The organism is Pseudidiomarina salinarum, assembly GCF_000753715.1.
In the GTDB taxonomy this organism is placed as follows: domain Bacteria; phylum Pseudomonadota; class Gammaproteobacteria; order Enterobacterales; family Alteromonadaceae; genus Pseudidiomarina; species Pseudidiomarina salinarum.
Genome location: NZ_JPER01000003.1, coordinates 1 through 57671, shown reverse-complemented (window position 1 = coordinate 57671; position 57671 = coordinate 1). Strand labels below are relative to the sequence as shown.

The 57671-nt window shown below is 45.0% G+C and carries 53 protein-coding genes and 1 tRNA gene (1 of these 54 running past the window's edge); 24 read left to right on the top strand and 30 right to left on the bottom strand.

Going from position 1 to position 57671, the window contains the following annotated elements:
* The 4 genes in view from coxB to IDSA_RS06485 are tightly spaced (each overlapping or abutting the next) and all read left to right on the top strand, a layout consistent with a single transcriptional unit that may run on beyond the window.
* Positions 1-380, top strand: the 3' portion of a protein-coding gene (gene coxB / locus IDSA_RS06500) for a cytochrome c oxidase subunit II (protein WP_051986136.1). 331 nt of this gene lie to the left of the window's left edge; the window shows 380 of its 711 coding nt (coding positions 332-711); its start codon lies beyond the left edge, outside the window; the stop codon is at positions 378-380.
* Entirely contained in the window at positions 373-2874 is a 2502-nt protein-coding gene (gene ctaD, locus IDSA_RS06495) for a cytochrome c oxidase subunit I (RefSeq protein WP_034775338.1), read from the top strand. The genes coxB and ctaD overlap by 8 nt, the downstream gene beginning before the upstream one ends.
* Positions 2871-3212, top strand: a complete 342-nt coding sequence (locus tag IDSA_RS06490; RefSeq protein WP_034775337.1) for a hypothetical protein — start codon at positions 2871-2873, stop codon at positions 3210-3212. The genes ctaD and IDSA_RS06490 overlap by 4 nt, the downstream gene beginning before the upstream one ends.
* Positions 3203-4018, top strand: a complete 816-nt coding sequence (locus IDSA_RS06485) for a cytochrome c oxidase assembly protein (protein WP_034775336.1) — start codon at positions 3203-3205, stop codon at positions 4016-4018. The genes IDSA_RS06490 and IDSA_RS06485 overlap by 10 nt, the downstream gene beginning before the upstream one ends.
* Here the strand turns inward: IDSA_RS06485 and IDSA_RS06480 are convergent.
* The gene (locus tag IDSA_RS06480; RefSeq protein ID WP_126760554.1) at positions 4015-4962 is read right to left on the bottom strand and encodes a hypothetical protein; all 948 of its coding nucleotides are present in this window, start codon (positions 4960-4962) and stop codon (positions 4015-4017) included. The two genes, IDSA_RS06485 and IDSA_RS06480, sit on opposite strands and share 4 nt — an antisense overlap.
* A 228-nt stretch (positions 4963-5190) precedes the next feature.
* On the opposite strand from IDSA_RS06480, the gene IDSA_RS06475 reads away from it, so the two are divergent.
* The 5 genes from IDSA_RS06475 (at position 5191) to IDSA_RS06455 (ending at position 8265) form a co-directional block, all read left to right on the top strand.
* Positions 5191-5529, top strand: a complete 339-nt coding sequence (locus IDSA_RS06475) for a thioredoxin family protein (RefSeq protein WP_034775332.1) — start codon at positions 5191-5193, stop codon at positions 5527-5529.
* A gap of 153 nt (positions 5530-5682) precedes the next feature.
* Entirely contained in the window at positions 5683-6033 is a 351-nt protein-coding gene (locus IDSA_RS06470; protein WP_084694075.1) for an ArsR/SmtB family transcription factor, read from the top strand.
* A gap of 49 nt (positions 6034-6082) precedes the next feature.
* The gene (arsB, locus tag IDSA_RS06465) at positions 6083-7162 is read left to right on the top strand and encodes an ACR3 family arsenite efflux transporter (protein WP_126760571.1); all 1080 of its coding nucleotides are present in this window, start codon (positions 6083-6085) and stop codon (positions 7160-7162) included.
* A 173-nt stretch (positions 7163-7335) separates the two neighbouring features.
* Positions 7336-7596 carry an ArsC/Spx/MgsR family protein gene (locus IDSA_RS12310; RefSeq protein ID WP_332248928.1) on the top strand — a complete coding sequence of 87 codons (261 nt, stop codon included), beginning with the start codon at positions 7336-7338 and terminating at the stop codon, positions 7594-7596.
* Between the two features lie 3 nt (positions 7597-7599).
* Entirely contained in the window at positions 7600-8265 is a 666-nt protein-coding gene (locus IDSA_RS06455) for an NADPH-dependent FMN reductase (protein WP_034775330.1), read from the top strand.
* Here the strand turns inward: IDSA_RS06455 and IDSA_RS06450 are convergent.
* From IDSA_RS06450 to IDSA_RS06440, 3 genes are all read right to left on the bottom strand, one after another.
* A complete protein-coding gene (locus tag IDSA_RS06450; RefSeq protein WP_034775328.1) occupies positions 8262-9572 on the bottom strand; it encodes a type II toxin-antitoxin system HipA family toxin in 1311 nt (436 codons plus the stop codon). The two genes, IDSA_RS06455 and IDSA_RS06450, sit on opposite strands and share 4 nt — an antisense overlap.
* Positions 9573-9575: 3 nt before the next feature.
* A complete protein-coding gene (locus IDSA_RS06445; RefSeq protein WP_034775326.1) occupies positions 9576-9830 on the bottom strand; it encodes a helix-turn-helix domain-containing protein in 255 nt (84 codons plus the stop codon).
* Between the two features lie 131 nt (positions 9831-9961).
* Positions 9962-10699 (bottom strand): endonuclease/exonuclease/phosphatase family protein, encoded by a 738-nt coding sequence (locus tag IDSA_RS06440; RefSeq protein ID WP_034775324.1) that lies wholly within the window; start codon positions 10697-10699, stop codon positions 9962-9964.
* Positions 10700-11397: 698 nt separating this feature from the next.
* On the opposite strand from IDSA_RS06440, the gene IDSA_RS06430 reads away from it, so the two are divergent.
* The 5 genes from IDSA_RS06430 (at position 11398) to IDSA_RS06410 (ending at position 17609) form a co-directional block, all read left to right on the top strand.
* Positions 11398-12036 carry a TetR/AcrR family transcriptional regulator gene (locus tag IDSA_RS06430; RefSeq protein WP_034775322.1) on the top strand — a complete coding sequence of 213 codons (639 nt, stop codon included), beginning with the start codon at positions 11398-11400 and terminating at the stop codon, positions 12034-12036.
* Complete coding sequence (locus IDSA_RS06425; RefSeq protein WP_051986134.1) at positions 12020-13363, top strand: efflux RND transporter periplasmic adaptor subunit; 1344 nt, start codon at positions 12020-12022, stop codon at positions 13361-13363. The genes IDSA_RS06430 and IDSA_RS06425 overlap by 17 nt, the downstream gene beginning before the upstream one ends.
* The gene (locus IDSA_RS06420; protein ID WP_034775320.1) at positions 13360-16467 is read left to right on the top strand and encodes an efflux RND transporter permease subunit; all 3108 of its coding nucleotides are present in this window, start codon (positions 13360-13362) and stop codon (positions 16465-16467) included. The genes IDSA_RS06425 and IDSA_RS06420 overlap by 4 nt, the downstream gene beginning before the upstream one ends.
* Positions 16464-16931, top strand: a complete 468-nt coding sequence (locus tag IDSA_RS06415) for a cytochrome c (RefSeq protein ID WP_034775318.1) — start codon at positions 16464-16466, stop codon at positions 16929-16931. Before IDSA_RS06420 ends, IDSA_RS06415 begins: the two co-directional genes overlap by 4 nt.
* A gap of 69 nt (positions 16932-17000) precedes the next feature.
* On the top strand, positions 17001-17609 hold the full coding sequence (locus IDSA_RS06410) for a TetR/AcrR family transcriptional regulator (RefSeq protein ID WP_034775316.1): 609 nt from the start codon (positions 17001-17003) through the stop codon (positions 17607-17609).
* A gap of 347 nt (positions 17610-17956) precedes the next feature.
* On the opposite strand, the gene IDSA_RS06405 is transcribed toward IDSA_RS06410, so the two are convergent.
* The 9 genes from IDSA_RS06405 to IDSA_RS06365 all read right to left on the bottom strand — a co-directional run bounded on the left by IDSA_RS06405 (position 17957) and on the right by IDSA_RS06365 (position 26045).
* The gene (locus tag IDSA_RS06405; protein ID WP_034775314.1) at positions 17957-18418 is read right to left on the bottom strand and encodes a cytochrome c; all 462 of its coding nucleotides are present in this window, start codon (positions 18416-18418) and stop codon (positions 17957-17959) included.
* An 872-nt stretch (positions 18419-19290) separates the two neighbouring features.
* The gene (locus tag IDSA_RS06400; RefSeq protein ID WP_126760553.1) at positions 19291-19515 is read right to left on the bottom strand and encodes a hypothetical protein; all 225 of its coding nucleotides are present in this window, start codon (positions 19513-19515) and stop codon (positions 19291-19293) included.
* Between the two features lie 241 nt (positions 19516-19756).
* A complete protein-coding gene (locus IDSA_RS06395) occupies positions 19757-20329 on the bottom strand; it encodes a flavodoxin family protein (protein WP_034775312.1) in 573 nt (190 codons plus the stop codon).
* A gap of 91 nt (positions 20330-20420) precedes the next feature.
* A complete protein-coding gene (locus tag IDSA_RS06390) occupies positions 20421-20813 on the bottom strand; it encodes a DUF4160 domain-containing protein (protein ID WP_034775311.1) in 393 nt (130 codons plus the stop codon).
* A gap of 125 nt (positions 20814-20938) precedes the next feature.
* The gene (locus IDSA_RS06385; RefSeq protein WP_034775310.1) at positions 20939-22837 is read right to left on the bottom strand and encodes an AAA family ATPase; all 1899 of its coding nucleotides are present in this window, start codon (positions 22835-22837) and stop codon (positions 20939-20941) included.
* 3 nt (positions 22838-22840) lie between these two features.
* Complete coding sequence (locus IDSA_RS11845; protein ID WP_051986133.1) at positions 22841-23347, bottom strand: ABC-three component system middle component 5; 507 nt, start codon at positions 23345-23347, stop codon at positions 22841-22843.
* Positions 23344-24531 (bottom strand): ABC-three component system protein, encoded by a 1188-nt coding sequence (locus tag IDSA_RS06375; protein ID WP_034775308.1) that lies wholly within the window; start codon positions 24529-24531, stop codon positions 23344-23346. The genes IDSA_RS11845 and IDSA_RS06375 overlap by 4 nt, the downstream gene beginning before the upstream one ends.
* Positions 24532-24686: 155 nt before the next feature.
* Positions 24687-25157: a hypothetical protein gene (locus tag IDSA_RS06370; protein ID WP_034775307.1), complete on the bottom strand. Its 471-nt coding sequence runs from the start codon at positions 25155-25157 to the stop codon at positions 24687-24689.
* Between the two features lie 432 nt (positions 25158-25589).
* A complete protein-coding gene (locus IDSA_RS06365) occupies positions 25590-26045 on the bottom strand; it encodes a hypothetical protein (RefSeq protein WP_034775306.1) in 456 nt (151 codons plus the stop codon).
* 283 nt (positions 26046-26328) lie between these two features.
* Here IDSA_RS06365 and IDSA_RS06360 point away from each other — a divergent pair, with 283 nt between their 5' ends.
* The 3 genes from IDSA_RS06360 to IDSA_RS06350 are packed head-to-tail and all read left to right on the top strand — an operon-like array spanning position 26329 to position 31337.
* Positions 26329-26856: a hypothetical protein gene (locus IDSA_RS06360; RefSeq protein ID WP_034775305.1), complete on the top strand. Its 528-nt coding sequence runs from the start codon at positions 26329-26331 to the stop codon at positions 26854-26856.
* Positions 26853-28265 (top strand): site-specific integrase, encoded by a 1413-nt coding sequence (locus IDSA_RS06355; protein WP_034775303.1) that lies wholly within the window; start codon positions 26853-26855, stop codon positions 28263-28265. The genes IDSA_RS06360 and IDSA_RS06355 overlap by 4 nt, the downstream gene beginning before the upstream one ends.
* 12 nt (positions 28266-28277) lie before the next feature.
* Positions 28278-31337 carry a site-specific integrase gene (locus IDSA_RS06350; protein WP_034775302.1) on the top strand — a complete coding sequence of 1020 codons (3060 nt, stop codon included), beginning with the start codon at positions 28278-28280 and terminating at the stop codon, positions 31335-31337.
* Here IDSA_RS06350 and IDSA_RS06345 read toward each other — a convergent pair.
* Positions 31324-32883 carry a hypothetical protein gene (locus IDSA_RS06345; protein ID WP_034775301.1) on the bottom strand — a complete coding sequence of 520 codons (1560 nt, stop codon included), beginning with the start codon at positions 32881-32883 and terminating at the stop codon, positions 31324-31326. The genes IDSA_RS06350 and IDSA_RS06345 overlap by 14 nt on opposite strands.
* A 398-nt stretch (positions 32884-33281) precedes the next feature.
* Between IDSA_RS06345 and IDSA_RS06340 the strand changes: the two genes are divergently transcribed.
* Together IDSA_RS06340 and IDSA_RS06335 are read left to right on the top strand one after the other, a co-directional pair.
* Positions 33282-34475, top strand: a complete 1194-nt coding sequence (locus IDSA_RS06340) for a hypothetical protein (RefSeq protein ID WP_034775298.1) — start codon at positions 33282-33284, stop codon at positions 34473-34475.
* A gap of 185 nt (positions 34476-34660) precedes the next feature.
* Entirely contained in the window at positions 34661-35962 is a 1302-nt protein-coding gene (locus IDSA_RS06335) for a DUF3644 domain-containing protein (RefSeq protein WP_034775297.1), read from the top strand.
* 265 nt (positions 35963-36227) lie between these two features.
* Here the strand turns inward: IDSA_RS06335 and IDSA_RS06330 are convergent, their stop codons facing one another.
* The 10 genes from IDSA_RS06330 to IDSA_RS06285 form a co-directional block, all read right to left on the bottom strand.
* Positions 36228-37658: a restriction endonuclease gene (locus IDSA_RS06330; protein ID WP_034775296.1), complete on the bottom strand. Its 1431-nt coding sequence runs from the start codon at positions 37656-37658 to the stop codon at positions 36228-36230.
* Positions 37659-37897: 239 nt separating this feature from the next.
* Positions 37898-38338, bottom strand: a complete 441-nt coding sequence (locus tag IDSA_RS06325; RefSeq protein WP_126760552.1) for a hypothetical protein — start codon at positions 38336-38338, stop codon at positions 37898-37900.
* A gap of 185 nt (positions 38339-38523) precedes the next feature.
* Complete coding sequence (locus tag IDSA_RS06320) at positions 38524-39096, bottom strand: HNH endonuclease (RefSeq protein ID WP_034775295.1); 573 nt, start codon at positions 39094-39096, stop codon at positions 38524-38526.
* Between the two features lie 259 nt (positions 39097-39355).
* Entirely contained in the window at positions 39356-40060 is a 705-nt protein-coding gene (locus IDSA_RS06315) for a hypothetical protein (RefSeq protein WP_034775294.1), read from the bottom strand.
* A gap of 90 nt (positions 40061-40150) precedes the next feature.
* A complete protein-coding gene (locus tag IDSA_RS06310) occupies positions 40151-40450 on the bottom strand; it encodes a hypothetical protein (protein ID WP_126760551.1) in 300 nt (99 codons plus the stop codon).
* A 119-nt stretch (positions 40451-40569) separates the two neighbouring features.
* The gene (locus IDSA_RS06305) at positions 40570-41079 is read right to left on the bottom strand and encodes a hypothetical protein (protein WP_034775286.1); all 510 of its coding nucleotides are present in this window, start codon (positions 41077-41079) and stop codon (positions 40570-40572) included.
* 69 nt (positions 41080-41148) lie between these two features.
* The gene (locus IDSA_RS06300) at positions 41149-41676 is read right to left on the bottom strand and encodes a DNA-binding protein (protein WP_034775284.1); all 528 of its coding nucleotides are present in this window, start codon (positions 41674-41676) and stop codon (positions 41149-41151) included.
* Positions 41677-41733: 57 nt separating this feature from the next.
* On the bottom strand, positions 41734-42648 hold the full coding sequence (locus IDSA_RS06295) for a hypothetical protein (RefSeq protein WP_034775282.1): 915 nt from the start codon (positions 42646-42648) through the stop codon (positions 41734-41736).
* A gap of 50 nt (positions 42649-42698) precedes the next feature.
* The gene (locus IDSA_RS06290) at positions 42699-43877 is read right to left on the bottom strand and encodes an Arm DNA-binding domain-containing protein (RefSeq protein WP_034775280.1); all 1179 of its coding nucleotides are present in this window, start codon (positions 43875-43877) and stop codon (positions 42699-42701) included.
* Positions 43870-44103, bottom strand: coding sequence for a glycosyltransferase family protein (locus IDSA_RS06285; RefSeq protein ID WP_006954074.1), 234 nt, complete (start codon positions 44101-44103; stop codon positions 43870-43872). The genes IDSA_RS06290 and IDSA_RS06285 overlap by 8 nt, the downstream gene beginning before the upstream one ends.
* Positions 44104-44219: 116 nt before the next feature.
* Between IDSA_RS06285 and IDSA_RS11995 the strand changes: the two genes are divergently transcribed.
* Both IDSA_RS11995 and IDSA_RS06280 read left to right on the top strand, forming a co-directional pair.
* Positions 44220-44423, top strand: a complete 204-nt coding sequence (locus tag IDSA_RS11995; RefSeq protein ID WP_084694063.1) for a helix-turn-helix domain-containing protein — start codon at positions 44220-44222, stop codon at positions 44421-44423.
* Between the two features lie 36 nt (positions 44424-44459).
* Positions 44460-45584, top strand: coding sequence for a cysteine desulfurase family protein (locus IDSA_RS06280; protein WP_034775277.1), 1125 nt, complete (start codon positions 44460-44462; stop codon positions 45582-45584).
* A 43-nt stretch (positions 45585-45627) separates the two neighbouring features.
* On the opposite strand, the gene IDSA_RS06275 is transcribed toward IDSA_RS06280, so the two are convergent.
* From IDSA_RS06275 to IDSA_RS06265, 3 genes are read right to left on the bottom strand one after another with little or no spacing between them, the layout of a single operon-like run.
* The gene (locus tag IDSA_RS06275) at positions 45628-46521 is read right to left on the bottom strand and encodes a phosphoadenosine phosphosulfate reductase family protein (protein ID WP_034775275.1); all 894 of its coding nucleotides are present in this window, start codon (positions 46519-46521) and stop codon (positions 45628-45630) included.
* The gene (locus tag IDSA_RS06270; RefSeq protein ID WP_034775273.1) at positions 46514-49900 is read right to left on the bottom strand and encodes an ATP-binding protein; all 3387 of its coding nucleotides are present in this window, start codon (positions 49898-49900) and stop codon (positions 46514-46516) included. Before IDSA_RS06270 ends, IDSA_RS06275 begins: the two co-directional genes overlap by 8 nt.
* Complete coding sequence (locus IDSA_RS06265) at positions 49890-50834, bottom strand: DUF4007 family protein (RefSeq protein ID WP_034775670.1); 945 nt, start codon at positions 50832-50834, stop codon at positions 49890-49892. Before IDSA_RS06265 ends, IDSA_RS06270 begins: the two co-directional genes overlap by 11 nt.
* A gap of 152 nt (positions 50835-50986) precedes the next feature.
* Between IDSA_RS06265 and IDSA_RS06260 the strand changes: the two genes are divergently transcribed.
* The 3 genes from IDSA_RS06260 to IDSA_RS06250 are packed head-to-tail and all read left to right on the top strand — an operon-like array spanning position 50987 to position 55369.
* Complete coding sequence (locus IDSA_RS06260; RefSeq protein WP_051986131.1) at positions 50987-52621, top strand: DEAD/DEAH box helicase; 1635 nt, start codon at positions 50987-50989, stop codon at positions 52619-52621.
* Between the two features lie 6 nt (positions 52622-52627).
* Complete coding sequence (locus IDSA_RS06255; protein ID WP_034775271.1) at positions 52628-54433, top strand: ATP-binding protein; 1806 nt, start codon at positions 52628-52630, stop codon at positions 54431-54433.
* A 9-nt stretch (positions 54434-54442) separates the two neighbouring features.
* Positions 54443-55369, top strand: a complete 927-nt coding sequence (locus tag IDSA_RS06250; RefSeq protein WP_034775269.1) for a phospholipase D-like domain-containing protein — start codon at positions 54443-54445, stop codon at positions 55367-55369.
* Between the two features lie 49 nt (positions 55370-55418).
* Here the strand turns inward: IDSA_RS06250 and IDSA_RS11840 are convergent, their stop codons facing one another.
* From IDSA_RS11840 to IDSA_RS06235, 3 genes are all read right to left on the bottom strand, one after another.
* A complete protein-coding gene (locus IDSA_RS11840; RefSeq protein ID WP_051986130.1) occupies positions 55419-56627 on the bottom strand; it encodes a DNA sulfur modification protein DndB in 1209 nt (402 codons plus the stop codon).
* Positions 56627-57097 (bottom strand): GIY-YIG nuclease family protein, encoded by a 471-nt coding sequence (locus IDSA_RS06240; protein WP_034775267.1) that lies wholly within the window; start codon positions 57095-57097, stop codon positions 56627-56629. The genes IDSA_RS11840 and IDSA_RS06240 overlap by 1 nt, the downstream gene beginning before the upstream one ends.
* Before the next feature lie 432 nt (positions 57098-57529).
* A tRNA-Arg gene (locus tag IDSA_RS06235) sits at positions 57530-57606 on the bottom strand.
* Between the last annotated feature and the right edge of the window lie 65 nt (positions 57607-57671).

Genomic DNA, 57671 nt, shown 5'->3' with positions numbered 1-57671 from the left:
CTTTACCTCTCCAGCAAGGGGAAGGGATGCGGATCGATATCAAAGCCCGTCAGTGGTTCTGGGAGGTTTCTTATCCGGATACCGATATCCAGGCAATCAATGAAATTCATATCCCTGTGGATACCCCTGTCGATTTTCATATAAGCAGCGCAGACGTTATTCATTCGTTCTGGTCGCCGCGTCTGGGCGGCAAGATCGATGCGATTCCCGGCCGTACCAATGTATTACGGCTTGAGGCAAATCAAGTTGGTGAGTATAGCGGACAGTGTGCAGAATTCTGTGGTGGTGGGCACGCTGTTATGGGCTTCACCATAATAGCGCTTAGCGCTGAAGATTTTGAGGCGTGGTTACAGCAGGAGGGCGCTGAAACAAATGACTGAACCAGATAACTTGCATCAGCGTTTTGATAAAGTCTGGAGGAACCTGCCTGGATGGGGCGCTTTAGCGGCGGTCAATCATACCTCGGTAGGGCGCCGGTTTATGGTAACAGGCGGTATCTTCTTCCTGATCGGCGGTTTGCTGGCCATGCTTATCCGCACTCAGTTAGCGCTGCCAGACCAGGACACCCTAAGCCCTGGTTTATACAGCCAGATGTTTACCATGCATGGCACGGTAATGATGTTTCTGTTCGCTATTCCTATTCTGGAAGGCGCGGCTATTTACCTGATCCCGAAAATGATTGGTGCCCGCGACCTGATTTTTCCGCGGCTCAGCGCACTGGGTTACTATTGTTATCTGTTTGGCGGCATCATTGTTCTGTCGAGCCTGTTGCTGGGGATTGCCCCTGATGCTGGCTGGTTTATGTATACCCCGCTCAGCAACGCTGAATTTTCGCCCGGTCCCGGCTCGGATTTCTGGTTGCTGGGTATTACCTTCGTTGAAATATCCGCCGTGTCCGCAGGTATTGAACTCACCGTTGCTATATTACGCTCGCGCACACAGGGCATGACACTGAGCAAGATGCCGATTTTCTGCTGGTACATTCTGGTAACGGCGCTGATGATTGTGTTTGGTTTTCCGCCGCTTATTCTCGCCAGTATTTTGCTGGAACTGGAGCGTGCTGCAGGTATGCCCTTTTTTGACGTGGCCGCTGGTGGCGATCCTATTTTATGGCAGCACTTGTTCTGGCTGTTTGGACATCCCGAAGTGTACATAATATTTCTACCTGCCGCTGGCATGGTCTCTACTATTCTGCCGGTTTTTACCGGCCGCCCTCTGGTCGGATACCGCTGGATAGTGATGGCGGTTATTCTGACCGGCTTCATTAGTTTCGGGCTGTGGGCACACCATATGTTTACTGTGGGCATCCCCCAGATGGCCCAGGCTTTTTTCTCCATGGCCAGCATGATGGTGGCCATCCCCACCGCCATTCAGATTTTCGCCTGGCTGGCCACCATATGGACCGGGCGGGTAGTTTACAGCCTGCCGATGTTATGGATATTTGGCTTTCTGTTTATCTTCGTCATCGGTGGCTTAACTGGCGTGATGCTGGCGATGGTGCCCTTTAACTGGCAGGTTCACGATAGCCACTTTGTGGTGGCGCACCTGCACTATGTGCTGGTCGGTGGCATGCTGTTTCCGTTAATCGGCGGGCTGTATTACTGGTTGCCGCATTTTTCCGGGCGTATGCCCTCAGAGCGCCTGGGCCGCTGGGGCTTCTGGCTGACCTTTATTGGTTTTAACGCCACCTTCTTCCTGATGCATCTGACGGGCCTGCTGGGCATGCCAAGACGTTTTTATACCTACGGGGAGGGAGCAGGCTGGGACTGGCTGAATCTCCTTTCTTCAGTGGGGAGCTTTGTGATTGCTACAGGTGTTGCCATGATCATTATTGATGTGGTGCTGCACTTTCGTTTTGGTCGCAAGGCCGGCTCCAATCCCTGGAATGCGGACACGCTGGAATGGGCTACCGGGACCCCTCCGCCGATGTATAATTTCGCCAGTCTGCCCGAGATAAAAAGCCGGCATCCTTTGTGGAATCAACCGGAACTACTGGAAAGTATCCCGGCGGGCGAACACGGTTTAACGCAGATAGAACACGGCCGGCGTGAAACCTTTGGTACCGATGCCATTACCGGCAAGCTTAAAGAAGTGATGCTGTTGCCGACCAATTCATGGTTGCCGCTGATCACCGCGGCCGTCCTTGCCGTGTTATGTGTGAGTCTGCTGGTACGCAGTTATACGGTCGCTATGGTAGCTGCCGCCGTTGCTGCCGTGTTTCTGTTCCGCTGGAGCTGGGAGAATGGCGGTCACCCGAAAGCGGCGCCGCTTGGTGATAAAGAGCCCGAAGAAGCGCCTTTGCAATCACGCACCACCGATGGCTCGGGCTTATGGGGTATGGTGATTACCCTGCTGGCTGACGGCGCCTTATATTTAGCCTTGTTATTCGGCTGGTTGTACTTATGGACGGTAGCCCCTAACTGGGCGGTACCGGACGAGTCACCCATCTCATTACCCATGATGGCGCTAAGTGGTCTGCTGTTAACCGGTGCCACCTGGTGGTATAGCGGCGCGGTGAAAAAGCTGAAGGCCGGCAACGATAGCGGGCTGGAAAGCCGGTTCTGGGTGGCCACCGGGACAGGGGCGGCGCATCTGGCGCTATTAGCCTGGATTACTTTTGCTTCACCACTGGCGACCACTGAATATACCCATGACGCCGTGCTCTTTGTGATGCTGATGTTTCTTATTTTCCATAGTTCCATCACTGTCATCGCAACCGGCCTGCAGGCGCTGCGCGTTCGCTTCGGTTATGTGAGTAAAAAGCTGCCTTATGAGCCGGTCGTGTTAAGACCCATGTGGATATTTACCCTGGCGATCTTCTGGTGCAGCGTGGCGTCATTCTTACTATTACCCATAGCCTGGGGGCCGGCATGAAAACACTGCGTGCTCACCCGTTACATCTGTTTTCCGGATTGCTGATATGGGCCGTGTATTACGTGGTGCTTTACGGAGGTCAGGGGGCCGGTTGTGCAATCGCGCCGCCGCCTGCCGAAGCCGGATCATCGACCTGGCTGAATGCCGTGCTGTTGTTGCATACCCTGGTGTTCGCTACCTTGTTGCTTTATTTGGCCTGGCTGGCCTATCGTTCTACGCCGGCTGAACGCGGTAATGCGCGCTTTCTGCTGAGAACTTCAGCGGCACTTTATTTACTGGCAGCCGTTGCAACGCTGGCGATTGGTCTACCAAGCGCGCTACTGCCGCCATGCGTCTAGCTCTTGTTATTGCGGCGCTGCTGGCGTTAGTGGCGCTTTGGATTCCGGTGGCTTTTGCTCATAACCCGGTCACCAGTGACGGTCAGGAACGATTAGCTTCCGGCCTGACTGCGCTGGCGGTGGGGATCTTCTGGCTGATGTATATCCTGGGAGCCAGGCGCAGCCCCACGCGTACCTGGCGTCGGTGGCTGTTCCACGGCACGGCAATCATTACTCTGATGACCATTCTGGGTCCGCTGGACGAATGGGCGGAAGTTAGCGCCGCCGCCCACATGACCCAGCACATGTTTATGATGGTGGTGATAGCGCCACTGTTCACGTTTTGTAAGCCGCTGCCGCAGTTATTTGTGGCCTTTGGCCGACATGGGCGGCGCTTCTGGGGCCTTGCTTTCAAGATTACCCGCTACCCCATGCTATGTGCCTACCTCCACGGGTTTATGATCTGGTTCTGGCATATCCCGGTCTTTTATATGCTGGCGGTGAACGACCCCTGGGTGCATGTATTTGAACATGCCTGCTTTTTAATCACCGCCGTCTGGTTCTGGTGGTCGGTATTGTACGCCAACGCCCGCAAAGCCCCGTTTGCGTTGCTGGCGCTGCTTTTCACCCTGATGCACACCGGGTTCTTAGGAGCGCTTCTAACCTTCGCTGGCGCACCTTTATATGGCGAGGCCCGCCATCTGCAGGACCAGCAACTGGCTGGCCTGATCATGTGGGTGCTGGGCGGCATTCCCTATATCGCCGCCTCTCTGTGGGCGGGCAACCGATGGTATAAACATCTAAATCGGCGGATGTTGTCGGGTTAGGGTACCAATGCTTCCAGCTCATTTTTAATACTTTCACAATAAGTGTTGCTTGAAAGTTGTGTGCCCCGGCGGTAGCAATGTGGACTATCACTCAACGTGGCATTGGCAAACTGCATATAACCGTCCAGTTCACCATCAAGCAAAAAGAAGCGAGTATTGGGTTGCCCTTGCATCCAGCTTAAGCCAAGTTGGCGACGGTCGCTTAACACATGAGTGACATTCAAAGACTCATTACCACTGGTCTGCGTGAGAGTTGCAGAACTGCCTACGCGTTCGCTGTTTTCGTGGCGACTTATCCGGTGGTAGTAGGTGGCTCTCGGTTCGCTGGAAAAACTGGAAGTCGACATATCCTTTCTGGTGGCCTGCAACTCGCCATCCGGTACGCCATTTTTCATCGTGCCTTCGGAGCGGCCTGTTACTTTCGTCGCGGTTGAAAAATCTGGGCTCAGGAAGCTGAAGTCGTAACTATATAAAGCCACAAACTCTCCCTGGAGCTTACGCTGATCGCAAGTACCGCTTATGATCCTAATCTCAGGAGCTGATTCAGTGCGCGTGCCATGTTGTGCTTCGTTTCTGAGTACCTGCTCGCGGCCTTCAGCGCTCATTTGAAACATCACCCAGGCTCTGGTATCCGCATCAAGATCACAGGCTATCGGCTGCACATTTGCGGGCTGCAGATAATTATCTACATCGTTATTCGCCCGGACTCTCAAGCGCTCTTCATATTCAGCAGCCTGTTCACTCGGCATTTCCCACAGCTCTGCCCGGCTGGTGCCCGCCGTTCGATACTCTTCGAGGGCGCGCTGCATCACCCTTTCCTCATGCATAGCCTTAGCACGCTGGAGCTCCTCGTGCGTACCCGTGCAGCCCCCCACCGCTAAGGTTGTCAACGCTACAGTACATAACGTAACGCTGCTTCTTTTGCCTGAGAACTGGATACGCATAAGTGTTTCCTCCGTAGTATGCAAAATCTGCATTTGTTCAAAAATTGTTTGCCTGTAAAGTTCTAGCACAGCTTCGGTGTAAACGCGAAAATCAGCCTGCTTTAACCTTTGCCTTTGAGGCGCAGCCATCGTTTCGCTGGAATAATACCACCTGTCAGAGCATGTCGAATGTGGCCGCCATAGGCTATAATCTGCTCTATCAGTACAGGGATTAAAGGAGTAAATGGCATGACAACCAACGATATTGGTTCTAACTCTGAGTACACAGAAGAATCATTTACATTTGAACAAATTAGCGAGTTACCCGGCGATACTTTACTTGATTTTGGCGCGCCCTGGTGCGGACACTGTCAGGCAGCAAGCCCCGCGATAAAAGAAGCTGTAGCTGAGCATTCAGGGCTGCGTCATATTAAAATATATGACGGAAAGGGCAAACGACTGGGGCGTGCGTTCAGGGTAAAGCTCTGGCCGACTTTGATACTCCTACGCGATGGTAAAGAAGTGGATCGTCTGGTGAGGCCATTAACTGCTGACGAGGTTCGCGAATTAATCTCGAAACTCAACTAAAAGCCTTTGTTCTTATTTTCCCCAGTTTTCAACGTCCTTGAAGCTCCTACCAGCTGCGGCTGACTTCCCGGCACCGCAAAAAACACGCACCGCTTGCATACAAACCGAACACATGCGAATATCCATATATATTAAATAATGAATGTGTTTATTATGAATACTGTGCAGTTTTATAAATGCCTGGCTGATCTCAATCGTTTAACCTGCCTTTGCCTGATTCAGGAGGCTGGAGAAGCTTGTGTTTGCGAAATAACCGATGCGCTGAGAATCGATCAGCCAAAGGCTTCGCAATATTTGGGTCAATTGCGAAAGTGTGGGCTGGTTACGAGTGAGCGCCGGGGGAAGTGGATGTACTACCGGATTTCACCTGAACTACCCGAATGGGCCAGTATCGTGCTTAAAACAACGCTCGAGAACAACAGAGCCGAATTTGAACAGGCTTTCAGTGACTTCAGGGAAAGCACCAAACAATTAAGTCAGCGCGCAAATCAGCATTCAGTTTAGGGAAACTACTATGACAAACCCGTTAAAAGCACCCTCAGTAGTCGAAGGCATGGGTCGATTTGAGCGCTACCTGTCGTTGTGGGTGGCGCTGGCGATTGTGGCCGGGGTGCTGCTGGGCCAGTTCGCTCCCTCCATACCAGAAAACCTGTCCCGCTTTGAGTACGCGCAGGTATCCATACCGGTGGCGTTGTTAATTTGGGCGATGATATTCCCAATGATGCTACAAATCGATTTTACCTCGGTGAAGGGCGTACGGCGGCAACCTAAAGGGCTTATTATTACCACCACGGTGAACTGGCTGATTAAGCCCTTCACGATGTTTGCAATTGCCTGGTTTTTCTTCAAGGTAGTGTTTGAGCCTTTTCTCACTGCCGAGACGGCAAACCAGTACCTGGCGGGAGCAATTCTTTTAGGTGCAGCACCCTGTACTGCGATGGTATTTGTCTGGAGCTACCTCACTCGCGGTAATGCCGCCTATACCCTGGTGCAAGTTGCAATCAATGACCTGATCATGCTGGTTGCGTTTGCGCCGATCGTGGTTCTGCTGCTGGGCGTGTCAAACATCCAGGTACCATGGGACACGGTTTTACTTTCGGTAGTACTCTATATCGTGATTCCGTTAGCCGCTGCTGTGTTAGTGCGACAGGCGGTTATTAAAGCCCGTGGTAACGAGTGGTTCAAAAATGTATTCATGAAACGGATTTCTCGCGTTACACCTGTTGGTTTGATCGCGACCTTAGTGTTGCTGTTTGCGTTTCAGGGCGATGTGATAATTACCAAGCCGCTGCATATTGTGCTGATAGCGATTCCGCTAATCATTCAAACCTTCCTGATTTTCTTCTTGGCTTACGGGTGGGCAAAGAAATGGAAAGTTCCTCATGACGTAGCAGCGCCAGCCGGCATGATTGGTGCCAGTAACTTCTTCGAACTAGCGGTCGCGGTTGCGATTGCCCTTTTTGGACTGCAATCCGGCGCGGCTTTAGCCACTGTTGTCGGAGTGTTGGTGGAAGTACCACTCATGCTGGCGCTGGTTAGAATTGCGAATAAAACACGTCATCACTTTCCGGCAGAATCTCCTGGTCGTGACTATTCAGCGGCTGCTGAAACCAGTTATCTGAGGGACAAGTAATGATAGTAATTCACCATAATCCCGACTGCGGCACATCCAGAAATGTACTGCAAATTATAAAGGATGCAGGTTATTCTCCCACTGTCATTGATTACCTGAGCGAAGGATGGACCAGGCCGCAACTGATGGCGCTCTTTGCCGCCGCCGATCTAACCCCCAAATAGGCGCTGCGGGTGACCAGGTCACCCGCAGAGGAACTGGGTTTACTTAACGAAAATGTCCGTGAGGACGAACTTCTGGCCGCGATGCTCAAATACCCGGTATTGGTGAACCGGCCTATTGTTTGCACACCAAAAGGCGTCAAGCTGTGCCGACCCAGTGAGACGGTGTTAACACTCATCGATAAGTGGCCTGCGGGACCCTATTTTAAAGAAGATGGCACGCTGGTATTAGATCATGAAGGCAATCTCGTGAAACACGAAACAACAGGATAACTTATGAACATACTCATTTTTCTTGGCAGTGTCAGACAAAGTTCACCACCAAAACCGGCGCGATTGGGTGAGCGAGTGGCGTTAGCCTGTCAGCGCGTGTTACGAGCGAATTTTCCAGACAGTACTATCGAACTTATAGACCCGCTGGACCTCGAGATGGAGCCGGTTTTCAAGCCTCACTTCGCTTACGCAAGCCAATCTGCCCCACAACATTTAAGTGAGTTAGCAACTAAGATCGAAGCCGCCGACGGCTATGTTATGGTTAGTCCCGAATATAACCATTCCATGAGTCCAGCATTAGCAAATCTTCTCAATCATTTTGGTGCATCACTATTCTCATACAAACCCAGCGCCATCGTGACCTACTCGGCAGGGCAGTGGGGTGGCGCAAGGGCGGCGGTTGGCTTGAGAACCTTCCTGGGCGAGCTCGGCTGCTTACCCGTATCGGCTATGCTTCATTTACCAAAAGCGCACGAAGTATTTGATACCGAGGGCAACTATCAGGACTCTGTCAGTGATAAAGAACGCTGGGACAGTTACTTTAATCGTACTTTTTTACAGTTGCATTGGTGGTGTGAGGCAACCAGGAACCAACGTGAAATTCAGGATCCTCACAACCTGATCAGCGACTTCAAGCAAGCGCCCAGTCAGCGTAACGCGCCGGATTAACGCGCGAGCCGCTGTGCATATCTGCGCATGCCATCGAAGATCGGATCAGCAATAAAGCTTGGGAACGTAGCGGGTAATTCACTGGTAACTGTTTGTATAACGTCTTCCGTTCGAGCAGCCATTTCATCCAATATTCCATTCATGGAATCTTCACTGAAGCCGACTTCTTTCGCTGTCGCCAGAAAGTGCTCGCGACGAATCATACGACATTCGTACTTTCTTTCCCGACTACCTTTGAGAGACATGGCTAGCTTGAGATCTTTTTCGTGTAAGCCCTTTTTACTAATGGCAGGAAAAGCTGACAAGATGTCATACAGAGGGGTGAGACGATATTGGCTTCCTCGCTCAATAAAAATTGAAAAGTTCTTCGCATGACCGTCGGTAGCCCCCAACAACCAAAATAAAACCTGTGCGCGCATAAACACATGGCGGTCTTCTTTGGGATTGCCTGAGCCCAGCAGTTCTTTCATGATTGCTGCGATTGTTGGGCCGCCATCAGTTTCATATTTTCTGGCCGGCGAGGTACCTGTGACCTGGCAGAAATCTTCTTGGGGAAGACGCATAATCCATGAACCATCTGCGCTGAGCTTGCGATCAAAGCGTTCCACGGCGAGTGCTTTCATGCCGTCGGGTGTGATGATCTCGCAATTTGCCGCGTCAAATCCGTAGGCTTTGGCGATTTTCAAGCACAAGTATTCATTTTCAACGCTGTGCTTCATGTCGATGACGCGGTCATGTGACTGAATTTCGCCAATGGGTAGCTTGATAATATAAGTTGTCGGCGTTGCGTTATGCGGTAAATGCCACTGTCCGTTGTGAAATAATAAGGCCGTTTTCTCTTGCGCTCCGGCAAGTGAGATACGAAAGTCGCGCTCGTCCTTTAACATGCCTAGCGGGGTTTTAGATTGATATCCCCTCAGGATTTTGCCAACTTGCTTGTCAGTGAGTGGGCTGGCTTCAATATGTTTAATATTGGGCGGTGGAGAGTGGTGGGGAACCAGCTGAATGGCACCAACGCAATCACGTCCGATTTGCGCCAAAATATCAAATGGCTCGGTCGAGTTAGCCTGGAAACGAGCGACAATGCGTTCACGAATTTCACGAGAGTCAGGAATAAGGTTGTCAAAATAATTATAAACTTCTGGTCCCTCGTACCGGGTGCTTTGAAGCGGTAATGACATGGATATGCTGCGTATTCCGGGGGATACCAACCAGTTTTTGTCATAGGTGAACTGATTCGCCCCGCTTCGCGTTCGGGTATATTCGCCAACCTTAATGCCGTTCATATAAACATCAAGCTTGTCCATGGGTTACCATCCTTCATTCCATTGAGAGGCATCGTCGTTTTGTAATTCGTTACGAGTCGTTATATCAATTTTCAGGTTCAGAGCCGCCAGAATTTTGAAAACGGTTTCTAATTTACAAGTCTCAGGGTTATTTTCGAAATTCGAAACGGTAGCAACGCGGATGCCGACAAGCTCAGCAATATTTGCCTGGGTGAGACCTTGTTTATTTCGGTAGTCTTTTACTAAGGTACTCAGCTGCTCGGGTCGGGTGATATTCATGATTCAGTTGCTCCGAAATATTGCGTTTCATAGCTAGTTTGGTGACTATACGCCATAGCGTAATATTTCGCAATATACGCTAGAGCGCAAAATAGAAAAATATACGCTTAGGCGTAATTTACGTTTCGACGCTATAATTTAAATCGTGCATAAAGAGGATTATGGTCAGAAACTTTGCGTGTATCGATCGCTGAGGTTCCTTGAAGTGACAGGTCGCGATAGAAGATGAAGTCGAGAGGGTGCTGCCGGTAGGTTTTAATGTGATGTGGGTCGACCATAATAGCTTGCCGTAGACCCACGCTGCGACAGAATTGCAGCAACCGCAAGCGGCGTTGACGGCTCCACACGTTAAAATCGCCGGCCACAATGAGCGGTCCTTTGTGTCCTAATATCTCTTCTTTGATGAACTCTATTTCTTGAGAAAATTGGTTCGCACGGACAAAGTTCATAGCATGAACATTGACGACTAACAATGAGCCGCCCTCTGCTAACGAGTGATACGAGAGCATGTAACTTTTGTGTGTTGCGAACATGCCTTCGCGCTTTCTGCTTAGCCGAGTTTGAGCTTCTGTAAAAGCATACTTGCTTGCGGTGAGTACACCATAAACAGAGCGACGTGTTTGCATATTTGGAGCAATAGCATAAGACCATTGCGGTAGTAGCCAGTTATTTTTCGTCGTCAGCTTTACTTCTTGAAGCAACAAAAACAGACAGGGGTAGTTTGCTAAAACGCCAGCCAAAACACGATGAAAATCTGGTGTTTCGGTAAGTTTCTGAGTATTCCAACATAACACACCAAATTCTTCGCCATGATGAATAGGGTGCTCGTGTATGAACTGCCGAGGAATCACGGTTTTTGGTTTAAGCACAGCTCCGCCTTTATTAGAAATTCGCAGACTGATTATTTTTCAAACAGTATGGATTGTATACTTTTCGTTGGTGCTTAGCATTAGCTGCAGCAGTAATTTTGAGGGTGCGAAACGTTCGCCGATGCCATGCGTTTGCTCATCGTAGTTGGGCTGGTTAATATCTTTGAACAATTCAGGATAAATGGCGCACCCGAGAGGATTCGAACCTCTGACCTCTGCCTCCGGAGGGCAGAACGACGAAACTGGGCAGTTCGGGTTAACCGTCCGAAACTGGCTTTACTTGATATATCAATACTTTACTGAGTTTCGGTGGAGGGCCATTTAGCCAGAGGTCAGAACGTAAGAGAACAGTACAATGCAAAACTTGCCACAATCTAGCCAGTCAAAATGGACTATTAACCAGTAATTCTCAGTTTCGAAGCTCAATCCGAAACCCCGATCTGGCAAATTTCGCATCTCTCTACTACCCTAAGCCGTACGGCTTAGGGTAGTAGAGAGATTCAGTTTTAACCTCACATGAAGTCGTATAACAACAAAACCAAAGCGAAACAAATCCTAAACATTGCGATGCAACGCCGCTTTAAATTTCACAGATAGATCTCTATCAAAGCTCACTTTAAATTTTCAGATTAAAAATATTGCATTACCAGCTCTCTAAAACTAAAGTAAGTAATTAATTACTTACTAACGGATTCTTTATGTTGAAAAAAGAAACCTCGGACAAACGATCTTACCAAACAACCGAAGAGCGACAGTCGGGCACTATTGCTGCAGTAGTCGAATTATGTAAAGAGCAAGATCCTGCGACATTAACGACCGCGAACATCGCTAAAAAAATCGGTTTATCACAAGGCGCATTATTCAAACACTTTCCGAGTAAAAATCGACTTTGGGAGTCCGTTGCAGACTGGGTTTCAGAGCAGCTCATCCGCCAGGTTTTTAGTCAGTCGAAAGGACATTGCCAGGCTGATAAAGCGCTAGAGGCTATGTTTTTAGCCCACGTTGGTTTCATTGCACGACACCCAGGAATACCTCGTTTGATGCTATGTGAGCTGCAAAAGCCCGGCAATAGCCCTGCAAAAACTGTTATTCGGAAAACCTTGGCAAATTATCGCCTTAAAGTTATCGGTCTGATTGAACAGGGAGTTAATCAAGGCCGATTTGCATCGAACATTGATACCGGCGCAGCAGCTATGTTGTACCTTGGTGCCATTCAGGGGCTGGTTGTCCAAGCAATGGTAAATAATAGCGTTGACAAGCTAGAGCAATTGCCTCCGCAAATTTTTAGTTTATTTAAAGCAGGTATTCAGGGAGCAACCAATGACGAAGAAGAATAAGCTTACCTTAATGCTGGCACTTAGTGTAGGCATTATCTTTGTGGTGATTATGGTTCAGCTCAAACAATCCCCTGAACAGTCCGGCCGGCAGAATCAAGCAACGACTGTCAGAATCTTAACGATTAAACCTAGTGTGTTTCGCGCGGAAACGGAAGGGTTTGGCCAGGTATCACCTGTTCGATCCTGGAAAGCTGTAGCAAACGTCGGCGGGCGTATAACCTGGCAGCATAGTGCATTGGACAGTGGCAATATCATTAGTCAGGGAGCACGGTTATTACAGATTGACCCAACGCGCTACGAACTGGCCGAAGCATCAGCTCAAGCCGACTTAGCCGGCATTAATGCAGAGTTGCGGCAACTTCAGCAAGAACAGCAGAACACGCAAGACTTATTGGCATTAGAAAATCAACGACTGGCATTGGCAAAGAAAGAGCTGGAGCGTAATGAGAGCTTGGTTAAGCAGGGGGCGCTGTCGCAGACTCGCTTTGATGAGCAGCAAAGAGCAACTCTGCAGCAACAGCAAGCAGTACAAAGCCTAAAAAACCAGTTGAACCTAATACCCGTTCGCCACGAGACACTGCAAGCACATAAAGCCAGAGCCGAGTCCGCAATACAAAACGCCCGTGAAGACTTAAACGACACTCATTTTGAAGCACCTTATGATTTGCGAGTGCATCAAGTTGACGTTGAAGTGGGTCAACAGGTGAATCCTGGCCAGGTTTTATTTGTGGCTGATGACATTAGTGAGGCAGAGGTAACGGTACAGATGAAAGTCGGTGAACTGCGTAAAGTATTAGCACAACTAACTGACGCTTCGTTGACCAGCTTAGCAAGCGCCAACCAACCTAATATAATTGACTTTTTTGATAGCTTACCGCTTGAAAAGCTCGATGTTGGGGTAACTCCGACAAATATGCCTGATGTTCGCTGGTCAGGCCAACTAACTCGAGTGACTAGCAGCATTGAACCGACAACTAGAACCGTACAGGCTGTGATTACAGTACAAGAACCTTATCGTAATGCCACCCCTCCTGAACGCCCGCCGTTGGTAAGGGGGACTTTTATAAAAGCCAATATTGCGACAGACACGGCAGAACCTGTTGTAGTCATACCTGCCAGTGCACTCCATGGTGACACAGTATATATTGCTAACGATAATAATCAGCTGAAACGAAAAAAAGTAACCGTTGCATGGCAACAAAATGACCAAGTAGTTGTTGCTGACGGACTTGTAGAAGGCGAGCGACTGATACTGGATGATGTGGTACCCGCTATAGATGGTATGCCACTGGTTCTGAAGAACATTGCTCAGGGAGAGTCCCAATGATTCGCTGGTTCGCCGGGCATCCAACGGCTGGCAATTTACTACTCATTCTAATTCTTGCTGCCGGGATTTTTGCAGCGCCTAAACTCACTCGAGAAACCTTCCCTGACTATCTGCCCCCTGAAGTCAGTATCTCTATAGAATACCGAGGTGCTACGGCTGCTGATGTCGAGGAAGCGATTTGCCAGCGGCTTGGTGAGGCGTTGCAACGCGTGGATTATATGAAGGAGGTTGCTTGTACTGCAAGGGATAATCAAGCACTTACGACTGCCAGTATGACCCCGCAAGGAAATATGGGACGATTTTTGGATGATATTCGCACAGAAATTGAAGCATTAACTGATTTGCCCAAGGCTGCGGAAGATCCAATCATAAGAGAGCTTTACCGCACTGACTTAGTTGCTGCAATTGCTGTTACAGGGCCAATGAGCTTTGCTCACCTCGAAACTTATACCAAACAGTTAGAAGATAGACTATTTACCATTGACGGTGTGGCCGATGTCATACCAGTAGGGTTATCACAGCGTCAGTGGCAAGTCGAGGTGTCGCAAGACCAACTTCGCCAATATGGCTTTGGGGTGCGTGATATTGCTCGCGCGATTAGCGGACAAAATGTCGATATGCCGCTAGGTACAATTGAAACGGATAGCCAGGATATTCAGCTACGATTTGTTGATGAACGTCGTTCACTGGAAGATCTCGCTAAACTACCTGTGCTTGGCGGAAAAGCTGGAGCCGTTCTGACGCTTGGCGATATTGCAACAGTAACGGAAGCTTGGGAGCGAGAAGAAGAACGTGCCGAATTCAATGGCCATCGCGCTATCATCCTGGAAGTTCATAAGAATAGTGGGGATGATGCTCTCCGTGTGATGGATTCATTGAAAAATTTCATCAGCTCAGAAGAAAAACGTCAAGACGGCAAGGTTAGTCTCGAAATAACGCAAAACATGACGTCGATTGTCGAAGATCGGTTACAAATGTTGGTAAGTAATGGCATTACCGGACTGCTATTAGTAGGACTGGTAATGGCACTATTTTTTCGACCTCGCTTGGCTTTTTGGGCACTTTTTGGGTTACCTGCGGCTTTCGCGGGGGCTTTTGTGATGATGGCATTGACGGGCTTATCATTGAATATGATTACTCTGGTCGCGTTGTTAATGGCAATCGGTATTGTCATGGATGATTCGGTCGTAATTACAGAAAACATTGCTCGACATGCGGACGAAAAGAAGTCTCCATTAAAAGCGGCGTCAGAAGGAACACTGGAGATTTTACCCGGGGTGATTTCTTCCTTTTTGACGACTGTTTCAGTGTTCTTACCGTTGGCGTTTCTCGCTGGCGAATTAGGAGCTGTACTTGAAGTGCTTCCTGTTGTGCTGATTGCGGCTATCGCGGCTTCTCTGATAGAAGCTTTTTGGATTCTCCCACATCATCTAAAGAATGGTATGGGCCCGTCAACGAATGAAGCCACATCTAAATTTCGTCAGGGATTTGATCATCGATTTGACGCTGTCCGAGAAAAAGTCGGTCAATTGGCCGATAAAGCCATTCACTTTCGATACGCGGTGTTAGCGAGTATGCTTATTATACTCCTCGCTTCGGTTGGACTCATGGCCGGTGGATATGTTCGCATGGAAGCAATGCCTGAAATTGAAGGTGATGTTCTTGAAGCACGAGTACTCATGCCGCAAGGTACACCGCTGCATCAAACCCGTGATATTAGTAAACGAATTACTCAAGCGATGCACCGTATTAATGAAGAATACACACCGCAACAGCCGGACAAGCAGCCTCTGGTTCGCAATATTCAGACTCGCTTTAATCAGCATACTAGTGCAGGAGAAAAGGGAGCACACGTAGCAACTATCATGGCCGATTTGCTAACCGCAGAAATTCGTACCGTGGACTTAGCAACACTGACCGAACGCTGGCACAAGGAAATTGGTGATATCCCAGGCCTCATTTCGCTTAACATTCAGGAGCCAGGTTTTGGCCCTGCAGGTATTCCAATAGAAATCCGCTTACAAGGATCCGACTTAGATACACTGAGAGAAGCAGCTAGCTACTTAAGTGGTAAGGTCGCAAATTATCAAGGAACATTTAATGTATTGGACGATTTAAGACCAGGTAAGCCACAACGCATTTTGCATTTGAAAGACAATGCACTCGCACTAGGACTGACAGCCGCTGATGTTGCCGAACAGGTTCGTACAGGATTACTGGGAGATATTGTTGATACCGTACAAATTGGCGATCAACACATAGAAATATTGGTGCGTCAAACACGTGCAGAACGTGCCACAAGGGCATTTTTAGAAGACGCCGTTATCGCCAGTAAGAATGGTGAAATGATTCCATTGACCGAGGTGGTGACTATTGTAGATACGCGGCAATGGTCTCAAATTACTCGGATTGATAGCCTGCGGACAGTAACCGTCACTGCGGATGTCAACACCCAGACAAGTAATGCGGATGCAATAGTCAGTGACTTAGAAGCTAAAGTATTTCCCGACATACAAAAGCGCTGGCCCGAGCTTATGATTAGCGTCGAAGGCCAGACTGCCCGCTCTAAAGAAACGGGACAATCGATAGCTTTTGGTTTGTTAATTGGCCTATTAGGCATTTTTTTAATTCTTTCCTTTCAGTTTCGGAGCTATCTAGAACCTATTATTGTCATGCTATCCATTCCTGTTGCTTTTATGGGCGCCGTATGGGGGCATTTGTTAATGGGCTATAACTTATCAATGCCCTCTTTGATTGGTGCCGCATCGCTTGCTGGTATCGTTGTTAATAATGCAATTTTACTTATCCAATTCATTAAGCTGTATCGCGAACAAGGTATGAGTACAACTGAAGCAGCGGGAGCAGCTAGTCGAGCTCGCTTTAGAGCCATCATGATCACCACCAGTACAACAGTCGCCGGACTACTGCCGCTTTTAGCTGAAACCAGCACTCAAGCCATGGCAGTTATTCCACTAGTCATTTCTGTTGTATTTGGACTGTTGGTTTCTACTGTCCTCATTTTACTAGCACTACCCGCACTTTATGCCATCCTTGAAGATATGGGATGGGCAGACACATCGAACACAGATAAGGAATTATCATGAAACATACTCAAAAAATTGGTTACGCAGGCATAGCATTAGCCGCACTTAGTCTGTCTTTAAGTACTTTAGCCGCTGATCCTGTCACTCCTAAATTTACTGATAAGTTAAGTCGATTATTGCAACAGGAAATGCGTTCGGTGCAGTCGGCAATGGCTTCAATTCATGTCTCAATGGTCACAGGTAAACATGAGCAGGTAGCTACCAAAGCGCAACAAATACACGACAGTTTTATATTGAAGCAGTCGTTGACTGAACAGGATAAAAAAGACTTAATGTCGGCAGTGCCTGAAGGCTTTGTAAAGCTGGATAAAGACTTTCACCGATTAGCTGCAGGCTTGACTGAGGCAGCAAAAAGCAAAGATACACAGAAGCAATATAAGCTTTATAACGAAATGACAGGTAGTTGTATTGCTTGTCATAGTAAATATGTATCTGATCGTTTCAATGGGCTTGGGTCACCTTAGGAAGATATTGACATCAGGGAAAAGCACTCTAAGATAGCGCTTTATTACTTTATGCTATAAAAGGTTATTATGCCTCCTAAAACTCATTTAACAGCAGAACAACGACGTGAAAAAACTGTAGCTGCAGTGGTTGATTTATGTGCGAATGAAGATCCTGCAAGCATTACAACTACTGAGATTGCTAAACGAATGAAGGTTACACAGGGGGCCTTGTTTCGACATTTTGTAAGTAAAGATGCTATATGGGAGTCTGTAATTGGCTGGGTAGCAAAGCAAATAATGAAGAGGCTTGAGCGTGCAAAGAATGATGCAGCTACCCCTCTTGAAGCTCTAAAGGCAATGTTTTTTGCTCACATCGAGTTTATAAGAGAGCGTCCCGGGATTCCTAGACTTTTATTGGGACAACTGCAACATTCACGCTCCACACCGGCCAGGCTGATGGTTCGTCAACTTTTATCCGAATATCGAAAAAGCGTTGAAAAGCAGCTGATAAGTGCACAGCTTGATGGTGAGTTACGGAAGGATCTTAATATTGAGATGGCCGCTACCCAGTATATTGGTATGATCCAAGGCTTGGTTATTCAGTCACTTTTGACAGGTGATATGCAATACATTGTCGATCAGGCTCCCGGCGCATTTGAGGTATTTTGCCAAGGAATTTGTGCTCCCCCAGAATGAGGTAGTAATCAGCATGCATGGCTTTTTATCCCGTTTTTTCGGACGTCGGACACGTGTGGCCACACTTAAGTTAGTTGACAATTGCTTTAACTAAAAACGGTTAGTCCTGCCTAAACATAGTGTCCCGAATATAAAGAAACTACCTTTCTATGGAGTGGCTGCGTAAACAAAAGTCAATGAATACTAAAGCTACTTCGTCCTTCCCACTTTTCGACGATGTAACCAGTAGACAGCCGAAAGTTGGGGGTAATGTATTAACACTTATCTATTTAGATGCATAACGAATACAGCACCCCTCAAAGGCAAAGGGGATGCTCTTCATTTCTTCTCCTCACCCAAGGCGCTTATTATTCGCTATAAAAGTGCTCCAAAAATTCTTTCCTGAAACTCTGATGACACGCCAGACATTTAGTCTGCAAAGTCGAAAAGGAGTCAATTACTGCTTTACCATCTCCTAGTTTTGCCGCTGCTTCCATTGCTTTCGCCGCATCGTGAGTTTGTTTGTCAAATTCCTTGAATTTTCCAATATCACTACCCGCAAACGATAAAATGCGCATTTTTTCACCAATCGGAGGTTGCGGGTGATCGGCAATACGTAACCCAACTTCAGCTACCCGCAACCACTCTTCACGTGAAATGGCATCAGTAGCCAGCTGCATATTTTGTCCAAGCTCATTCATAATTTTTCGTAGCTCCATTGATTCCCCATCTATGGAACTTTTTGCTGCGGACAGCGACACTGTTGACAAAGTAACTCCAATCACTGCCGTGGTAACAATAATACTTTTGAGTAGAAAAGGTTTTTGCATAACAGCTCCTTAATTCGTATCTAATAATATCCAGTTAAATACTAGCGTTTGAGTTTCAAAAATTTTTGACAGGTTGATACTTTATAGTAAGATAGTAACAAATTACTATCTTACTGGGTAGCCTTATGAATAGTGATTCATCAAAGATCTTGATGATTGTTAGTCGTCGTATTGAGAGAAGGCAATGATTAAACTTCCAATACAGAGCCGGACTCTGGCACTCTTAGCGGTGATTATTCCTCTCCTGGCCTTACTCGTTTATGTTGCTCTTCGAACAGGTCCGTTATCACCAGTCCCAGTGACTGACGTCAGGGTCGAGTCGCGTGAACTTCATCCGGCGTTATTTGGCGTCGGTACAGTAGAGGCGCGTTACACCTACAAGATTGGTCCCACATTTACAGGACGAATAAAGCAATTGGTTGTCGAAGTCGGCGACTATGTTAGTCGAACCTGTGACCTCCGCCTCCGGAGCAAACATCACCATGCCGTTTTCAAGTGGTGTTAGTAGGTACTAAGCGTGCAGGCCAAGCATTCTCAAGGATCTGGAGAATTTCAAGCGAGGCCATTTAGCCAGCTATTTTCGCGTTCTATCCCGAAACTGTGCAAAAGTTGGCACAAAAGGGTATGGAAAAACGGATAGTTAGCCAGACAAATACGGCCGATCACAGGCAACTTTGTGTCCCATATGAATGAAATTCCGATTGAAAAATACTTGTCCGATATGAGTGATGTGTGCGTTTTTAATTTCGGGAAGGCAGCTCTTTTTTAAGCGATGCAATGAGTATGCTTCAGTCGTACAGCTGGTTGATTACCTCTCCGACCTTTCCGGTTAAAGAAAGGCCGCCTAAACTGTTCCTAGATAGGATATCGATTTATTGGGGCTGCGATTGCTGCTGAACCGTTATAGAAGTCCGGGCAAGTTCAGTAAATACGCTGCCGAAGTCCCAGAAGATGTCAGTTGTGGTGATGATGTTCACCGCTACTGCCATCTCGTATTGGGGGATAACCATCAGCCAGCTTTGTGAGCCGCAGGACACGCCACCATGATTGCCGGTCATCAGTTCACCAATGCCCTCTCCGTAATCATATGTGGGCACGCGCCAACCAGTAGCATAATACTGTTCATTCTTTTCGCCGTTGGTAAGGGTCTGTACTGTTCAGAATTGCTTGCGAACATCCTCAGAAATAAACGTTTTAGTTGCGCGACTTTCAGTCATTTACATGCTCTGTGGTATGTACATATATCCCTTTTAGTTTTAATTAACACCAATCACGCGGGCGACACTCATCGCGCTCGAGGGTTTGCCGCCCCTGCGGCAGGAAGAAGCGAAACGCATTTTATATTTCTTTCACTGCAAACCTTTTGGCGACATTAGCAACACGCTGCCCCAAATAATTTGCCGTGTTCAAGTCAATCTCGTTCAATTCTCCACCTTTTGAATGCGCAATTAAACCAGATTGAGCACCAAGCCTATTACGGTTTTTAGGGTCATAGTTACCTAGAATATCTAAACTTGCCCACAACATGCCATGTTGATTGGCGAAAATTTGCAGGTATTGAATGGTATTTAACTGATCACCACTTAAATTTGACCCGATGGTAAAACCACTAGCGATTTTATTTGACCATGCCTTCTCAGCCCAAAGGTCACCAGTTGCATCAGCAAATGCCTTAAATTGCGCTGACACACAGCCCATAAATGTAGGCGAGCCAAAAATTATTGCGTCTACATCTTTTAACCTTTCGATTAAAATTGAGTTTATAAAGCGTCCCTCGACAATATCCGCGCCAACAATTTCCATCTTTATCACTTCAACGCCAGAAATTGACATAGCTCCATGTCCAACGGCTTCCGCGAGTTTTTTTGTTGTTCCCGATACCGAGTGGAAAATAATCGCAACCTTCAGCACTTAGCTAACCTCAAAAATGTACCTCCCGTAACATCGGGTAAAATTACAGCGCAGTGGAAATATTGTCCCAAAGCCGGTGATTATTAGCCGATTACAGACCAAGGTCTTGTATCATCTTTTCTGCACCAACCGACTCATCTTTCTCGTTAAGTTCGACCCATATTGCATTAAGCTCATCTTTTTTCGGAACAAGAAGGCCCAAAAGGTACTTTTTGGTTTTCCTGTCAATATTTCCAGCTAGCACTGAAAAATCATTAAGACTGATTGAAACGTCAATCTTATCGGAATGAGTTATGTGAATATGTGGCATATTATGACTCACATTTTCTTTCCTGATTTCCACTCTAACTTTATCCTTCCGCATAAGCAGAAGTTCTGGAACAAACTGGTTGCCGAATAGCTCTCGTTTTCTCTCTGCCTGTGCCCTTTCTTCTCCTCGATATATTTCTTCGCATAACTCAAGCAGAAAATCCTCAACACTCATATCTTCTCCAGCTAATACTGCAACCACACACTTATTGCGCGGATTGCATTGTTATGTGTCTATTTCGCACTTAAACTTAAAGATACTAATACCTACTACCAGCAATGTAGTTCGCCCTGATTACTCTAACCTTTCAGCCTGAGCGTTCGTTTATCATGTGTGTAATGCGGCCCAATCACATAGTCATCGAGTTCTAGTTCAGGGTTCATCATGGATGTAGTGTAGATAATCTGGTGCCGTTCACTTAATTCGGTCGAGTGCTCGACGATTAGGCGCTGGAATAAGTGACTTCTCTCAACCTCCATTCCCTTGTCTTCGACGTTGTCGAGCAGAATAAATCGTGGATGATTGAATAGTTCATCGCCACCAGCAGCCATGAAAAGACTGAAAATGGCAGTGTTCTTCAGGAAGACGTTGCTGCTCTCTGCGAAATTCATCTGGCCATCGACAAACATCGCATCATCCCGGAAATTGAGCTCAACGAGGTCAGGGTTTTTGAACTCTGGCTGACGATCTAGGTCGCTTCTAAGCAACAAGCGTCCCCAATCAGAAACAGCATTAATCGCACTACTTCGTCGGCTTTGGGCTTGAATCTCTAACACTTTTCTGCGGTCCGAAAGATCCGTGATTTGTCTTTGCATTGTCTGCTTTTGCTGAGAAAGTGATTGAACCTCTTCCGCAACAGATAACATATCTGTCAGGTGGATGAGTTCTTGATCAATCTGTCCGACGCGCTGATAGCGTTCTGCCAAAAAGGCTTCTCGTGGCGAAGAGCTCAGGTCAAATTTGATCGAGTACGCCGATAATTTTTTCGAATAACTCCTTTTAACCCGGCGAAGTTCGACACGGTCCTTCGTAAGTCTTGTCTCATGTTCAGAGAAAAGTTGTTTTGACTCGCGCAATTGAATTTCGAGATCAAGCCGAACCTGGTTGTACTTAGATTTGTCTTCCTCAGGATCAGTATTCTGACCGCAAACATTGCAGACATGTGGGTCAAATACTGACTGGAGATGCGACAGGCATGCAGGACAACGGGTAAATTCTATTGCGCCGATGGCCTGAAAGGTACTCTCAGCGACTCTAACTTGCTCGATATTTTCTGCGAGAAATGCTTGATACTTTGTGAGCTCTCCTAGCTCCAGTTCATGTTTTTCAATGGATTCTTCTAAGGAGGCAATCGCTTTCTTTTCTTTAAACAGGCTTTGCTGTGCCGATTGCCGAGCCTTCAGAAATTCTTTAGTTTCACCTTGGCTCACCAGAGTGTCGACATTTTCAATCTCTCGATGTGCCAACAACTTTTCTTCATCCAATAGACGGCATTGGCTATGTATTGTATCTGGCCGATCAAGCTGAACGTCGCGAGGTAGAGCCTGAATTAATGATGAAAGTCTCTGGCTCACCTTTGCAAACTCGGCATCGAGATCCCTGAGCTGTAGGTTGATTTCATAGATCTCATAGCCGCTAATTCCGCAAATCAGATCACCAACCGCTTCACGAATATCCTGTTTGTCAAAAGACTCAAATCGGAATAGGCGAGTCGAGGGTGTTCTTTGATCTGAATATAACAAGCGCATGACTTGATGCATTGTGATATTCGAAGCGCCGACACTTTGAGCTTCTGGAATGTTCAGTGAGCGAAAAAGCACTTGAGAAAAACTTTCGCGCTTATCGGATCTTCGAATAGGGAAGCTTTCCCACCCATCCAAGGCATGCTTGTCTGCTTGATCGAATGGACCAAAAAATACTTTGATGGGGGTGGTCTTGTTCCCGATTTCTCTTAAAAGAGTCAGCTTTCCATGGTTTGTGAGCACTTCTGCCTGCACCTCATCACAGCGCGCGGCCGCATCCTTCCAAGAATCGAACTCCCCTCCGAGTGCATAGAAAATGAAGTCAGCGATCGTTGATTTTCCCGATCCATTCTCGCCACGAATGATGTTGACGCCTTCATGAAACTCTTGGTCATAGGCAACGCGACCCTGACGCAATACGCGCAGCCTGTTAAGTGTGAATCGTGGGCAACCCATGTCTTAAACCATCCTCCTCAATCCAGTTCTTTTTCGCAGATCTACCGAATCTCCTTCGGAGATTTGACTAAAGCTTCTTGCTAAGAACTCAATCAGTCTGGTGTCTTTCTCAGAAAGCCCGCCCACAACGCAAGATTCGACGAATTTTTCACCGAAACGGGATAACGAAGCCTCGCCTTTATGGATTGCTTCCGAGTTCAAGAGACTTTTGGCAACCATCGCTTGAACTCCTTTTTTTTGAATGGACTCCATTTTGTGGAACAGAATTGATGGCGCCGGGTACGTTAAAAAGGATTTATCAGGCTTTGGAATCTCCAGCTCCTTAAATGTTGCTCTAACATCGGCAGGCATGCGTACGTTGTGCAGAAGCACTGGATTGGCAAAATAGAAGTCGGATATGTACAAACGCTCTATCGGGGCCTTGTTCTTCTCCCAATAATATAACAAAGCCGCAACCCGCCGGATCGCGTGGTAGATATCAAGCTGCGGATACCATATCCTCGTCATCATAGTTCTGGGTCCCAACGTATGTAGCACTGCTCAGTTAAAAAGTACAAAGCCTCGAGAACTGTCTTATGAGAAAAGTCGCGGACATGCTGATGCCGAGAACAGATCGGGTTAATCACTTTTTCTTGCAGCGCATCTTGCACATTGTCATCGGACGCACCCTTGCAAATTAGGGGATGATAAATGTGAGTCATGAAATGCTGTTCAACTTCGGAGAGCAGACTGTCGTTCCGATCGCGCTCTTCCGTATAAAGACCCAGTCTCGCATAGTTTCGAGCGAACTTGTTCTGATAGCGATTAGCGTTTGAGTACTCGTGCTGCCTCCCCGCGTCAATTAGCTTTTGTAACAAATCCCGTCGGTCAACTTCGAATTGTTTGCCGTAGTCATCGGCAGGAAATCCTGTGCTCCCATTGCCGGTCGCTTGGGGAAGTATCTTGCGAATGCGGCGCTCCAAACTCACATAGACGACGTCTTCTTTGTCCTTTGGTTTGCTGATGTTAATATGATCTTTATCGACGGGAATAGGATAAGTTCCTTCAACCCCTGGGTCGGCAGAATCTCTCGGCACGACGATCGCCGCTTTCTTAGTCTTGAATGTTTCGACATAAACCACAGTTTTGAACTCGCGATTTCCATTAGCGAAACTCCGATAATGTTGATTCAGCTCAGTCAATGATCCAGAATCGTCGGTAAGCAGCCCAACATGCTTTGAGGAAAAATGCGGCACGAAAGCATCAAGAACCGACGCCAATGATGAGCCTTTATGAGGCGTAGCCAAGAACACAACCATTCTGAGCGAAGATGCAACCCGCTTCCAGTCGTCGTCATCAGAATCGGATGCCGTCCGGATAACCTGCTTGGCGAGAATTCCACCAAGACTATGGCAAACGAATACCAGCGGTCTTTCTCCAATTCCTCGGCCAATCATGGCCTCGAGCACATTAACCGCTCGGTCGTAGAGGTTCATCTCTTTTTTTACCCACTTACCAAACAAGCTGGCTGGATAACCTAGGGAATGGACCGCCGCGTTAGGAATAGTATCGCAAAGCCACTTAGGCCAGAATTCACCGGTTTCTTCAGATTGCCAAGTATCTTCAGGATCTCCCTTTAGGCCGTGGATGAATACGATGTCTGCTTCAGGATGGTCTGGTCCGCAGACGCTATAGAAGACTAAATCTTCAGACATAATTCACGTTTCCCTCAGACCTGAGAGATGAATTAACACAGCACACTGGCTGACAAGCTGCCGATAACAGTCGTTGCGTGTACATATAACCCAGCACCCACAGGTGCGAGTTTGCTAGCATCCTGCAGCCGAAGGCTGCGTAGTGATGCGCTTGGTTATGCATTTACCCACTCAACTCGGGAGATGCCGATTGATGAAAAGCCAACATCAAACTCTACAAATATGGCGTACTGATAACGCAATTGCGTTTTGAATTCATGTAATTTCATAAAATCTTTCTTATCATCAACTCTTGATGAGGTTTTTTTAAATTCCATTACTAACAAATTTTCACCAGTCTTTCGTCTATGAACAATTATATCAGGGTAAACCGTCTGAGCATCCGTATCATAAGCATCTCCCTCTCCGCCCGGAAGATACATTTCCTTCGGGTCATGGTCATCACGATTGTATTCACAATCCACGTCCATCTCAGGGAAAAGTTCCTGAAGGTAAATTGCTACTCTATGAGTTATTGTTCGCTCATTGGCGTCAATTTCCAACAGATCGAGGTCTTGCTTTAGAAAACGAGTAAGAGCTTGAAATACTTTGTTGCCGACTGCATTAATGTTGAGTGTTGCTTCCATAGATTCGTATTATTAACAATTTGCATATTGTGCGAGCACACCTTGTAATTAGCCCAATTGATAATGACCACTCCTAAGTTATTGAGCGAACGAGCATTCCCTACCTTGAGAAGTTCTGAATCAATAAAAGTAATTTGAGCATGCGCGGGTTTCCCTCAAGAAAACGCTGAACATCTGAATTTGATTTTTTGTTATTAAACTGACATTAAACGACTTAAATGGACAACACAACAATAAAACTCGCGAGATTGGAGAAGTAAGGGTTGAATGAATCGCCACTAGTTCATTAAATACTCAATAGCCGCTTTTCAAATCGTTTCTCATACTCTACTGGCGGTAGCTAATTATCAAAGCCAAGGCGGCGCTTTTGCGTTGTATAGCATCTCGATGTAATCGAAGATATCCCGCCAGGCTTCCTCCGATCGAACGGCCCTAACGCCGAAGCTTTCGAGCATGCCAACGAACTGCATCTGCATTTCGATTAAGCACCTGACCTATCTCCGCGTAGCTCTTAATCCCGAGGTTTTGCTCGAGATACTGCTGCTCTTCTTCGGTCAGCGCTTTGACATGACTTGCTGTAGACACTCCAAGTCGTTGCGCCCGCTTTCGAACAGCATTTATTGACCTGTTGAGGTGTTCAGCCACAGCTTCTATTCCCTGCTGTTCGATAGAATCTTTAATGTAAGCATCTTCTTCGGCGGTGTAAGTAGCCCGCTCAGCACTATCAGACTCAGTCTTTCGTTTGACGTCCAGTTTCCTGGCACGCCGAAGAACCGCTTGCTTTGATGTCTGTAATTCGGTTGCTATTTGCGATGCAGCCTTTGAGTGGTAATGGGCTACAAGATACGCGTCCATCTCGTCAGTCCAGTTGGTGTGTTTTGAGCTCATATGTAATTCCTTTTACGTTTCTTTTTGCTTCCTTGAACAAAGACCTTCAGATAACCAGAGAATAATTTATCTTCGTTCGTCAATGACTCGCACACTGATTATATCACATTCAAATTGGTTGCTTTTTATCCAGAAATAGCAACCTCCACAAACAAAAAACAATAACAACATTTATAAAAGCACAGCAAATTCATGTGTTTAAAATTAATTTCATCGATTCCGAGAATTTTTTTGAGCAAATCGTATACGTTAGCCCTGAATTCAGGATGAAAGGGTAATCGGAATGGACAAAACAAGTATTCGTCGTGTACCTATTGCTAGAGTTGCAATACATCGGGACGCAAAAACTGCTTTCAGGTTTACGCAGGGGCTAAAACCTCAATGTGACATTTCATTGCTCAAACCATGTCGCACCGGCACTTGGTCTACGTCTGTACCACAAGCTATTAAAATCGATAAATTTTATCACGTTTTCAGTGCGTGGCACGGTTTGCTTTATGCCGGAGCCATCGAGCAACAGATATCGGTGATTATTGAACAAGAACTGGAATCTTACCAAATAACACATGAGGCCTGGCGATGCGCAATAGGTGCTCTGGCGTTCCAGTCGGACAAAGCTGAGCATCCAGCTTACCTGGCTGAGCTGGCTAAAATCTGTCCGTTGGTAAATTCCGCAAGTTTTCTTACTCGTCGTTTTGAAACACCGCGAGCGTTCAGTTATTCATTTGCTTCGATCGACCCAAAGTCAGTGGATACGCAACTCTCAAAGTTGCTTACATCTCGCCTGCAACCGCTGGAGGGTAACCAATGATCCTTCCAGAGCACAAGCGCCTGAAACCCAATTCCAGCCGTTATAGTAAGTTACACGAGATTAAACGCAGTAAACTGGCATCCAGTTCGAAAGATCGGCTCTCCATGGCAACTCTATTGGAGCTGGTCAGGTATTGCGATAAACATAGGCGTAAAAGTAACTGGTTTGCCAATCTCGCATTACTGTCGTTAGTGACCGGCTATTCATTCACAAAACTATTGAGCAATGAACACCGAATTGAGCGTACAGGACTTGGGGTCGCAAAGTTCTATAGCAGTTGGAATATAGCGCAAACGCCGGAACTAGCTCTATCTGCGCTAACCCTTGTATCGATTGAGCGAGATGGTCATGTCGTTGTACCAGAGTGGCTCGCAGAGCCCGTTATGAAAATGCGCGAAGAAGGTATTACGGCTGACGACTGCACGAAGAAGTTTAAATTTTTCTTAACCAATGTTAAGCCAAACACCGAGGAGCACGTAACGCCGGCCAGGCTAGCGAATGTGTTGGGTTACCAAAAACATCAATTTGGTCTTAGCTCTTTTGAATTGTCATTCATCATGAATGAATCAAAAGACACTTACAGTCAAAACTCATATATCGCGTTTCATGCGCTGCCGCTACTCGAGAGACATGTGGCATTTATGGAGCAATACATCGACGTTACTGATGTGCGCAATTATCTCGCGTCAAATGTACCTAAAGACCTTCGATTTGGCTCACCCCGGGTGCTTACTCGTGATTCGGTGATTGCACTGTTTGATTACTTACGCAGCAAACTGAAGTCGGCACTGCAATTTCGCTATGATTATGCCGCGATCCACAACTGCTACACAGATTATGTCATCAATCTGCTTCAGCTAGCTACGTTACACCGCCCACATGCCAACATCTTTCGGACCCTTGAATTCTTCGACTTCAACGCAAATACCGTTGAAATTTTGGACAAAGATTTGGGGTCGAACCGACTGATTCCACTTTGCGACTATGCGCTGAGAGAGCTTAAGCAGTATCTCAAATACCTCAGGTCCCTTGAGCGTCTTGTCCGATTTGACAGTCCATCCGTTGCAGACTCCCTACGGAAGACCCTTAAGGGAAAAGAAAACCTTTTCAGAGAGTGGCGTGGCGATGTCTTACTCGATGATTTTCAGTCGTTAACCAACGTATATCAGCGAGATAAAACCTATGGCTCTAACTGGCACAGACACTTCATGATGACATTACTTTTCGACAGAGGTGTGGACCGATATGCAATCAATATTTATTCAGGTCATCAACTCAAACATGAGCACATCTACGAACGCAGCAAAAGCACTGAGTTTGACCAGTTAAGAGAGGTCAGCAAGGTGATTGAGGGCATCATTATGGAGATGAACCTTTTTCGGCCAACCAATATGCATGAGTATTTTTAAAGGAGTCGATTTATGACAACTGTTATCACACGGATCGGTGAATTGATTCAAAAATTTGCTGACAACTCCGCGCTATCGAAGGCTTCTGTGCAAGCAACCATCGTGTACGAAATTCTGTATTTGCTTGAACAAGAAAACTTCTTCCCCAAGGATTTACTCGAACAACTACGGAAGCAATGCTCTCACCGTATTACGAACACAAAGACCGCCCGAGTATTGTTTGATGCGCTCCATTTAAAATTGACAGGTCGAACCTACTATAAAAAGAAGAAGGTTAGGAGCCCCATTAATCCAGTCGCAGAAAAATGGTATCGCAGAATTTCAGGGGCTGAGGCGAGAATTTTTGAATATGTGACTCACAGCGATACCATAACCCAAGAAGACCGTCTCGCAATCTTCCTATTCAGTGCCGCAGCAAATGGCGGTTTGTGCCACGCTCCTGGTTTAAATTCGTTATTAAGAACAGTCATTGAGAAAGCAATTGACGACTCACAGGCAGTCCTAACCCAGGCAGGAGCGGAGCGCTATTTTCGTCTAAAATATTCCGCCTCTGGGCATCCCGTCAATATCAAAAATGACGATGAGCGATACAGTACAAATGTTTTCTACCCCCCACCCCAGACAACTGCTGCGCTTATTGGATTGCTACGTAACAGCCACACAAAAAATTATAAAACAGACAATGCGACGGCTCGAATTAAGGACTTCCTTGCTGAGATTCTGAACGACCGGGAACTTAAAAAAATCACCAACCAACGTCTCACCGACGCGCTATCACTGCTCTTCTTCCGGCGAGAAGGTGGGCGAGTTCCAGTATTCATTCAACATTATGCTGCCGGCCGCGCAAATAACGCATCGACGTTCGATGAATGCCTGCTATCTCTGAATACACGTCATTGCCTAACAAAACGTACGAGGCCAGTCACTAAGAAAGACGGGAAGATCCTAAATAAGCGTGATTTGCAAACAACCTCGGATGCTTTGCTTTATGAAATAGCCGATATTTATAAGCGTTTCGTAGGGCGCGACGATGAAAGCGCACTTATCGAAAATGCTCTCATACAACTGCGAGACCAGAGCCAATTTAGTGCCAAAGCGGCGAAGCCTATGCTCAGTTGGTTTATTTGGAAGTTTCAAGCTGGCAAATGGACATGCGGGGCTTCTGGCAAGCGCACGTTAAGCTGTTTGGGGAAGGTTTGGCTATATTTAACCGAAAACATTGGAGCGGAGGGATTGGAAGGATTAGATCAAACAGACTGCTCATTACTTTATACAAAATTGCGTGCTTTTGAGTCTGGCGCGGATTCAACATTCCCATCAACCCTCAGGCATTTTTGGCTGTATATGCATAATCACTTGGGCTTCGAAATTCCTGAACAACTAGCTGACTTTGTAAGTGGTACCAAATTTGTTCGTTGTGCAATTCCGAGTAGCCATCAGATAAGACAACTGCTGATTGACGTGCCTGACGCCTATAGTCACAGTACTCAACATGTTATCGAAACTGTAACCGCAATGACTTTGTTGATGGCCCGTCTTGGCTTACGCCCCGATGAAGCCATAAATCTTGAAGTGTCAGATATTGACTTGAGAGGAGATGGCCTAGTTTTTATCAGACCCAATGAGCATTTCAATCTTAAAACATATAGTGCACAGCGCACACTGCCACTTATGCTATTTCTGATGCCCGACGAGGAAGAGTTCATGCGATATTACTGCCGGCGTCGGCAGTTAGAAACAACGGAAAGAACAAATGCGCTGTTATTTTCAGAGTATGAGCTCGCTGACACATTCATCAGTTATGACACTCTCAGCGCAAACATTACTCGCTTGCTGAGCGACTACTTGAATGTACATACTAATACCTATCAACTACGCCATTACGCGCTGACTACATGCCAATTAATTTGCTGTGCCAGCAGTGAGCGTGCTCAACAACTAACTGGATACTCAGCTGAGCAAATAGAGGCTATTCGGAGCTACTTTAACGGCGCTAATCATGACGATGTTCTATCCGAGATAGCAGAGTTTGCAGGTCATCTAAATACCGAAACATCGACCAGTACATACTTTCACCTGACTGATCTGTTGCGTTTTGAGGCCGCAATGAGCGGATCTGAGAAGTACGACGTTTCATTTATAACAAAGCTAACATCGCTCCAAGGAGGAAGATTGCGACGGCTAACTCAGAAAAATGGTGCCACTGGAATGCTCGATAATAAATCGTTAATGGCAGTACTAGACGACGTATTCAAAACCGAACGCACGCATTGGGTTAAATGCCTTCGCCCTCAAAATAGTCCGACAAAGAGCAAGGTACCAACGTTCAACACAAACACAAAACGCAGCGCAGAGTACGTTGAAAAAATCCTGCACATGCACGACCACGGAGTTTCCAACAATGAGCTCGCTGACGTTTACAATCTGGACATATGTTGGATTAATGAGGTTATCCAAGCCGCTTATTTCTATCGTGATGCCCCTAGGTTTCAGACAGGAGAGAATAAGCCCCGCCTCTACTCTGAGAAGGCATCAAGTGGTCTTACAATCGCTATGCCCGCTACAAATATTCAGAAATTGGAATCCGTTGATATTTTACAACGATTAAAAGAACTCCAAGGTGTCACGTCCAATCGAGCCGCCAAAGCGGCAAACATTATTTTAGAGAAAACGACGAATAATAGGACGTATATACGACTAGACTCCAGAGCCGAACTACGAAAAATCACAAGAGGATTAGATGGTGTAGTATTGCCGGATCGCTGGCTACTCAAAATTAACGTAAAACAGAGAAAAGAACCCGAAGACTCGGAAAAACTCAACTATTGGCGAACAGCATTGCCAGCAGGAGCCACCATCAAAATAATTAAAAGCAAGGACGCTAACGAGTCGCGCTACGGTAAAGCTCATCTGTCATATCGTGATTCGACTCTCAGTGAGAAAAGAACGGCATTTTTGAAAACAAGAGGTGTCGAGGATGGCAGCTCCAGAGCTATGCTCTCAGCGTTACATAAATACATGATTTTCATCCGAGCTGAGGAGGCGTATTTAAAGCTCCTTAAGTCCTCTTAAATATCTCAAACGCCATTCGGATCGCCTCTTCTGAATCATCGAAGCCGCGATGCCAACGCACCGGAATGGCGTTATGGTTTGCCCATGAGGTAAGCTGTTTAAAATCACGCCACTTATTGTTTTTTGCACACGCGCTGGCGAATTCATTCACCAGCAAGTAACTCTCTTTGCCGATCCGGTGCTTTGATAACTCAAATGCACGCTTGTAATGTTCATATGCGGCGTCGTGTTCATCACTTCTGCTGAAACGAGTCGCCAATAGCCACTCGACTAACCAACGCAGCTCATCATCAAAACCATTTTCAACCACCAGAGCCTGGTAGTTTTCTAACTCAGAAGCTGTAAGGTCACGACGCTTCTGAAGCTCAATTCCCAGCACACATAGCTTTAAAAATGTCAGCTGAGAATTGTCTGGAGCGTATCGTTTTTGCCGAATTGCCATTGAAATGAAAAACGGATCAAATTGGGTAAGCAATTTCTTGGCGTCTGTAATTGATAGCCGTTCTTCTGTCTGAAAACATTCCATTGTTTGCATAACCTGCGAATCACGTTTGAGCTTCGCCGAGTAGTTGCTCCAGAAGGCACTCGCTTCATCATGCCAAACACGACGCACATGCTCTTCATTCTTAAAGACCACATTAGCAAGTCGGGCTTCAATATCAATTTTGACTTTCTGGTGGAACTTTGTGCGTCGACGATTCTGAGCTCTCACTTGTTGAGTCAGTTTTTTCGCGTAACCAATGCCATAAGCGTCCGTGATCCGACGAAATATATCGGTACTCATTCGTGCAAAGAACAACACAACTCTAAAACTGTTAATAAGTTCTGCGGTCAGTTCTCGCTGGTATTTTTTATTTCTGCAGTCTGCAAGCATTTCAACTGACGTATTCAAATTGTTCTGAAGTCCACTCCAACTTGGAAGTTGATCAGTATGAAACCAATTTGACGCATTCTCGGAATTCTGAGCTCCACGAGGGTCAATACCATCCGGATTATGGAAGCGGGTCTGAGTGGTACTTACCTGCTCATACACCCAACGCCAAGCTCTTTCCAAAGGAGTTACGACACGCTCGCCAAAATGAGGAAGCCACCAATCATTGTTCGTGGGGTAGTCCAGCCCCTCTTTATCTAAGCTGAACATTAGCGAGTATTTTTGGGCTGATTTAATAAACAAGTCCGGTAACCAACAATCCAACATCCACTTTACGGTGGCTTCTTTTGATAGGTAGGTACCCTCTTGCTTCAATGTATTCTGATAAACACCATGTATATCTGCGAGCGTTTGGATACTTACCCCAAGAACCTTGGGTTTCTGAACCGCCTCCAGCAGTAAGTAAGAAAAGTCGCTGATTAACTCCGATATCGATTTATCGAGGTCGCCTTCGCCTTTAGCAAGTCGAGCCAATTTCGTTTGAATGCTTTTTTTCAGTCTCTCGTCAGTTAGCTTCTCCGACTGCCCGTGCTTCTGGGCTAGCAAGCCCGATACATCGAAAAGAAACTTAAATGCCTCGCCAAGAGAGGGAAAGTTAGTGCTCGGTGCCGCCATACAACGTCTCAAATCCGTTTGCTTATAAGCTAAAATCTATAATCGTTGACAAGACAGTGGAGTGCAACTGCACTCCACTGCCTTTTTTACAGAATGTGGCAATCACTTGCCTTTTGCATTTCCGCGATTCTTACCTGAGGGTCCACGACCGACTTTAGCAGGCCAGTTCCCGCCTGGTCCCGGGTGAGTAGATGGACCGCGACCGCCTGATTTCCCATTGCTTTTAGCCATATTATTTCTCCTTGGAATTTAAATTTTGAAAGCCAGCGATTGAGCTTAAAGCCCAATCAACTGGTAAGGTAAAGATAGTGAAACTGGGGAATCCGGTCATTGGGCTTTTTGGCGACGTTAATTTAATAACTTGAGTTAAGCTGTCTAATAATGCAAAGGAGATAGCAATGACACCTAAAGATTTAGAGCCAATCATTCTTAGCGAACAGGTTGGCGTCTGGGCATATGTGGATCCCGATTCAGAGTCCTCCGTTATCGTCATAAAAGCTGCAAGTACTGCTGCTAAATCGATAAGTAGAGGAGCGGCCGTTAAGCTCTACTTAGGTGTTGCCGGTAGCAGTAAGTTGTTTTTAGGTGGCGGCTTAAAAATCTATGACACTCATGATAACCCCCTGTTGATCCCAATCTTTGCAAGAACAGAATCTGAAGTCATTGGCTGGCGAAATATTGTGAACGCAGACAGTTTTCGAGTGGTCGTCATGGATGAGTTTGATGCTCCAGTTCTTCGCGGGACTGGATGCTTGAATAGAGTGAGTCACACGCTACCCAAAGTATTGGCGACCGCGTCCTGGATGTCGAATGTACAGGAACTAGCTCCATTTATCGAAGCAATCTGCAATGCAATTGACCCAGGTTATACGCACCCTAGTTCAATGCCAGCCCACGTCCATGATTTAGAATTACAACTTGAGCTGAAACAGACGTTGATTATCTCCGCTTCTGAAAGCGGCACATTTCAGTATGATTTGAATGACATGGATGAAGGGACAACCCAAGAGAAGCATCTTCATCAACACCTCCATCTGAGTTTTGGTGATAACGTATTTCTATCGCCCCAAATTGAAAGAGGAAAAAAGATAAGAGAGCTTACCGATGTACTTGTCGTATCGAAAGAATCAACTCTATTTTTTGAATCGAAAGCGCTTTGCTTAAATGACTCAAAGGATGAGTCCGATTATGAACGGCGAGTAGGGAAAGTTATTAGCCACGCCAAGAAAGCAGTAGGTCAGCTGGAAGGAGCAGTAAAGAGCTACCGCAAGACAGAATATAAAGTAATGAACAGTATCGGCGTTGAACTACCCCGTTCAGATTCACCTAATCAAACTGCTATTGTGGTTATCTCAGAGTTTGTGCCGCATGAAAGCTGGGAGTCTATTCTTGAACTCATTCGCCACGCCTATCTGAAGTCTGATGTTCGAATCGTTGTAATAGATCTTGCTGAATTAATGCGACTGCTGAAAATCAGCAGCTACCGCAAAAGGAATTTAGGCTTTCTGTTAAATCAACTGTTTATCGCAAGCTTAGAGGGCGACACTTTAAACATACGCAGTGAGGATTCATCCCTGCCTTTTTCAATTTGAATTCAGGAAATAAATATCTCCGGCCCCTTTCTCAAAGAGCTCGACGTGAGTTTATAATTTGAGGCTTTTGCCAGGACGATCTAATCATTTGGCTGCTAAGCAATTATTAAGTACTCTGAATAAAATCCAAGCTTGGGTTATAGACTGCCGAGCAATCAGAGAAATATAAGACAACAAGGAATAGTATGTCAGCCAACGAACGCCAAAAAAAGTTCTTTGAGTTTCTCAAACAACAAGAAACAAAAGGTCAGCCCTTTACGAAAGACGATGTATTGAAGGCTACTGGATGGAAAGCAGCGACGTTTCAGTCATACCTTGCAAAAGGCCAACTATCTGATTTTGTAAGTAAAACCGACAACAATAAATTAGAGGCATCCAATACACTAAACATCACGTTTAAGCAGTTTGAGAAGAAGCTTTCGCAAAGTAAACATGTTCAATCTTTAGGACATAATTGTAAGTCCAAGCTAGCTAAAGCGTTACTTCGCAAGTCGAGGGACAACATGCTTCTCGCACTTGAACTATACAATCGACCATCACTAGAGAACAAAATAGATGGCTTTGTTATGCTTTTTTGCGCTGCATGGGAGCAGCTACTTAAAGCTATACTCATCGAGCGGGACGGTGAACAAACGATTTACCGGAAGTCGAAAACAAAACAGAAAGATACGATCTCTTTGCGGGACGGACTGGATAGAGTCTTCCCAGCTCCAAGTAAAGTAAAAGATAATGTTCTAAAAATTACTGACCTCAGAGACAATGCAGTTCATTTGTTGATTCCTGAAATCCAGGGGATCGCGTCACGGATATTCCAGTCGGGGGTGTTCAACTATTCCTCGAAATTTGAAGAGTTTTGTGAGGTACCTTTTATCAACACAGCAAATGTCGGCATGCTTAGCTTAGTTGGAGAGTTTCGAACGCCACCGCTACCGATGATGAAAACAATTTATGGCTCAGCAGCAAAAGATATGCTCGATCTTGCCAACGATTTAGCTAAATCCATAGAAGACTCCGACGACGTTGCCTTCGCAATACCATTGAATGTAACACTCCAATTTGCTTCTAAAGACGAGGCCGGAACGCAAATAGTACTAGTCAAAGCAGAAGATGGAGTGCCGGGTCTTCAGCGGGCTCTGACCATAGAAAAGTCTGTTGATGCTGAAAAAACGCACCCATACCGGCAAACTGATGTAATAAAAGCCATAAATGAGCGCCTTGAAGAACATTACAGTGATGAGCAAAGAGCTGAGTTTCTTGTATCGAAAAAGAACGGTCAGCCAACTTTTAATCCCAACTGTTTCCAATCTGTGGCCCATAAGCTTAAATGGAAGAATGGTAATAATAAATTTCATCATTTTCTTGCCAAGGCCAATACCCACTTATACTCGGAAGCAGCGATTAATACGATTATTGAAAAGATAACGTCAATTCAGGGGTACCTGAGAAAGTGTAAAAACGATTACGGTTCTCGAAATAATAAAAAATAATTTTGGGTGAGCGGGCTTTCTTATTATTTTGAGAGGAGAGAAAAGTGGGATACCTTCGGCTTAGACCTTTTATTGTTTAAAAGTGCTATCTTTCAATCACTGGCTAAGCAACTCGTGTTTCGTTGCATTGAGGTGGTTTCCAATCCAATGAGTCATCATACAAAGATTGTAGGGTGTCACCGAGTAACTACGACCGTCGCTATTCTAAATAGGCCGTGTCTAGAAAAGCTGACTCAGAATAGACTTGAGCAATTTGCTAGCTCACTTATTCGTAATATACCAAATGACGGTAGCGCGCTAAAATATCGGGGTGCTTACGCAACCTGTCCTCTACATCAAATGCGTTCCACCAAACAATAGCATTTTGTTCCCTACGTTCCTTCTGCCGCTCTAACATTTCCGTTAGATCTCGAGTAATCTGTGTGTTAACCACCAGCATGTATCCGTCAGGTCGATAGTCAAATATAGCGTTAGCAATATCAACATCAGACTTACCAACTGATGTTTTCTTAGATGTGTTCAAGTTCGTTTTACACTGAACAATCATTTTTCCTATCTGTACAGAGCCAACATCCTTAGATATCTGATGTTCGTTATGTAGCATGTTGTATTCGCAGATTAAATCACGGCCATTGTCACCCTGATTAGTTGGCGCCACTTTCTTAACTGAAAAAACCCAAGCTTCACGATTTAGAAGCTCAAGAATTAAATCTTCGAATTCTGCGCTCGAATTCCGGTCCGCTATATTCCAAACAAATTGTCGATCGCCGAACAATAGAGATATTTCTCGTTGCTGCCTTTCCCTTATAAGTTCTTTCTCTATTGCTACAGCCTCTGCTCCACAATTTGAGTACTTCATGATTACGTGTTCATCACTAATAAAAACAAGCAGATTCTCTTGGGGAACAACTTCAACTGTTGATTTATCGCCTAGCTTCTGTAAGACATTGATTGAAAAATCATAGTCGCTGAAAGGTATTGTATTACGAATATCGTTATGAATTTCTATAGATGATTCAACCCCCTCCAGATCATTAAAACCCTCACTTTTCTTACAGGCAAACCCTTTCAATAATGTTGCAATATGTGGACTCTTAAATATCGAGAATGCAGCTGAAAAACTCCTGAAGTAAAACCAATCTGGATTTACACGCAAGTTTGCTACATATGACTCGTCTTTACCAATCGCCTCTACAATGCTATCAACCCAGACTTTTAGCTCGGGAGAATCGGAGGAGAAATCGACTGGCTCATAATCATTAGCACCTAGAATATCGCCCTGGTACATATGAAACATGTACAGATCAAATAATATATTGAAGAAGCAATCTAGGTCATTTTCGCTATTTTTACGAAGTTTTTCGTTAAGAGGCTGAGCGGGAAACCAATACATTCCATACAACTCATCATCAATACCACTAAACTCATTATGTTCTCCTAAAAACCGAAACGAACTAGTTCCATTGGCTTTAATAATAGTAGTGAGAACTGTTGGAAGTATATCGTGCAAATCAGTTACTTCCTCTACTCTATACTTCCGTAGGTAGAAATATGGAAGCATACGATCGTCGTCTATATCAATAAGCAACACATTCCATTCAGGACAGCAATCTAAGCCGATTTTAATACTGCCACTATCAAGCTTGTTGGTACTGTAACCAATCGATTCAACTCTTTCTAAGAATTTTTTTAACATAATAACTTTTTCGTAGCTCTTGATTGGCTTAACACCCGAAGCGGCGGAAAATTATACTGCGCCCGAGTTTATAGTTGATTTTCGAAACTAATTGGTGAACCTAGTCAGAATTAATGGTCGCAATAGATTGGCCACTTCACTCTGGCTGATTTGCAAACACTTAGGTTAACGATTCCATATATAAAAAGATTAGCGCAGCTAAGCTATGAAAGCGAAACAGCAACCAAGAGCCTGCCGCATCAACTTCCATTGCCATTTAACGACAGCCAGCCCAACTGTCTTTCCAGCTCGTCTCTAACGTTAGTTCTAACTTTAGCTGGAGCTTTACGCACATACTCTTCTGCCAAAGCTCTTTGTTCAGGAGGAAGGTTATTTAGGTGCTCTACTATATCATTAACTTCTGGGAGCTTATCGCGAGTCGAACGGAACCCACACTTTAGGTTCGTCCATACGACACCATCCAACCCTTTATTTCTCGCCCATGTAGATATTTCTTCCACACATCTTCCCTGTGATACCCCTGAAGTAGACTCCCAATATCCTATTGAGTATTTTATATTCTTCTCAGGTATTCTTTCTCGCTCAGCTAATTCAGCCTTAGCCGCTTCCATGGTAGTTGCACTTAATATAGCCCATAGCGAAGGTGACTTTTTAGATTTATCAACCAGCACTAATGTCATTCGACCGTTAGCAGATTCGCGAGCAAACTCTATCGGAAGCTCAGGTCCATCGTCGTTCCATCCGGAAGCGATTGGTAAAGAGTCGGGGTTCCAGATTAAAGACCCCCACCCTAAGCACGCTATTCTCATAGTAAGTCCTCAATTTGCATAGGTTAGCAATTACCAGCATACAGTCTGTTGTCTTGTTATAGCTTTTTATATTCAATGGCTATTGCTTTATTTATATCTGCTGCAAGCACTTGGGCCCGCCGCATGGTACTTTGAACTAATTCCCAGTTAGCCCAATGCTCATCCCATATCTCTTTACCAACAACGGACTCAAAGTCGATTTTTGTTGGCTCGAGCCATGCCTCGTATTTTTGCAGATTCTGAATGCGTTCATGAAGGTCAGTTACCCCCCTACTTTTTGGAGATAACTTTGCAGAACTCATAATCCACATATGCCAGGGTTTATTGCCTTTAGATTGATTACACTTGCCACACGCAGGAACAAGATTATGAATCTCTGAAATGTAACCTGTCGGCTTTTTGTTTTGAACTAGTGGCCGCAAATGATCCCATTCCGATGCTCTATCCCCACAATAAGCACATTGAAACTTATCATGGTCCATGCCCAGAATATCCAACGCCTCTTTGACTTGATTATTTGTCGGAACAATTACCGGGATTATTGAGTTTATAAACGAGTTTGTAATGGTCGACGATCTTCCCGTTATTTTCATCGGGGTTGGCATTCTGAATAGTGATAAATAATCCATAGTTTTCTTATCCTATAACACTAATTCTCAGAAGCAGTTTCACGTTCACACTTGAGAAGAATTTAATCCTTTGAAAGCGATATTGTCCATCTCGCGTTTTTCTTACTGCTTGGCAACCTCCACGTCAATTTAACGATAGACTACCACCAGAGAAAGCCGAGAAATTAACTAAAAAATGGGTCCAGGGTTTATTGACCATTTGCTGATTCCCCGAATATCTCATGAATTTAAATAATTTCCGTAGCCATTCTACTTACTGTCACCTATGACTCTCACCGAGCTGAACTACGAGGACCTCACCCTTGATTCCCAGTTCTTCGAGCAGACTGTGCATCACACTCGTAGAATACACTTTTCCATGAGTACAACTGCAGATAGCAGTTACTATGTCCCTTATTCCTTTGCCACTGGCAGAAAGGATCGCTTTCAGCTCCGCATCGGTCCAAGTCGAAGTAGAAGATCTGGAGGACGATGCGGCGAATACATCCGCGTGCCAAATACAGGATGAGCCGAAAGTCGGGAATAATGGATTAGCACCATACGGCTCCTCGGAATAGAACATTTCCCAAATTGCATAGTCGCTTAAGTGGTGCTGCCGTTGGAGTTGATCATCAAAATGGGAACTTAATGTTTTCTTTTGAAGAGAGTCCCAATAGTTAATGTGAGTGCTAAAACGAGGCCATTTGGCTTCAAAAAGACCAATCTTAAATTGATTATTGTTTCGGAAGATGATGCATCCATCAGTGCCAGTACTCCGCTCCACTTTAGGAGATAATGTCTGGGAGTGCGCAGCTATCTCAGGAATATTTCGGCTATTAATCTCGCGCCGAAAGGCGGACGTAAAGTTTGAAGTGTAATCATTCTCTGTTACGATAAAACCTTTGATAAGGTCGGCTCGAACCAAGCGATCTGCCCATTCCGCGCAGTCAGCAATTTGAGTTATTATATGAATAGGTGCGAGCACGAATTATCTCCTTGTGGGATAACAGTCCATGCACGCAGATGCCGGCTTACGCTTGCTCGCCGACTACCCCCTCTATGACGTTGCTCTTTTTTAGAGAAGCTTTTCATAAAGACTTATTCCAAGAGAAAATGATGCTACGAAAAATGCCAGCAACGCAATTATGTTTGCTCTACTAGCACCGAGTACAGCTTTCTTTGCTGAAAGTCGCCTTTCGATTTCCGCTTCAGAGGCCACACCTCGCATTACATTATTGCCAGAAGCATTTTCGCTAGGGTCATCGATGTAAGGGGTGACATCGTACTTCTTACATTCTCTTATGAGGCGCTGCTTCCTCGATTCCGGCTCGAAATTTTTGAAAAGCTCATTCCAATTTACATCATTGCTCTTCATCCTAACCGACCACATAGCTATATTCCCTATCGTTTGAAGTTAACTCCAGTTCTAGATTCGACATTAAAAGAGTGGAAAATTTAATACAACAAATTATGCACCAAAGCAGAGCAAAAGCTTTAAGAAAATATTTCTGCGTCAGGCTCATCCCTCGACAGTGTTTCAAAATGCTCAACAATATCCGCTGAAATTGAGTGCGACTGCGCATATCGGTCAATGAACATATTCATCATAAACCGGTAGCGAACAAATTCGTTACTGCATTCGAACTCGCGAAACGCGCCATTTACTCGATCGTCGTGACGTAAATTCAACCGGATTTCAGTTGCACTGAGGGCATAATAAAAAGCTAAATACTCCGATTTTAAAGGCCATTCCTCAAGGTTTTCGGGCAGCAGTGAATACGCAAGACGATACTGAGAGAAAACACACCCGACATCCGAAAAGAACTGCAATAGACCCTGAACATCGCCACGCGGCCATCCAAGGTTATATCCTCGAAACGTCTGTGGCTGGTAATGGAGGAGTTCGCCGTCGGTTCTATCGAGTTCAACTTGTATCTGATTTTCAGCAGCTTCCAAAAGGCTAGCAGGCGCAAGCATGAAAAATCTCATGTATTCCAGTTTCATAGGGGGTCCTTTTTAATTTCCTGGTGTGGAAATGATCTGACAGATGAAGTACTGATTGGCATTAGGACTTCAGCCTTTCGCTGCCTCAAGCTTGCCTCGCATTTCCGCGTTTTCGATTAACAGTTTTGCGTTTTGCTGTGCAAGACCATCTAGCTCTACCTGCAGTTCATCGAGCTCACTCTCCAGCTTTTGTACACACTCATCTGCAGAGCGCTCGCTTTCCTTATAATGCTCTAGTGCCTGTTCATGAGTCGCTTCAAGGCTTTTAAGGCGTCGCTCGAAGAGCTGCTGCGCATCGTGGTAAGCAGCAATTGCCATATGCTCCATTGCGTGAGTGACTTTACCGATTAAGGTCTGGACGTTTTCAGCGTAAGTATTAGGAAGTGAATCTAACGTCAAACTATCTTGGCTGGAGTCATACAAAGGGTCATCGCGATTATCGCAGTACCGCTGCCAAATACTCTTAATGCGAGCGAGCCCGCCACGGTCACCAAGTGCCTTGCGAATAGCGCCCGGATTCGGGCGCTTCCCTCGTTGTTCCAACGCTAAGGCAGCGTCGATAATTTCCTGCTCCGTGACTTCCGCGTGGCGAGCCATAGCAGTCTCCTGTTACGAAATTAATCTAATTAATGAAATTAAAGTTTCGCAAAGCGCCTATGCGAAAGTAGGTGTATCAATCTCGGCCTCAGCAAGAAATGCCATCGATTGCTGACTGATCATGCTGCTCTTGACTGAGCGAGCTAGGACGTCGTGGAGCAAGGCATGGTTTTGACCGCATGTGTGCTCGCGAAAAATGCCAGACGTCCAGATATGACGCAGCTGATTAGCCAGCGATAGTGAGTGATACTCAAGGTTATGTAACGCATCAGCACATACCTCGAGGGTCAGCAGCTCAGGCTCAACCAGAGTACCCAGAGCGGTTTTCGTAGCACCAGCAGTCAGCGTTCGTGTTTTACCGACGGCATGCAGTAGCGCAGCGACAACCGCGACATCACGCTCAATATCCGTCAGCGCATGAACACCTGACACATTCCACGCAACTTCAACAGCGTGTTCAAGTAGTCCTCCGAGATAGGCGTGATGTGACCTTAGGGTTGCTGGACATTGCAGGAATGAGATCCCGATTTTGGGCTGGAGTAACACATCATCTACAAAGCTTCGCATTAGCGGCGACTGAATGCGAGCATATAGCACTAGAAAAGCCTTAAAAACATCGGGCTGGGGACATTGAGCCAAAGGGAGAGCCGACAAGCTATTGCCCAGGCGTTTGCTGGCTGCCGCGCAACTTAGATTTTTACACACCCTTACCGTTCCAGCATTTGTGGGTAACGCTGCAACTTCAACATGGATCATGGTGTGCTCCAGAATGACCTGGTCTAGCAGCTGGTCATAACGAGCTAAGACCGTGAGATCGCCCGAACTATCAGATAGCGTCAGTTCAAATACTTCGTTATCTCGTTCGGAAGACACCGACTTTATCGCCGAAAGGTAATAACGTCCGATAAAACGTCGATAAATGGCAGCATCGACCAAAAGGGGCTGTACAGTTTCATGAGTTGTTGTATTCATAGTCATTCTCCAAGAAATATTAAATCGTTAACGTGACTAGAGCGAAGCTCTTACGCACCATCTGGCTTAAAGTCGTTGAAATTAGATTTGAGCAGCCGCTCGAAAGCTGAGCCGTCTTGCCGGGTCAGGTTCGGGACATAGCGCGAGTACACTCGAAACAGCATTTCGGTCGTCGAGTGGCCCATTTGACGGGCAATCCATTCAGGGCTCTCCCCCGCTGCCAACCAAAGCGTGGCCGCGGTGTGACGGGTTTGATAAGGGCGGCGTTTACGTAAAGCCAAATGCCGTAACAGTGGGTACCAGACACGTTTAGTGACGTTGTTATGCGACAGCGGCGAGCCATTGCGAGTGCAAAAGACAAACTTCATATCTCCTGTTGCCTGGTGTTGTCGCTTAAGCGCATCGAACACCAGCTGGCTCATTTCAATCGCGCGGAAGGAACCATCGGTTTTGGTGCTCTGTATTTCACCGTTAACGATCGTGCTTCGAACCATGATTTGCCGACGCTCAAAGTCCACTGCATCCCACTGCAAGCCATCGATTTCCGCTGTTCGCATGCCAGTGAAAAAACGCACCGTGTAGTAGTCTCGAAAATCGGGACGTACCTTTTCAATAATGAGACGAACCTCATCTAACGCGAATGGCTCAACATCAGTACGCGCAACTTTAAGCGATTTAATTCCTTGGTAAGGTGAGCTAAAATTGTACCTGCTGGCTGCTTCATTCAAAATCATGCGCAATGGCGTCATGATGTGGTTTATCCGCGACGGTGATAATGGTTTTTTGCTTCGGGTTGTAACTTTGGCGAGTGAGGCCCGAAACTCAAGAACTTCCGCTTTGGTGATGCGGCCAACCTCTTTATCTCCAAACGCTGGAAGCAAATAACCATTAAGCGTCCTTCTGACCGTATCTGCATGAGATGTCCGCCACTGAATACGCATTTCAGCAAACCAGGTCTCGGCAAAATCGCTGAAGAGCGGCGTGTCTAAATGCTGACTGCGGACCTGCATTTCCTTAAACTGCTGCGCCTTAGGGCTACCCGGAAAGTGTCTCGCATAGTCAAATGTCCCTAACGTGATCTCCGCTTCAATCCGATCGAGCAGCTTCTGCACCCGCTTACGATTTTCTCGCGTGTCCTCAAGAGAAGTTTGTTCGCGGCACCTTTTGCCACGGTAACTGAAGTCAATAACCAAACGGTTATTTTCCTTCCGTGCGTACATTCTAGCCATGAGCAAGACCTCCACGCGCCATTGGTATAGCCAATGAGTTCGAGGAAGCCCCCATCATGTCCCGCTGAATAGCTTCCCAAATGAAGAGGAGTTTTCGGCCTCCGAAAGGACGAACGTAATGAATGCCCTCCAACAAAACAGAGTCTTTCAGCTGCTCTCTGATCGTTCTGGGATCGTATTTAATACGCTCAGATAATTCTTCAGTGGTCAGGTATGTTTCGTTCATGCTATTCTCCTAGTATCTTAAGAGAGCAATAATAATGCTCTAGAGATACATTATACGCCTATTGATAACTTGTCAACGCTTTTTGTATCTCTAGAGAATTAAAATGGGTCGCTAAAATGATAAAATGCAACTTTGCGGAGTTATTGGGCGCGCGAAAACTGAAGGTCTCAGATGTCGTCAGGGATACTGGAATTAACCGCAGTACCTTGACTCGCCTGTATCACGAAACAACGTCACGAATTGACTTCGAGACGCTGGAAACGCTTTGTCGATACTTGGAGTGTGACGTTGGTCAATTACTTGAGGTGACTGATGAATAGTATTTCGTTACTAAAGCAAGGGCGAGGAAACTCTTAATGATTTACTTCGACAGCTTAGCATCGTATCCAATGCTCCCAGAGGTCAGAGAAGATCTGCAGTTAACGATGCAGAGTCATTACGCAAACCCTTCCGCTTCTCACATGCTCGGGGAGCAAGGAAAAGAGTTGATTGAGGACACACGTGAGGTGCTGGCCGAGTCGTTGGGAGCCTTCGCGAGCGAAATTATTTTTACTAGCGGCGCAACAGAAACCAATAACCTCATAATTAAGGGAGTGATTTTACCTTTACTTTTAAAAGGTAAAAAGCCGCACTTAATAACATCCGCAGTAGAGCACAAATGTATATTGTCGATAAGCAACTACCTTGAACTACTAGGCTGTGAAGTAACGTATCTTAACCCTAACTCTAAGGGTGAAATTAAACCGGCCCAAGTAAAGAGCGCTTTAAAAGAAAATACCTCGCTGGTGTCGCTTATGCACGTAAATAACGAGCTAGGAACCATCAATCCTATTAGCGAAATTGGTAGCATCTGCACGGAAGCAAGAATCCCTTTGCATACTGATGCGGCTCAAAGTTACTTAAAAATTCAAACAGACGTCGACGAGCTCAACGTCGACTTTATGTCGATATCCGCTCATAAAATTGGTGGGCCTAAGGGGGTGGGGGCTGCCTATATAAGAGACCTCAAGGATTTAGATATTAGCCCTCTCGTGCACGGAGCGGGTCAAGAGTTTGGTGTAAGAGGTGGTACTTTGCCAACCCCATTGATTGCTGCTTTTGGCACAGCGATTGGCGCTTTTCGGAATTACTACACATTAGAACGAAATATAGAGCTAAAAGAGAAACTGCTCACCGGGCTTAAAAGACTCGGCGTAAGATATAGGGTGAACGGTGGAGCAGAGACCTTACCATCTTGTATTAGCCTTACGTTAGCAAGCAGTAATATCGAGGGGCTTCTCCGCGGAAGCCACCAATCATTAGCGCTATCGCAAGGTTCGGCATGTTCAGCGGGCTCAATAGAACCCTCACACGTTCTAACTTCGCTGCATTTCAATAGGGAAGAGGCATCTAAAACGCTAAGAATTAGCTTCAGCCATATAAATACAGCTGAAGATATACAAGCATTAGTAAATGAAATAGCCAAGTACACGGAAAGCTGAGAGGCCCTAAGAGGGCTCTCAAATAACCCTTAATCGAATTAGACTATTTATAGCACGTTATGCAAGCACCACCGCCTTCAATATCGTCATAAATTTCGTCAATATCGTTGGCCTCATAAACCCCTTCAATGTCGCCTAAAAGCGCGTTCCGTCTTTTCTTCTTCTTAAATCGTTCAACTTTCTTTTCATGATTCTCAATTATTTGAGCACGTCTCTTGGGATCTTCGAGTGTCTCCAGTGGCTCGCCTTTGCCCATCCAATAAAAACGTTCTCCAGTCACGTTGTTATCTTCTCCTTTTTCGAACTTCTTCGCTTGCTCAAAAAGATCTGGATGTTTCTCTTTCAAACGAATCCACTCGATCTTTTTTTGATAGAAGCAAAATGAGCAACCTGAACGAGAACGCCAGCTATAGTAATCAGGTAAATCTAGTCCATTTCGTTGGAGAATATTTTCGATATCTGACTTCACTATGCCATCTTCTCGAAACGGCATAACAGTAGCAATAGGCTTATCAATAGTTAAAAGCCCGGTTCTGCTTGGCTCATCGGCACGAATACCAACATAGTTTACTATGCGATACCCTTCTTTGATGAAGTCGTCAGCCCATTGCTCAAAAGGCTTTAGTTTGAGCTGAACGGTACACCAACGATCGCGTTGAGATGGCAGGAAGTTTTGATGTTTCTTAAGCATCGACCGGAAATCTAACTCGCCTCGGCCATCAATATCATTTAGCGAGCGGGCATTCAGTCGATGAATATAACCTAAACGCTCTTCAAGCTTATCGATAAAATCATTAGTTTCCGGGAGTTCATAACCAGTATCGGTAAAAAAGTAGTCTATATCCAAATCAGGTCGCGTCTCTTTCATGTAAAGAGCTAGAGCACTACTATCTTTGCCACCCGAAAGTCCGAGTACGTGCTTAATTCTTTCAGTCATCACTTGCCTCCAAAGCTTCGACAGGATGCATTAGTTCGCTAAGCAAACGAACTAGAACCTCTCGTTTTAGATCATTAGAAAGAGGTTTAAGTTCCTCACTAACAGACTCCAAAAGACTTTCTAACTTCGGATCATTCTCGGAAGCTTTAGATATATGCCCCTCAAGCTCCACTAAACCACCTGCTTTATCGGTTGTTATCAACCCAACCGATTTTGCTGACGTAGTTGATGTTAATTTAGAAAACGTCTCTTCACGCCTAAACTGCCGACATAAGTTATAAATCTCGTGAAGTCCATTACTAATATGCTTATCGGTCCAGCTCCGTTCGGCCGCTCCAAGCGCTGTTGATACAATCCATTCGAAGGAATTCTTACCGTTGATATACCCATTTAAGCGAGTTGAAAACTCTCTAATTGTTGGTCTATGTGCAGCATTCGCAACCCGGAAGCTTCTTGATGCCAATTCTTGATCGAATTCTCCGTCAAGTTCTTGTCTGACCACTTGCTTAAAGGCATCGATTAAGAGCGTGTGCTGTGACATAAGCTCATCGATTGCGGATTTTAGACGAATCGAAAGTTCATTGATCGATTCTTTAGAGCTTTCGTTGTTGCCGGAAACATCAAAAATTGCAGGGATATCTTCTAATACTAACTTGTAAGGATCATTTGCTCTCAAGACGCTATTACGAAGCGCTTTTGCTTCTTTGGATAGCTCTACCCCTCGCTCTTCACTTTCAAACAACTGGCCTGAGGTCTTCTTTACCCACGGAGGCAAAGTATGAATTAATTTTACAATATGTTTAGCTAACTCTAGAAGATTCGAATCTTTCTTAGATTTTAGTTCCGCTGCAGTCGCGATACTACGAACAACGTTAGTTTGAATCGAATCAATCTCAAAATACCTAACTGCAACTTCCTGTGCATGTTTATGCAGTTTCTCAACTATTACTTCATCCAACTGAGGTATAAATATAAAACTTTGTGTCGAATCTTTATCATAAAAAGCTACTTTTCCTTCGAGCGACTTTAGAAGAGCTAAGGCGTAAATACGGCAAAGGCCAGCAGTCAAACCGAAAGGCGGACTCATCCACATTTCATAAAGGTCTGACAATGTCACCATTTTTTCTGCCGACTTAATAAAGTTAAAACCACTTTCCCATAGTCTGTAGGCATCTTCGAATTCTACTTTTAGTTCAGAACTCCAATCTGAAACAAATGCATATCCAAACGGTGTTTTTTGATGCCAACCTTTACTCTTCAACACCGATAGGTAAACGCCCTTTTCGGGCGGGAATGTATTCTCATCAAAGCCAAGATCTGGTTCACTCTCGTTTTTTAGCATTGCAAGCATAAGCTTGTTTGTAGCCGAATTTGCGTTACCGGATGGCTTTGAACGGTTAACCAATTCGTTAATAACTATGGGGGAACGATGGTACATCGAATCCGCTGCGAGAGAAGCTAACTGTGACAAAGGAGCAATACCTCTTGCCTCTCCTTGATAGAACCACTTCGCACTAGCAAATAACGCGTCAAGCTCGTTAGACAGACGATGACGAGCATCTGACAAGCGACTATTTAGCTCCTTTCTTGCAACGTGATCGTGCGCTAACCTATCTTCTCGCTTGAATACGTTATTAATAGCTATAGACTCTATTGCTGATGATTTAAGTTTACTAATATTCGTTGGAGAACCCAGTAATAAGCGCGGGCATTCGGTAGATAGCTTTTTCAACTCCTTTTGGTTTAGTGACTCGCCGATTAAAACAAATGCACTGAAAGGCTCACCTGCTTTTGGTTTTTCTTTGGAATCAATATTCGAAATAGCCTCTGCGTACTCAACAAATCTAGTTGCGACCCAACGCATTGCTCCCGTTCGGTGGTAGTGCGAGGAGGCCAAGATATGAGTTGCAGAAGTACATTCATTGGCCCAATTTACTCCTTCCTTAATTGACTCAATTTCATTCGCAATTAACTCATTTACATCGACGTCACTTCCTTGAAAAACAAATAAAGCATTATGTTTTTTTCTAAAAATAAGAACTGATGATTTTTCTAAGTCGTCTATTACGTCTTCTATCTCTTGCTTTTCAAACCCGCATCCCTGGTAATACTTGATTAGCAGTTCACGAGTAGCATATAAGTGAAAGGATTGACCAAAAACGGTTAGCAAAGCAACGAACGAAGTAAGTCTGAGATACAGATCTCCATTTTTCGCTCCTGCTCTATAGATCGCATCATTTGCTTCTAGCCAGGCTTTCCCATCTGGAGAGCTATTAATAAGGTGCCCTAAGTTGGTTTCAAGATAGTCCCATAGAAGATCTGGACCATAGAGGGAAAGTGAATCCGGTGACCACTTGTTTTCCAAAAACCAACGGAAACCGTATCTTTCGCTGGAGGCTAAAAAACCAAAAATGCTTCGCTCATTTTGTGAAAATCGCCGCCGAGAAATTGGACCCAATAGCAGACTAACTATAGGGTCGATAGGTAGTGCGTTGAGTAGCGGGGTAGTTGCAGACATTGCAGGCGGTAATTCAGTCGAAATCGAGTCAACCAACCCGATATATTTATTCAGTAGCCGCTTCTCTACCTCAGGCTCTACCTTTATAGAGTCGGCTATCAAAATAAGAGACTCGTCCACGGTCGGATTGTAGCTCAAGTCGCGGTATCGCCCTTGAACTTTTGCCCATTCCTGCTGCGTAAGTGCAGCTTTGCCTTTTGCGTACTGATTAAATGCCTGGTGTAGAAAACCAATGATAATAACTGGCTTGTCGGATTTCTGTGCCAAGTCCGCAAGTTCTTGAAAGAAATATAAATCTCCGTCATGACTCGACTGATAATCTAGCGCCTTCCCTAGCTCATCCAGTAGAATGACGACTCCATCCAAGCTTTTTGACGCTTCTTGAATCGAGTTACTGATCGCTTTTAAGCAATCGGTATCAGACGTAGATGCAGTGGGAGGATTAACTTTACTGTCTAACTGACCGCATACTGATGCGGCTATAGATTGTGCAGGTTTACTTAAACCGCACACATGTTTTACCACCCCCCAGCCACTTTTATAAGGAAAGCCTTTTTCAATAGTTTCATCCAATGAATGTGCACTTTTAAACTTATCTAAAGTTTCGCGACGGTGATTGTCGTTGCGCCCCACCGCGCCCGATATGAGAGCTGCCAGCGTTGACTTACCCGAGCCGTAAGGACCCGTAACAGTGAATGCTCTTTGTGAACTCCCTTGAATTTCCCGCGAGACCGTAGATATTGTTGACCGCATCGTCCCATGAATAATAACTGCGTCTAAAAACGCTTCGAAATTATCAGTAACTGCATCAATCCGAACCGAACTTTTATATTTGTCGTTAATATAGACGCTAGTAGACATAACCGTCACCGTAATAATCATCCAAAAACTGGGCAGGGTACTTCTTCAGGAACGGGTCGACCATGATTTGTCTTAGGCCTAGAGAGTCAGTCCAAGTTACTTTTCCGTTTGAAATAAAAGTAAGGTCATCGAGCTTGCTCGATAATCCCTGTTCAGATAAGCGAAAAATTCTACCAGGTGAACAAGGTTTAGACAGAAGAGAGTCAAAATCAATGGTATTAGCACCTGATTCAGCAGTTTCATCCTTAAGAAAACGACAAAGAGCATAAGCAAAGATCTCTGTCGGTAAAGAAGGCCGCTCTGTAAATTCACCAACACAAAAACCGCCAGAAACCTCAGTAATAAGCCCAAGTTCAGAAAGCGGCGAAGCAAAATGATCTTCATCAATTGCTTTCGACTGTCGTGATTTTTTACTGTAAGTATGCAAGAAGCAATCTACGTCTTTTTTTACTGTCGACTTCTTACCTGCTTCCATATTAGTCAAACTGATAACGCTAGAAGCGATTTCGTCGACCAGCTTAGATTTCTCAAAGCTTTGAAAATTACAGTAGTTGAAAAAGTAACGATATGAAGTTAATAAGTCTGTCGAGGCGTTCAAACGGTAGTGCAGCAACCAAATAGAACCGGTTTTCTCAAGGTACGGGTCTGCACTTCCGTTACTCGACTTTTCCTCGAAAAGAAAGCTGCCTAACTCGGTTACTGCTAACTGACTGCGTGAATTAACTAATGAGGACGTAATTACGCCTGTCATTTCGGCCCAATAGCGAATTGCGTTGACCATATTTTTACCGACACCGAGAGTTACAATCGCGTCACGTACAAAATCATCTGAAGAGTTTGAACTTTTGCTATTATTTATCAATAGGTTAACAGCCTTGTACAGCCACCCGTACCGTAAGGGAAACGTATCGTGCCCTGAAAATTTAGGTTTCATATCCATATCCTTCTTGGAGAATCTCTCCAAAATAGCATAGGTCCGGCAAAATTTTAAGGACTTAAAGACCTTTCTAAAGGGTTGAATCCGCACAGCTTTGACCTTTAGCGCAACCTCAGGTACAAAGGTTAGATAAACGAAAAGGAGTTCATGTGCCGACATTAAAAGACATTTTATACAACTTTGCAGAAGACGAGCTCTTATCACTTCTTCCGCGAAGCGCTATTGATTTTGCTTTATCGTCTAGCGAAGTGAGAGACGAGGAGTTAGGAGTAAGTAAGCACACACTAGCTGATTTAATCGCTGCGACAAAGAGTTCTGAGTTTATTTTCAATGACGAACTTCGAACAAAGTTAATTGAACGAATCCCACCCAAGATTTTTTCCGAAATGTTCTCGGAAATTGCAGCGAGCGAGGCGCATGTGACACCGGCTCATTACTCTGCGGCCATTAAATGGGCAAATTTGGACGCTCAAGGGTTTGCAGCGAAAATTGGTCTATCCGAAGATTATGAGCTCAACACCCAAACAACCGACGAGTTTGAAAGCATTGCTCGCATCAAACCTGATTACTCTTTATATCCATATCAAGAAGACATCTCTGTACGAATATTTAGTAACTTCGAAGATGGTGCGACTCGACAGCTCATTCATCTCCCGACGGGCTCAGGTAAAACACGAACGGCGATGAATATTGCGTCACAACATTTAAGGGATAATTCGAATAATCTAGTTCTTTGGTTAGCTGATAGAGAGGAGTTGTGCAGCCAGGCATTTAGTGAATTCAAAGCCGCATGGAAATCTCTAGGGTGTCGGCCTACATCCATTTACGGTTTCTACTCAGAATCAGACGAAAGCCTTAGTGGTATCGATTCTGGATTCGTTGTGGCCGGATTACACAAATTCTTGAGTATAAGAAAGCGGGATTCTAAACAGCTTAAAATCCTCTACAAACTGCTACTTGAAAACGTTACTTTAGTAATTTTTGACGAAGCTCACAAAGCGATTGCCCCTAAGTTTAGAGAAGTAGTGGAAGATTTCATTGGCTCTACTAGCTTTAATGCTCATTTGATCGGACTTACGGCAACTCCAGGACGCAAATTCTCATTAGATGGTCTATCTGATGAGGATAGAGAGCTTTCCTCATTTTTTCATGAAAATAAAGTTTCAATGCGAGTTTCTGGCTATCTGTCGCCTATTGATTATCTGGTCGAAAAGCAATACTTGGCAAAAGCAGAATTTAAGTCTCTGGACTATGACCATTCCAAGATACAAGCGTATGAGTTATCGGACTCAGGCGGTCCAAGCACAATGAAAGCATTAGCACTCAACAACGAAAGAAATAGCCGAATCATGGATACCATAAAACGAGAGTGTGCTGGAGGTGCATTTGTAATCGTTTTTGCGTGTACTGTAGAGCATGCAGTTAATTTGGCAACAGCGCTCTCATTTGCCGGAATAAAGGCAGCTTCTATAGATAGTAAAAATGATACACCTCAAACTCGAAGAGCAAAAATAAATCAGTATAAGCAAGGGAACCTTCAAGTTTTAGTTAACTTCAATGTACTTACGGCTGGGTTTGATGCACCGAGAACAAGTGTTGCAGTTATAGCGAAACCAATGGATTCATTAGTACAATATTTGCAGATGGCAGGTAGGGCGATGCGTGGCTTTAAAAGTGGGGGAAATAATCAATGTCGTATATATACGGTAATGGACGACATCCCGCAATTTAAAAGCATCAATTTAGCATTCGAGCACTGGAATGAAATGTGGCAGGAAGGATAAAATAGCATGGAACCGAGATTTTTAAATGCATCTACAGTCATAGAATCTTTACGAGATAACGGATATACGAATACCGCCTATGCGTTGGCGGAAATTATAGATAACAGCATTCAAGCAAATGCGAGCCGCGTTGAAATTGGGTTTATTGAGGAGAAGCTTGGAGGAACTCCATCTCGAAGCACCTATAATGTCTCAGAAATAACCGTATGGGATAATGGCAAAGGAATGAGTCCTTCTGAGCTTCGGCAAGCCATGCAATTCGGAGGTAGTACCCATAAACTGGATCCCGATGGTATGGGGAAATTCGGAATGGGACTTCCTAACTCATCGATTTCACAGTGCCGAAGAGTCGACGTTTGGAGCTGGACCGAAAAAAGTTTGCCACACCATACATATTTAGATATTGATGAAATGAAAGACGGTTTGTTAGAAGTAGTGCCTGAACCTTCCCAAAAAAACATTCCACAGATCTATCAAACATCTTTTTTTCAGCAACTCCCTAAAAGTGGAACTTTAGTTATTTGGTCCAAGCTGGATCGGCTTAATTGGAAAACTGGTCACTCGAACTTTAAGCACTGCGAACACCTCGTTGGACGGATGTATCGACAATATTTATCTAACGAGCGGGTCAAAATAGATAGCATCACTTATCGTAAGTCAGGTCCTGAAAGTATCGAAGAATACAAAAGGGAGCCTTTTAGTTCAAATGATCCAATGTATCTACTCAAGAATACATCCTTACCTAGTCTGCCGGGTAAGTATAAAGGAGAAGCATTTTTCGAGCTTCTTGACGAAGAAGAGGTTCCAATTGAGTTTTTTGCCGTAGATGAAAAATTAGTCAAAGGCACGGTTGTGATAAGAACTTCGATAGTTAAATCGAGTATTGCAAAGTATATTTTGGAACATCAAAAGGGGAATAAGCGGCTGGGGCAGACTGTCTGGGGGAAGGATTGCGCAAAAAACATCGGAGTATCAGTAATGCGTGCGGGGAGAGAGCTAGTATTACGGGATAGCTTCCTAAATAGCGAGCTTAGACGATACAAGGGCAGATATCTTGGTATTGAAGTTCAATTCCCACCGGCATTAGATGCAATATTCGGCGTGACAAATAACAAACAAGACGCGGTTAAGTTCGTTCCTTATGAAATAGCGGAGTTAAGTGATCAAGCCGGGTTTGAATCAGAGCAAGAATACTTGGACGACTTGAAAGAAAATAATGATCCGTTGCTTTGTACTTTGGAAGTTGTAAAAGCGATCAAACGACAAGTAAAACATGCCGAAGAGAAATTAAAATTAGTTGCTGTAGATAGAAACGATTATGACCCAGACAGTGATGCCCCCTATTCAGCTGGTCAAAGAGCAACTCGCGGATCCCAAGTTCGCGAGGAGAGAGGAGATCGGGCTAGAGATAACTCTATGCCTAATGAAACAGAGCTAGAGGAGTTATTAAAGCAAGAAGGTATGACAGAGGAAGAGGCTCAGAAGAAAGCTGAGTCCGCATTAAGTAGCGGTGAGAGATATTTAATAGAAACAGCTCCAAAGGATTCTGATGCATTTTTTGATGTTTCTACTCGTAAGGGCATGACTTTGGTGCTCTTCAATTCTAACCATATCTTTTATCGGAGATTTATCTCCCAACTTCCAGAGGAGCAATTAGTTGTCATGCAAACAGTGATAGCAGGTTTTGCCCGAGTTATGAACGAAACTTCAGATGATCGTCGATTAACGTACTTAAACACTATCAGAAGGGATTGGGGTAAAGTTATCACAGACTTTCTTGACGACTCTGATACAGACGATGAAATCTTTTAACTAACATTAATGATCTTCATAACAGACAGTCACAAACTTAGGCAAGTCATCAGTGGGCAACTCGGGCGAACTCGTGTAGTCGTTGCTCTGTCCGCTTATGTTACGTATTCCGGAGTAGAGTGGCTTCTGAAAAAACTCCCAAAAGACGCGAGGCTGACTATCGTTGGGCGTTTCGCTCCGCAGGACTTCTTAAATGGAGCATCAGACACTAAAGGAATTAGATGTCTTTTAGATGAAGGGCATGAGGTTAAAGCTTTACAGCAATTACATGCTAAAGTAACACTGTTTGATAATAGGTTTATTTTAGTAGGTAGTGCCAATTGCACGGGCAAAGGTTATGGGTTAGTTGAACAAGGGAACGTCGAAGCAACTGTGGGTTTCGATATTGAGGATGAAACGTCAACCGAATCTACGCTCAGTATTGTTAATTCTGCTATCCCTCTAACTTTGGATATCCTCAATAGAATCGACGATTACTTAGCGCACCAAATAAAACCAACAAAAACTGAAGCCCCATATAATTGGCCTCTAGACGTTCTATTTCATACTCCAGGTTTATTTGTCGTCGACCTTCCTCTTTGTCCTCCTCTAGAGGATTGCGAGCATTATAACCACAATCGTCATATTGAGTTCGCCGCGATCGAAGAGCTTCGGGGCAATTTTGAACTCGCAAAAGCCAGATTTAAAAGTAGCAAGATTTATATCTGGCTAATGTCCCAGATCGAGAATTGCGATGATGTGAATGGCTTATCTTTTGGCCAAGTATCATCTTTACTTCATAATGCGTTACTTGACGATCCGAGTCCGTATAGGAGAACAGTAAAAGATCTTCAAGCAAATTTATATAGATACTTAGAGCTCTACGCAGAAGACGAAATTCATGTCTATAAGCTCGGTCAAAAAAGCCAATTTGTCAGAAAAACTGACTTTATCTAGTTTAAAGGTTGAACTGCGATAATTTCCTTTTTTCACCCTGAATTGAGTCCTAATCAATAGTTTTTAATAATCGTTCAACGTTTTCTTTAGCCTTGATAGTTCTTGCATCGTTTCCGCTAAGCAGCAAAAGCTGGGTCTCAGCCATAACAAGTTTATTCGTAATCATTGTTTCACTTATTGGGTCCCACAAAATATGAATCCAATTACTCGAACTGATACTTAAGTCTGCTTTTAATAGAGATTTTACAGCGTTTTTTATGCTAAACCCTCTTTTCACTAGTATCTGGGTTGCCCTAGCAAACGCTCTTTGCCCCACCGGCCGGAAGAGTAAATGATTACTTTCTTCTCGATAATATCGAGCGCTTCTACTCCGATCTACCAACACTTCATTGAACTCTGGAGTTTGGTTAATAACTTCGTTCAAAAACTCTTCCACAAAGAAAAGGTGTTCCCGTAATTCAACATTTGTAGGTCGAGTTGACTCAAAGCTTCTCTTATTACTTAAAGGATAGAGGTCTTTAATTATTTCATACAAACCAACTACGCTAGTAATCGTCCATTCATCTTTCGCAGGTATAGAACCCGTGCTCGAATAGGAAATGTGACTTTTTGAGTCCTCGAATAGCCAATGTTTGTCTATTAACCAACGAGTTACAATTGCAAATCCATTATCTTCATCTAGGGCAATGGTGGCGGACTTAGAAACTGGTTTCGCTTTTTTATTTAATGTAGTAAATAGCCTTCTCGTTCTTAACTTACCTGCTTCACTCGATTCATCATGGGATACAAAAATGACGCTCACTTCATCGTTTAAAACTCGCGAATCGGTCGTGGAATCAGCTAGCGCTTTTTTTATTCCGGAAACTCTATGTTGGCCATCAATTGCAAATAGCTTTTCTTTTCCAGTTAAATGCAAAAGGCCTAACTTACCCTCCATACTTTGTTGCTGTTCTGCACTGAGCTCTAATTGATCAAGCGTGAATTTTATATTGAGAGGAGCCCAGTTAGGGTTCCCATCGTAAACACCGATTATCAAAGAACCTAAGAAACGCTGGGGAGTTTCTTTTATATATTTTGCAATTTGATCCGAATGAGAACTTATTATTTCACGTTGAATCCAGTCTGATAGTCCCTTTCGCTCATGAATTTCATCAGGATCCTTTACTAACTTTGCAATATTTATGAACGACATTGACGTAACGTATGTCATCCAATCTCCAACTTTTGACCTGATTGCCGGAAGAAGCGTCGTACTCATTAAAATGCCCTCATTACTTGACTTGTTTCAGCATCATACTGTCTATTAAAAGGCGGTCTTAAAGCCTTCAACATTTCTTCTTCAAGCTGTTCAGCTGTAGCGACAACATCAGTTGTTGTATAATAGTATTTCAACCGACCATTCCACTGATTCACCATTTTCCAAATATGCGGCCGTTGAGAGTCAGAGAAATCTTTTTTCAACTGTCCCGTATACTCCGAAATTCTGTTGTACAAATTTGTTGCTTTACCTATATAAAAGAGCCCATTTGCAGGTTTTAAAGAGAAGAGATTCGGCTCTACAATGAAGGCATATACGCCAGACTCACGAGGCACAAGAGACTTTTTTGAGGGCGGGAAGTCTAGCTTCTCCCAATCTAGATGATGCGTGTTGGAGCTATCCCAAGCTTCAGGATAAAACATCATTTTCACACAATGACTTTCAACAAAAGCTAGGTCTATTATATCCATAACTGACTTAAATTACCGACTAAACATTAAAATCAGAGACTAACATATAATGTTTAATAACTGATTACTACCAAGATTTTTTAGTAATACAACTCCAATTTTCTTTCCGATATTAAATCAGGAGCAATTCAAGGTAAGGCAGTTTCTCCATCTAAAAGTCCGATACGAAACGTAAAGATATCTCAGACTTTTCGGACTGCCAATGCTCAAGTAAAACGTTAGGGCAGAATCATAAGAAGGGGCGGCTAAAGGTCCGTTTTCAGGTTTCGCAGCAGACAAAAATTGTATTTGGCACAAATCTGTCACAGATTTGTCACAGCCCTGATCCACCGCAAAATCAGCCACAACAGCTAACGTTCACGCCGAAAAAGCATCAAAGAGAAGAATTTAAAACTAATGCGAAGGGAAGAAAATCGCTGCAGCCCAGGAAAATGGCGCGCCCGAGAGGATTCGAACCTCTGACCTCCGCCTCCGGAGGGCGGCGCTCTATCCAGCTGAGCTACGGGCGCATTTCCAAATTGTGACTTCTAACCACTGTGCCTATTTACCAAACGACCTTTGCCTCCGGAGGGCA

What these genes read in the sequence shown, in the direction of transcription:
- IDSA_RS06405 (WP_034775314.1), bottom strand. Translation starts at nt 18,418, where the DNA reads ATGCAAAAACCTTTTCTACTCAAAAGTATTATTGTTACCACGGCAGTG.
- IDSA_RS06280 (WP_034775277.1), top strand. Translation starts at nt 44,460, where the DNA reads ATGATTTACTTCGACAGCTTAGCATCGTATCCAATGCTCCCAGAGGTC.
- IDSA_RS11840 (WP_051986130.1), bottom strand. Translation starts at nt 56,627, where the DNA reads ATGAGTACGACGCTTCTTCCGGCAATCAGGTCAAAAGTTGGAGATTGG.
- IDSA_RS06305 (WP_034775286.1), bottom strand. Translation starts at nt 41,079, where the DNA reads ATGAAACTGGAATACATGAGATTTTTCATGCTTGCGCCTGCTAGCCTT.
- IDSA_RS06365 (WP_034775306.1), bottom strand. Translation starts at nt 26,045, where the DNA reads ATGAGCTCAAAACACACCAACTGGACTGACGAGATGGACGCGTATCTT.
- IDSA_RS06350 (WP_034775302.1), top strand. Translation starts at nt 28,278, where the DNA reads ATGACAACTGTTATCACACGGATCGGTGAATTGATTCAAAAATTTGCT.
- IDSA_RS06290 (WP_034775280.1), bottom strand. Translation starts at nt 43,877, where the DNA reads ATGGCTAGAATGTACGCACGGAAGGAAAATAACCGTTTGGTTATTGAC.
- IDSA_RS06325 (WP_126760552.1), bottom strand. Translation starts at nt 38,338, where the DNA reads ATGACATTAGTGCTGGTTGATAAATCTAAAAAGTCACCTTCGCTATGG.
- IDSA_RS06490 (WP_034775337.1), top strand. Translation starts at nt 2,871, where the DNA reads ATGAAAACACTGCGTGCTCACCCGTTACATCTGTTTTCCGGATTGCTG.
- IDSA_RS06330 (WP_034775296.1), bottom strand. Translation starts at nt 37,658, where the DNA reads ATGTTAAAAAAATTCTTAGAAAGAGTTGAATCGATTGGTTACAGTACC.
- IDSA_RS06240 (WP_034775267.1), bottom strand. Translation starts at nt 57,097, where the DNA reads ATGGATATAATAGACCTAGCTTTTGTTGAAAGTCATTGTGTGAAAATG.
- IDSA_RS06420 (WP_034775320.1), top strand. Translation starts at nt 13,360, where the DNA reads ATGATTCGCTGGTTCGCCGGGCATCCAACGGCTGGCAATTTACTACTC.
- IDSA_RS06300 (WP_034775284.1), bottom strand. Translation starts at nt 41,676, where the DNA reads ATGGCTCGCCACGCGGAAGTCACGGAGCAGGAAATTATCGACGCTGCC.
- IDSA_RS06455 (WP_034775330.1), top strand. Translation starts at nt 7,600, where the DNA reads ATGAACATACTCATTTTTCTTGGCAGTGTCAGACAAAGTTCACCACCA.
- IDSA_RS06370 (WP_034775307.1), bottom strand. Translation starts at nt 25,157, where the DNA reads ATGGAAGCAACACTCAACATTAATGCAGTCGGCAACAAAGTATTTCAA.
- IDSA_RS06445 (WP_034775326.1), bottom strand. Translation starts at nt 9,830, where the DNA reads ATGAATATCACCCGACCCGAGCAGCTGAGTACCTTAGTAAAAGACTAC.
- IDSA_RS11845 (WP_051986133.1), bottom strand. Translation starts at nt 23,347, where the DNA reads ATGATGACGAGGATATGGTATCCGCAGCTTGATATCTACCACGCGATC.
- IDSA_RS06485 (WP_034775336.1), top strand. Translation starts at nt 3,203, where the DNA reads ATGCGTCTAGCTCTTGTTATTGCGGCGCTGCTGGCGTTAGTGGCGCTT.
- IDSA_RS06270 (WP_034775273.1), bottom strand. Translation starts at nt 49,900, where the DNA reads ATGTCTACTAGCGTCTATATTAACGACAAATATAAAAGTTCGGTTCGG.
- IDSA_RS06310 (WP_126760551.1), bottom strand. Translation starts at nt 40,450, where the DNA reads ATGAAGAGCAATGATGTAAATTGGAATGAGCTTTTCAAAAATTTCGAG.
- IDSA_RS06390 (WP_034775311.1), bottom strand. Translation starts at nt 20,813, where the DNA reads ATGAGTGTTGAGGATTTTCTGCTTGAGTTATGCGAAGAAATATATCGA.
- IDSA_RS06275 (WP_034775275.1), bottom strand. Translation starts at nt 46,521, where the DNA reads ATGACTGAAAGAATTAAGCACGTACTCGGACTTTCGGGTGGCAAAGAT.
- IDSA_RS06375 (WP_034775308.1), bottom strand. Translation starts at nt 24,531, where the DNA reads ATGTCTGAAGATTTAGTCTTCTATAGCGTCTGCGGACCAGACCATCCT.
- IDSA_RS06345 (WP_034775301.1), bottom strand. Translation starts at nt 32,883, where the DNA reads ATGGCGGCACCGAGCACTAACTTTCCCTCTCTTGGCGAGGCATTTAAG.
- IDSA_RS06410 (WP_034775316.1), top strand. Translation starts at nt 17,001, where the DNA reads ATGCCTCCTAAAACTCATTTAACAGCAGAACAACGACGTGAAAAAACT.
- IDSA_RS06335 (WP_034775297.1), top strand. Translation starts at nt 34,661, where the DNA reads ATGTCAGCCAACGAACGCCAAAAAAAGTTCTTTGAGTTTCTCAAACAA.
- IDSA_RS06340 (WP_034775298.1), top strand. Translation starts at nt 33,282, where the DNA reads ATGACACCTAAAGATTTAGAGCCAATCATTCTTAGCGAACAGGTTGGC.
- IDSA_RS06320 (WP_034775295.1), bottom strand. Translation starts at nt 39,096, where the DNA reads ATGGATTATTTATCACTATTCAGAATGCCAACCCCGATGAAAATAACG.
- IDSA_RS06355 (WP_034775303.1), top strand. Translation starts at nt 26,853, where the DNA reads ATGATCCTTCCAGAGCACAAGCGCCTGAAACCCAATTCCAGCCGTTAT.
- IDSA_RS06480 (WP_126760554.1), bottom strand. Translation starts at nt 4,962, where the DNA reads ATGCGTATCCAGTTCTCAGGCAAAAGAAGCAGCGTTACGTTATGTACT.
- IDSA_RS06285 (WP_006954074.1), bottom strand. Translation starts at nt 44,103, where the DNA reads ATGAACGAAACATACCTGACCACTGAAGAATTATCTGAGCGTATTAAA.
- IDSA_RS06430 (WP_034775322.1), top strand. Translation starts at nt 11,398, where the DNA reads ATGTTGAAAAAAGAAACCTCGGACAAACGATCTTACCAAACAACCGAA.
- IDSA_RS11995 (WP_084694063.1), top strand. Translation starts at nt 44,220, where the DNA reads ATGATAAAATGCAACTTTGCGGAGTTATTGGGCGCGCGAAAACTGAAG.
- IDSA_RS06295 (WP_034775282.1), bottom strand. Translation starts at nt 42,648, where the DNA reads ATGAATACAACAACTCATGAAACTGTACAGCCCCTTTTGGTCGATGCT.
- IDSA_RS06475 (WP_034775332.1), top strand. Translation starts at nt 5,191, where the DNA reads ATGACAACCAACGATATTGGTTCTAACTCTGAGTACACAGAAGAATCA.
- IDSA_RS06385 (WP_034775310.1), bottom strand. Translation starts at nt 22,837, where the DNA reads ATGGGTTGCCCACGATTCACACTTAACAGGCTGCGCGTATTGCGTCAG.
- IDSA_RS06415 (WP_034775318.1), top strand. Translation starts at nt 16,464, where the DNA reads ATGAAACATACTCAAAAAATTGGTTACGCAGGCATAGCATTAGCCGCA.
- IDSA_RS06360 (WP_034775305.1), top strand. Translation starts at nt 26,329, where the DNA reads ATGGACAAAACAAGTATTCGTCGTGTACCTATTGCTAGAGTTGCAATA.
- IDSA_RS06425 (WP_051986134.1), top strand. Translation starts at nt 12,020, where the DNA reads ATGACGAAGAAGAATAAGCTTACCTTAATGCTGGCACTTAGTGTAGGC.
- arsB (WP_126760571.1), top strand. Translation starts at nt 6,083, where the DNA reads ATGGGTCGATTTGAGCGCTACCTGTCGTTGTGGGTGGCGCTGGCGATT.
- IDSA_RS06450 (WP_034775328.1), bottom strand. Translation starts at nt 9,572, where the DNA reads ATGGACAAGCTTGATGTTTATATGAACGGCATTAAGGTTGGCGAATAT.
- IDSA_RS06265 (WP_034775670.1), bottom strand. Translation starts at nt 50,834, where the DNA reads ATGAAACCTAAATTTTCAGGGCACGATACGTTTCCCTTACGGTACGGG.
- IDSA_RS06470 (WP_084694075.1), top strand. Translation starts at nt 5,683, where the DNA reads ATGAATACTGTGCAGTTTTATAAATGCCTGGCTGATCTCAATCGTTTA.
- IDSA_RS06255 (WP_034775271.1), top strand. Translation starts at nt 52,628, where the DNA reads ATGGAACCGAGATTTTTAAATGCATCTACAGTCATAGAATCTTTACGA.
- ctaD (WP_034775338.1), top strand. Translation starts at nt 373, where the DNA reads ATGACTGAACCAGATAACTTGCATCAGCGTTTTGATAAAGTCTGGAGG.
- IDSA_RS06250 (WP_034775269.1), top strand. Translation starts at nt 54,443, where the DNA reads ATGATCTTCATAACAGACAGTCACAAACTTAGGCAAGTCATCAGTGGG.